Origin of the sequence: Candidatus Lariskella endosymbiont of Hedychridium roseum (genome assembly GCF_964020185.1) — a bacterium.
Taxonomy (GTDB): domain Bacteria; phylum Pseudomonadota; class Alphaproteobacteria; order Rickettsiales; family Midichloriaceae; genus Lariskella.
This window is the reverse complement of the sequence record NZ_OZ026538.1, coordinates 1,384,112-1,441,782: the sequence shown is the minus strand read 5'-3', so window position 1 is coordinate 1,441,782 and position 57,671 is coordinate 1,384,112. Positions and strand designations below refer to the sequence as shown.

Here is a 57,671-nt window from a genome sequence, read left to right as displayed (position 1 = left end):
ATAACGCTACAAAAAATTCGCTTCTGATATTAGATGAAGTAGGTCGCGGGACTTCTACATATGATGGTGTTGCAATCGCATGGTCTGTTCTTGAGTATATACATGATAATCTAGGTAGCAGAACCTTATTTGCAACACACTATCATGAATTAACAGAATTAGAAGGAATTATAGATAAGCTTCTATGCTATTCTATGAATGTAAAGGAATGGAATTCGCAGGTTATATTTTTGCACGAGATAGTAATCGGAAAGGCAGACAAGTCATATGGCGTCCATGTAGCAGAACTTGCAGGAATGCCACAAAAAGTAACAAAAAGAGCTGCTGCTATATTAAATGAGCTCACCTCTAAAGAGCGCAATACAATATTATCAATACAAAATAAAAAATCAGATATAGAAGCTCAAGAAATCGATAAGCTCAGACAAAAAATTGGCAATATTGATATTGACGCAATCACCCCAAAAGATGCATTATCTATACTTTATGAACTAAAAGAGTTGGTATAACCGAGGGATGCAACAATATCCAAGCACTAGACTGCGCAGAAATAGAAAAGTAGAGTGGAGCAGAAAGCTTTTTAGAGAAAATACTCTTCAGACTGATGATTTAATTTTGCCTATCTTTGTACAGGAAGGTAATGGCCTAAAAACACCTATTGAATCTATGCCTGGAGTCTATAGAGTCACTCAGGACATTGCCAAAGAAATAGCGCATGATGCTAAGAGTATAGGAATTAACGCAGTTATACTTTTTCCTTATATTGATAAAAGCAAGAAATGTCCTCAAGGGAAAGAGGCATTAAACCACGATAACTTAATTTGTAGGACGATCAAAGAAATTAAGTCCTCAATTCCAGAGCTTGGTGTGATTACAGACGTTGCACTAGACCCTTATACCAGCCACGGACACGACGGCTTAATAGATGAATCTGGGTATGTGTTGAATGATAAGACAATTGATGTTTTATCCGCACAAGCACTAAATTTTGCGTTAGCAGGTTGCGATGCTATTGCACCTTCCGATATGATGGATGGAAGAGTAGGAAAAATTAGAGAGACTCTGGAGATGAAGGGCTTCCATAATACACAAATCATATCTTACTCTGCAAAATACGCATCAAACTTCTATGGACCTTTTAGAGACGCTGTTGGGTCAAAAAATACGCTTTTAAAAGCAGATAAAAAAATATATCAAATGGATTGTGCAAATAGTAAAGAGGCTATGAGTGCTATAGAATTAGATATAGCACAAGGCGCAGATGCAATTATAATAAAGCCAGGACTACCATATCTTGATATTCTAAAGCTTGCGTCCGATCAATTTAATATCCCACTTGTGGCATATCAAGTAAGTGGAGAATATAGTATGCTCAAACTCGCCGCTGAACGTGGTATTTTTGATTTTCTAGGTACATGTTTTGAAACTTTAACTGCAATGAAAAGAGCCGGCGCAAGCGCGATCATTACCTATGCTGCGCTTGATATAGCAAAATATTTGATGCAAAAAAGATGAAGTTGGCATGAATATTGCTAGCTATATATCTTAAAGAGTGCATTTTTAATTTAAAGATTTGCTGCTGTAGCACATATTAGTTTGTCTTAAAAATTTGCATTGCCACTCGAGGATTTGATAATTTTGTTATTGGTAGTTTAGTATGTCTAATGTAATTGCAACTTCCGCCGGTGTTCATCTAAAGCCAGAAGGCACTATAGACTCTAATGCTAAAATTAGTGGGTCTGAGCTTGGAGCTGACTTTCTTCTAGTACTTGAGGCTATGATAGAGAAGTTTAGTCAGACTTGTGAAGAAGGCTTAGAGTGTTCTAAGACTACAGATCTTATCTCAGCACCATTAATAAACTTAAAAACAGGTGATGCTGAAAAAGCAGTGCAAGATGTTGTTGAGCCAATCGGCGCTAAGGAAAATAATTCTGATCTGTCGCAAAGCATGCTGACACTCACTCTCTCAATGATAGGAGATCATTCAATTCACGATGCTATGATTATACAAGAACCACCTCAACAGAAAGATCTAGAAGTTGATGTTCAGCCTTCTTCTTCTAATGCAACAAATGATCTGATTACATTCTCAGCAGTACAGTATATCCCAATAAAAACTAGTGTTTCGGCGCGGCACGCAGCAGTGCCAGAACAACATGATAAGAACAATGCAGAAATCGGTGAACTAAAACAATCCGATATAAGTGCTAGCAAAATCACAGAGCAAAGTTATCATTTGATAAAACATGATTCGATAGCAGAGCTGCAACAAAGCCAATTCTTAGAGACATTGAAGGTGACAGTGCCGCTGGAAAATGTGTCATTAAAATATACTGAACATACAGAGAGAGAGACCAAGGACCAACACAACGTTGTTTCACAAATAATGTTGAAGACTAAAAGCTTGGGAGCAAATAAAGGAGTTACTCATCTGAAAATGACTCCGCCACAGCTGGGGCAGCTTGATATCATCTTCACTAATGAAAATAACAATGTAAGTGTCAGTCTTGTTGCAGATAAATGGGAAGGATATAGCGCAATAGCTCAAAATATTGAGCACCTTAAGTCATGTATTGAAGCTTCAATGCCAGATTCAAAATTAATATCACTAAACTTAGATTTAAAGGAGCATCAACAACAAGGCCGCAATCAAAATAGAGAAGAGTCTCAGAATGCTAAAGCAAACTTTGAGCATGCTGAGCTAGAAAAAGAGCTTGATGCAACTTATGGTAGCATTTATTCTATTAATATCGCAGAATATAGAGTCAATATAGTTGTGTAGATTAGTTGTTATCTGTTTTATATTTATCTGATTTTTTATAAGGTAAGATTATGTATGGAGTAAGTGGAATTCAAGATGTTGCAAACGTGCACAACTCTAAGGAAGACAGCGGTAAGAAAAACGAAGCTATACGCAAAAAGAATAGTGATGATTTTGCAAATTTGCTGAAGCTGCAAATCAAAGCACTCACACCCAATCCAATGGAAAAACAGGATCCGCAAGCAATAGCGCAGATTGCGACTAGCTTTGCAAATACCATGGGAATGCAGACGCTGGTAGAAGAATTGCAAAGCATGAAAAGTGATCTTGGAGTCGTAAAAAATGCAGTGCTTATCGGAAAGCCTGTCAAATATGAGGGAGATGGGACATTTACTATGACTGGCTCGAGCACAAGCTGCAATTACTTCATAAATTCCGAACATGGAATAGAAACTGCGAAAATCACTATTAAGGATATGAGTGGCACACCAGTGTACGAGGAAAATATCAAGCAGCCAGCACAAGGTGAGGGTATTTTCACTTGGAATGGAAGAAACAATTTTGATGGTGAGAAGTTGCCAGATGGAAAGTATATATTTGACATCACAGCAATCGATAAAACTGGGAAAGATGTGCGTGTAACTAAGTATAATTCAGGGCAAATAGAATTGGTCGTTGCGGCTGCTGGTAATGATGCTCAATTTTATATTATAGATGGTAAGAAAATTAGCAAAGATCAAACAATTGGTATTTAACGCGATTTGTTAATTATAAAACAATTAGCAAATCGTCTAAATATGGCGCTGCTGGATATACCGTAAGTGGTACGCGCGCCAAAAGTCTCGAAACAAGCATGAAATAGTGCTTGGAGCGCAAAAATAGCGCTTTTAATCCGTAAGAAAATGTTATAATAAATGCAAAAACCTTACGGATTTTGTGAAAGTAGTGTTTTTAGGCGCAGGACCAATTAATATATCCAAAAATTAGCACATGGCCAGGTCCTGGGCTAATTTTTGCACATTTCACTTCTCCACAAAAATTTATTGCTTCGGCAAATCAATTTTTGGCGGATAGACAAGCTAAAAGACAAATTACCGATAATAATTCGCGACATACTACTTAGAGTTTCTTGAATTTTAGCTTAAGTATTTTTGCTTCAGCAAGTTCTGTAACTTCTGAAATGAACTGTATATCAGCATTCTTGGCCAGCAAGCGCATAGCAAGGGCTTTTTTGCCTTTCTCAAGACCCTCGGCTATACCTTCTAGCTTACCCTCTGCTTTACCTTTTTCAAGACCTATACTCATTCCTTTATCCAGAGCTGCGTCTAGCATAGATTGGTGATCTAGGATACGTTTTTGCTGCTCTTCGTATGACAGCAACTCTTGCTCTGACCAACCAAATTGATCCAGAGCTTCATACGCTCTTTTGATTATTAAATCGCTTTCTATTATCTGTTGCAAATCAGACTCAGATGTTTGATCTGCATACTTAAAGAAATAACACCACTTTTGCAAAATATTATCTAGCTTATCTCCTGGCTTTTTCTTAAACTTTGGCAGTTCAATAAACGTAAATGAGAAATCTTTTAAGTCATTTTCGTAAGTAACTTTGTCTAGAATAATATGGTCTGATTTATAACTTACTTTCTCTGGAAATAGTACGCAGTCTAGAATTGCTATAAAGATTATTTTCTTTAAATTGCAGTAAAAACCCATTCCGTCAGATCCTCTAGTAGCTTGACGCCCGTAAGCTTTAGCTGCATAATACTGCGCTCTTTTCTCAAAACCTTTGCTTGGAGAGATCTGCATCTCTATTATGTATTGAACGCCGCTTGCGTCTTTGCAAAGGACATCAACAATAGACTGCTTTTGATATGCAATTTCTGGATCCTGAACAGGACTTAAGAACTCCACAGACTGGATCTCATTTAGCCCTCTCATTTCCAAAACATCATTAATGAAATGTATCAGAATATCCTTGTTCTTTTCAGTGCCAAAGATCTTCTTAAACGCAACATCATTTTTAGGATCTAGATATTTGGAAAGTGACATTTTTTTTGCTTTTTTATGCAATGTTTGATTATGATAAACGCATACTGCACATTCTAGCTTGAAATGCAGAAAATATCTAGGAATTGTTCTAATTTTTGCACATTTCACTTCTCCTGGCTGCACGATAGATTGTCGCACTTCAAACTAGAATGCACCGGATAGACTAATGAGTGAATTGTGCGAGAAATAAATTTGATACATGGTGATTGTTTATTACATTGCTTTCGGATAATGCATCTTGTTCCTTGTGGGAAGAAATTATAACTATTCCGCCTTGTGAGCTTTTTGCTGCTATCATATTACACAATCTCTCTGTAGAAAGAGCGTCTAGGTTTGCAAATGGTTCATCTAGTATCCAAAAACATTTGGGAGAGACTAAAAGCTTTGTGAGTGCAACTCTTTTTCTCAGTCCTTTAGATAATTTCGCAGCAGGTATATCAAGATAATTTTGTAGTTCCATATGGCTAATAGCAGCATCAAGCGTCTCGATTGAATTGTAAATAGTTGTCCAAAATGTAATGTTTTCCAGAGTTGTTAGTTCATTATTTATCGCATCTAGATGTCCTATATAATTTACCATTGAATAATAAGTATGTATTTCAAGTCGAATATCAACTTGGTTACATATTACTTGTCCAGCGTTTGCATCTGCAAGACCTGCTATTATTCTAAGTAGTGAAGTTTTTCCCGCTCCATTTGTTCCAATGACGCGTAAAATAGCCCCAGGAAAAAGAGTTACTCCTAGTCCTTCAACTAAATGAAAGTGATTTCGAATGATGGCAATGTCTAGGAGAGTTAAAGTGTTATATAACATCCAAAAAATCACCAATAATATTTAAAGCCACGGGTAGGGCACTTTGGGACCCCCAACCTCCATGTTCTGCTACGACAGCAATAGCATACTTAGGGTAGTCTGACGGAAAAAATCCTGCGAACCAACCATGATCTCTATGCTGTACCTTCTCGTGTTTTTCACCTTGCTTCTTTAATGCAATCACTTGAGCAGTACCTGTCTTACCTGAAATTTTTATTCCATCTCTATACACTCTTCTCTTGGTATACGCGGCACCAAAATGTTTATTAAAAACGCCATATAAGCCGCTACGCAAAATATCAAGATGTGAATTCCTGATATTAAGCGATTTTGCTTGTTCATTTCCATTGTTGTGAAGGATTGTAGGGGCAACTGCTGTGCCGCTAGCAACTCTTGCCATCATGGTTGCTATCTGGATTGGAGTAGCAAGAACATACCCTTGTCCTATTGATGCATTCACAGTATCACCTTGTTGCCAGGTCTGCCCAAATCTTTGTCTTTTCCAATTACGATCTGGTATCACACCAGAATTCTCAAATGGTAGCTCTATACCGCTTACTTGCCCAAGTCCCAGCAGTCCTGCGGCTTGTGCGATAGCTCCTATTCCGACTTGCAGTCCAATTGTGTAAAGGTATACATTACAGGATCCTGCAATGGCATCTTCCATATTTACAAGGCCATGCCCTCCTTTTTTCCAGCAACGAAAAATACGGCCTCCTAAACTAAATGAACCAGAACACATAATTTTTCTATTTGGATCTAGATTATTTTGTAGTGCTGCAAGCGTTGTAACAATTTTAAAAGTTGAGCCAGGAGGATATGGTATTGATATAGCTTTATTTATTAATGGATGTTCAGGATTGTTATGTATTTCTTTCCAATCCTTTAGTGATATTCCTCCCACAAATTTATTTGGATCGTATGAGGGAGTTGAATGCATGGCAATCACCTCACCACTTCTAATATCTAGTAATACAGCACTTGCACATATTTGTGATATGTATTTTGCAACTATTTTTTGTACTTCAAGAGAGATAGACAACTTAAGTGCATTTGCAGGGATTGATTTATCAATTGATATTTCTCTCACAAATTTTCCAAGTGAGTTAACTTCTATACGTCTGCTTCCTGGTGTACCAAGCAGATCTTGGTTAAAAGTTTTTTCTACACCATTTTTCCCAACTTGAAATTCTTGATAATTTTTAATTGCTGCGTTTGACACCTCCTGAGCATTCGGTTTTGATATATAGCCTGTAATATGGGCTATATCATCTCCTATTAAATATATCCTCTTTTGTTCTCTTATTACCTCGATTCCAGATAAATCAACAGATTCTTCTATCTTTGCTATATCAGACCATACTATGTTCTTCATTATTACAGTTTGGCCACGCTCTGAAAGGTTTCGCATTATATTCTCGATTGCTTTATCTGAGATCTGATGTTTAATTCCTAAAATTTCATATAGCTTGATAATAATTTGCTTTGCTCTCTTTTGTGGTACACTGTCAAGAACTGCTTTGTACGATAGTTTATTGCTTATAAGTTCTTTATTATTACGATCTAGAACCACTCCTCTCAGTGGCGCTGTGATTATTAATTTTATTCTGTTATTATCTGCTAGTACTTCATATTTCTTTGACTCAATTAATTGTAGATAATAATATCTTGAGCAAAGTCCTCCTAGCATCGCAGTTTTGATCGCGCCGATAATTAGAGCTCTACGTGAGAAAATTCGTGTTTTATTATGCCTGTCGCGCATCTTCAAGCTTCATACATTTTGTGAGCATAATGTGCATTGGCACATAAAGAAATATAGGGCAGAGGACAACAAATTGCCAATATTTAATACTAAATACTATCTGTCTATAGATGAAGCTTAACATTACCTCATGTAGGGTAGCTACAATAGTAATAGAAATAGTGAAGAAGATAAAGGCTGTTGTTGCACTTCTATCGTTTGTAATTTTCCGAATAGCATCCCCCATCGCAAGCAGAATTACAAATTCTATAGCAGAGCACCCGACATTATGACCAGCTATTAAATCTTTTATAAATCCAAATATTGCAAGCTCAGTATATCCAATTGCTGATTTCCATGTTGCAAGGAAAAATATACTAATCATTAATACACCTAATATGCTAAAATGTAATTCTGGTGAAAGAGGTAGATATAAGACTAATATCTGCAGCATGATCAAAATGTATGCCTTACATTTTATCTTCCATCTCATATTTGTTTTAGATGTTAAGCTAGGGACTATTGCGTACATGTTGAGTTTATTCAGAAAAATAAAAAAGCATATGACTCTTGTTAATCTTATGTTTGGGACATATATTAATGAATCAAAGAATAAAAGGCAAAGTTATTATGAATATAAAAATAGGGCATGATATGTACCCAGTATTGCCGCTGCGTGATTTGGTGATGTTTCCAAAAATGATAGTTCCTTTATTTGTAGGGAGAGACAAGTCTGTTAAGGCTCTAGAGAGAGCTGCGGTTACTGGTAGTGTATTGCTTGTTGCACAAAAAGACCCAAACAAAGATAATCCGAAGTTTAAAGAAATATATAAAGTAGGTGTCCTGGCAAAGATTTTACAACTTATGAAGTTGCAGGATTCAACAATAAAGATACTTGTAGAAGGCGTAAATAGAGTAAAAGTATTGAAGTATGAGGTTGAAGATAGTTGTTTAATAGCTGAAGTCACCTCTTTTGAGGATGTTTTTTATGATAATAGCACTAAAGAGGCGGTAGCAATTAGACGATCTTTGTTTGAGCAGTTTTTTGAGTATGTTAAAATAAATAAACGCATTAGCGAAGAAGTTGTATCAAATATCAATAAAATTGCTGATGACGCGGCATTTTGTGATGCAATTAGCTCACATTTATTGCTTCCTGTCGAGAAGAAGCAGGTTTTGCTTGAATCCAATAATGTTGGAAAAAGATTAGAGCGCTTGCTGATTTTCATAAATGCTGAAATAGAGCTGCTAAAGGCGGAAAATAGAATTAAGACCAGAGTTCGCAATCAAATAGAAAAAAATCAGAAAGATTATTACTTAAATGAGCAACTCAAAGCGATTCATAAAGAGCTTGGAGAAGAGGATTTTAAGGAAGAATTTAATGATATAGTGAAGAAGATTAAGCGCACCAAACTTTCAAAAGAAGCAAGAAAGCGTGCTGAATCTGAGTTAAAAAAACTTAGGATGATGAATCCAATCTCTTCAGAAGCAACGGTCATTAGAAACTATCTTGACTGGTTGCTTACAATTCCTTGGCAAATATTCTCACCTATCAAGAAAGATTTAGAGGCTGCTGCTGAGCTTTTGGATCAACAGCATTATGGCCTTGAGAAGGTCAAAGAGAGAATACTTGAGTATTTAGCCGTACACTTGCGTACGGATGACTTGAATAGCCCTATTTTATGTCTTGTTGGGCCGCCAGGTGTTGGTAAAACTTCACTTGCAAAATCTATTGCCGAGACCACAGGAAGAAGCTTTGTAAAGATCTCACTTGGTGGCCTCAGAGATGAAGCGGAGATCAAGGGGCATAGGAGAACTTACATAGGGGCAAGACCTGGTAAACTGATTCAGGGCCTTAAGAAGGCAAAAACTAGCAATCCTCTTATGCTATTAGATGAAATAGATAAGATGGGTCATGATTTTAGAGGAGATCCTGCATCTGCGCTGCTTGATATACTAGACCCTGAACAAAACAAAACCTTCAACGATCACTATTTAGAAGAGGATTATGATCTGTCAAAAGTGATGTTTGTGGCAACTGCAAATAGTATGGATCTTCCAAGACCACTTATAGATAGATTAGAAGTCATTAGGCTTTCAGGTTATACAGAAGATGAAAAGCTTGAGATTGCAAGGCACTTAATCCCAAAACAATCTAAGGCACATGGCTTGAGGGAAAATGAAATATCATGGGATGATTCTGCAATCTTAAAAATAGTTAGGCATTACACGCATGAAGCCGGCGTAAGAAGCCTGGATAGGGAAATTGCGAAAGTTATCAGAAAAGTAGTAAGAAAATCTATGTCATCTGACGATAAAGCTTTTCAAGTTAGAGTCGATGAAAATAATATCAAGGATTTTCTAGGACCCATAAAGCACACTATAGGTGAAACTACTAAAGGCTCAAGGGTTGGGATTACTAACGGTCTTGCATATACTGAAGCTGGTGGTGATTTGCTAGCAATTGAGGCTCTTGTCTTCCAAGGGAAGGGTGAAATGAAGATTACAGGAAAGCTAGGTGACGTCATGAAAGAGTCTATTCAAGCTGCTGTAAGTTATGTCAGATTTAATGCCGTTGAATTCGGAATTAAACCTGAGATCTTCAAAGATGTGGATGTGCATGTCCACGTTCCAGAAGGTGCGACCCCCAAAGATGGGCCTTCTGCTGGTGTTGGTATGTGTATATCAATCGCATCTGCCCTGACTGGTATTCCAGTGCGTAACGATGTTGCTGTAACGGGCGAAATGACACTAAGCGGAAAAGTGCTTGCAATTGGTGGTTTGAAAGAAAAGCTGCTTGCTGCGTTGCGTGGTGGCATTAAAACTGTAATGATTCCAAATGAAAATGTTAGAGATCTTGAAGAAGTGCCAGAAAAAGTGAAATCTGGCATGAAGATTGTTCCTATCAGCTCACTAAAAGAAGCGCTTGATATCGCACTAACAGAGCCATTTAAACAAAACGATCCTTCAGGAGGTATGGGCAATCTGATCTCCGCTCAGACGCCTCATCGTATTGAAGAAGTTCGTATCTCTTCTCATTGATCTGAAAGTTGCCCATGAAATGCGCATATATAAAGGATTATGACATTTGCTTGGGCAGAGCCCCATTGCCGATTCCAGAAGCAGAAGAGATCTTAATCAAAGTTGAGGCAATCGGCCTCAACAGAGCAGATATCTTGCAAGTGCATGGAATGTATCAAAGCAGGGAAAGTTTTTCTTCGGAATCCAAGCTTGAAATACCAGGACTTGAGGTGTCAGGTTTTTGTATGAAAACCGGCAAAAGAGTTATGGCTCTGCTAAAGAAGGGCGGACAAGCTGAATATGTGCCTGCGCACAGATCAATGGTATTTGAAATTCCAGAAGCAATTGATTTTGTTACAGCCGCTAGCATTCCAGAAGCTATTGTTACTATTTGGCTTAATTTATACAAGCTTGGAAAGCTTGAAGTGCCATCTATAGAGAGACTGACAAGGCATCAGCAATTAAATGGCTCTGTATTAATACACGGCGGCTCAAGTGGCGTTGGGATTCTTGCCGTACAGTTCGCACTCGCATCTGGTTATAAAGTCTATACTACTGCAAGCAGCGCAGAAAAACTCAACATATTCCATGATATCTATAAAAATAACCAACAAGAGGCGTTTGTTAAGCAAAACTTGCATCTCCTTTCGTACATAGATGATTTTCACGAAATAATAAGAAAAGATGGTGGTGTAGATCTGATTTTGGATATACTTGGCGGAGAGTATTTAGAAAAAAATTTAAAAGCTCTTAAAGAGTATGGAAAGATAGTTTCAATCGCTACCATGTCTGCTCTAAAGGCTGAGATAAGTGTGGGAAGATTATTGCTTAAGAACCTCACACTGATCGGTTCAACACTGAAGTCAAAGCCAATAGAACAAAAGATTGAGCTATTTCATGGAGCAATGAAAAATCTTCTACCACTTATTACAGAAAAAAATGTTCATGTTGTGATAGATAGTCAGTTCAAACTGGATGATATAAAGCTTGCATATGATAGGATTAAAAGTAGAAAGAATATAGGTAAAGTGGTGCTGACAGTACGTTAGAGGCAAATTATTAAATATACCGCAGGTAAATGAAGCATTGGTATGAGGCTTTAAAAAGAGCTAGGAAGAATTTGGGGACGTGTATAATTAATACATAACAAGTGGTCTTTTTTTAGGTGACAATTTTGAATGATATTACGAGTATACCTCTTTGTATCACCGAGAAAAATCTGTTATTAACTCTGGTGAGCAGCGCCTATTAAAGGTGCAGAATTATAAAATTAATACTAGATGTATATTGAAAGGGGCCTAAGCATAGTTGAGCTGCTACAAATTTGTCGAGCAGAACTAACACTTGCTTTTAAAAAAACTATAGAAAGCAACGAATTCAATATAGCAGGCTCTGCTATTGATGCTGAGCTCATTGTAATGCAAGCATTAAACATCCAAAGTAGAGAGGACTTGCTAAGAAGACATTGCCAGATGGCCAGTGATTATGAGGCAAGGGTATGCTATGCACTACTAAACAGGCGGCTTCAAGGAGAGCCCATGGCTTATATAATGGGAAGAAAAGCATTCTGGGAACACGACTTTGTCGTAAGCGAAAAAGTTTTAATTCCAAGGCCAGAGTCTGAGCTTTTTATAGAAGTTGCTATGCGCTACTTTAAGAGCTGTGACAGAGATCTGAAGATTTTAGAGCTTGGAACGGGAAGCGGGTGCATCATACTTTCGCTGCTTGATATTTTCAAAAATAGCTCAGGGATAGCAACTGACATATCTATTGATGCCATAAACGTTGCAAAGATTAACTGCGGTAATCTGAAGCTTGAATCAAGAGTAACATTTGTAGAAAGTGATTGGTTTGCTAGCGTTCCGAGAATAAAATTCGATATTATACTTGCAAATCCACCTTACATAGCAATTGATGAATTTCATAAGTTATCTGAAAGTGTAAGGTGTTATGAGCCAGAAAATGCCTTAACTGACTATGGCAGTGGGCTTTCGCACTACATAAAAATTGCGCAAGAGGCATCGCAATTCTTAAAGAAAGAAGGGGTTGGAATGTTTGAATGCGGCTATAACCAAGCAGCAAAGGTTGTGAAAATCATAGAGCAGAATAATTTAAAGAATTTAGAGGTAGTAAAGGATCTTGCTGGAATAGAGCGGCTTATAGTTTTTTCGGCGAATGTATAATATTTGAGAGTTTTCACGATTAGATAGAAGTATGATATGATCACTTTTTTAAAAACTAAAGAGTGGTTTTATGGTTTGTTGTAAGGGATGTTGCTCTGATATCTTTGTAAAGAATGGCATTGTGAGGGGGTGTACAGCGTTATAAGTGCAGATCATGTTCTAAATTTTGTTGAGGGCGATCTGGGCAAGAAGCCTCAAACAGCTGTTAAGAAAGCATTATGCGTTATGCTATATAGTCTTGGTAATGGCTCTTTTTCTATGTTAGGCAAGATATTATGGCATTCGCCGTCCATAATTTATCGCTGGGTAGTAGAGGTGATGGGCAAGACTCAGGAGCCAGTTGTCTCTTCGGATATTATGGAGATGGAATTCGACGAGATGTGGCATTTTATTGGTTCAAAAAAACAAGCTTTGGATCATTAAGGCAGTTGATCGTAGTACAAGGAGAACAGTTGCCTGGGTTACAGGCAATCGTGATACTGCAACATTCCAAAAGCTCTACAAAAAGTGAGTCATCTGAAAGAATGTCATTTTTATACGGATGATTGGGATGCTTTTTCTAAAATTTTACCCAAAGAGCGTCATACAATTGGAAAGTCTGGCACAGTATGTATCGAGAGAGATAATAGCAACACGCGACATCATTTATGCCGAATGACACGGCGCACTAAAATCGTTTCTAAAAAAGAGTCAATGGTATACGGATCCATCAAGCTTTGGTGCGCTCTTACTATTACACAAATATTCAAACAATATCAAGAACAGCTATTATCTATCTTTATGTGAAAACTCTCTTATATTTTACAAATCACATCGCAACCAACTCAACACACTACAAACAAAAGAAAGCTTTCTTTGGAACAAAAATGGAATATAATATTAAAGAAATAAAGATACTTGAGAGTTTTCACATAAAGATAGATAAGAGCTGTTCTTGATATTGTTTGAATATTTGTGTAATAGTAAGAGCGCACCAAAGCTTGATGGATCCGTATACCATTGACTCTTTTTTAGAAACGATTTTAGTGCGCCGTGTCATTCGGCATAAATGATGTCGCGTGTTGCTATTATCTCTCTCGATACATACTGTGCCAGACTTTCCAATTGTATGACGCTCTTTGGGTAAAATTTTAGAAAAAGCATCCCAATCATCCGTATAAAAATGACATTCTTTCAGATGACTCACTTTTTGTAGAGCTTTTGGAATGTTGCAGTATCACGATTGCCTGTAACCCAGGCAACTGTTCTCCTTGTACTACGATCAACTGCCTTAATGATCCAAAGCTTGTTTTTTTGAACCAATAAAATGCCACATCTCGTCGAATTCCATCTCCATAATATCCGAAGAGACAACTGGCTCCTGAGTCTTGCCCATCACCTCTACTACCCAGCGATAAATTATGGACGGCGAATGCCATAATATCTTGCCTAACATAGAAAAAGAGCCATTACCAAGACTATATAGCATAACGCATAATGCTTTCTTAACAGCTGTTTGAGGCTTCTTGCCCAGATCGCCCTCAACAAAATTTAGAACATGATCTGCACTTATAACGCTGTACACCCCCTCACAATGCCATTCTTTACAAAGATATCAGAGCAACATCCCTTACAACAAACCATAAAACCACTCTTTAGTTTTTAAAAAAGTGATCATATCATACTTCTATCTAATCGTGAAAACTCTTTACTGTTCGTTGAACAGTAAAGCAGTACAGCCCAGAAGTTCAGTGTGTTTGTATATTTATTTAGTCCATTCCACAAAAATTAGCACATGATTTGGCCCTGCGCTAATTTTTTTATAATTGATCCAGTGCCTAAAAACACTACGTTCATAAAATCCGTAAGGTTTTTGCGCTTATTATAACATTTTCTTACGGATTGAAAGACACTCCGGGCAGCATTTCATGCTTGTTCCGAGACTTTTTGCGCGCGTACTATTTATAATCTATCTGTCAAAAATTTATTTAGGCGCAAGAAGGCGCCTCCTACGCAACTTTTGGCGGATAGACTACTTATATTGCAAGATGCACTTGATATAGAATTGACAAATATATAGAATCCGTATTTTAGAAATGCAAGTAGTAGCAGTGACTATAGTCTATAATATGCAACTGCCGGCATCGCAAAATCATAAAATTGTATTTCAAAAATTAGCAAAAGGCCGCGATTTTTAGCTAATTTTTATACATTTAACTTTATGCAAAATTAGCGTAGTAGGAACTGCCTTCCGCTCCTAAATGAATTTTTTGGCGGAAGGACTAAATACAGTTCTTAAAAGAACCTGCACAAAGAAGATAAACAATTAACGAATAATATGTCACAAACAACTTATAAACAAGTAGACCCAAATCCAAATTTTTCAGATATAGAAAAGAAAATTTTAGATAAATGGCGAAAGGAAAAATCTTTTGAAAGATCTGTTGTGGGAGACAAAGAATATGTTTTTTATGACGGTCCACCTTTTGCAAACGGCCTACCTCACTATGGACATCTTCTGACAGGCTTTATCAAGGATATATTCGCAAGATATCATACTATGCTTGGAGAGCGTGTAGAACGTAGATTCGGGTGGGATTGTCATGGCCTTCCAGCTGAAATGGCCTCAGAAAAAGAGCTTGGAATATCTGGTAAGCTTGCCATAGAGGAATACGGGATAGATCAGTTCAACGCTCACTGTAGAACTTCTGTAATGAGATATACGAAAGAGTGGGAAGCATATGTGGAGCGGCAGGCGCGTTGGGTGGATTTCGCAAATGACTACAAGACTATGGAAATGCCCTATATGGAAAGTGTCATTTGGGCTTTTAAAACTCTATATGAAAAAGGCTTGATATACCAGGCAATGCGAGTAATGCCTTATTCTTGGGCATGCCAAACGCCAGTCTCTGATTTTGAGACAAGAATGGATAATTCTTATAGAAGAAAAGAAAGTAAAGCAGTTACTGTTTTATTTAAGATAAAAGATGCCATTAAGGCAATTTGTAAAAATGACCAGAATTGTTACTTCGTTGTTTGGACAACCACGCCCTGGACTCTTCCATCAAATTTAGCAATCGCGCTTGGAGCAGATATAGATTATGTCATTCTAGAAAAAGAAGGAGCGCTCTATATTATAGCAGAAGCATTGATGTCTAAGTATGCCAATGAACTAGGTGATAATATAGTAAAAAAGTGCAAAGGCAGCGACTTAATTGGAATTCATTATGAACCGCTTTTTGACTATTTTAAAGATCGCACAAATGCATTTGTATCGCTTGCGGCTGACTTTGTCACAACAGAAGATGGAACTGGAATAGTACATGTTGCACCAGGGTTTGGAGAAGATGATCAAGCGCTTTGCAAAGAAAACCATATAGAGATAGTATGCCCTGTGGACAGCGCTGGGAAATTTATATTTCCAGTAATAGATTATTTGGGCATGCAAGTATTTGAAGCAAACGATCCTATAATAATTGCACTAAAGAAGAAAAATTTATGGATAAAAACAGAGCAATATCTTCACAATTATCCGCATTGCTGGAGAACAGATACTCCATTGATTTATAAAGCTGTTCCTTCCTGGTATATAAAGGTTACAGCACTTAAAGAACAGATGATTGAAAATAATCAGAAGATTAACTGGATTCCAGAGCATATTAAAGATGGACTTTTTGGAAAGTGGCTTGAAAATGCCAGGGACTGGTCCATTTCACGAAACAGATATTTTGGCTGTCCAATTCCAATTTGGCAGAGTGATGATCCGAAATATCCTCATATTGAGGTATATGGCTCAATAGCACAGCTTGAGGAAGCTTTTGGTGTGAAAATAGAAGATCTGCATAGGCCGTTTATTGACTCTTTAGTGAAAGCAAACCCAAGTGACCCAACAGGAAAATCGAAACTAAGAAGAATGCCAGAAGTCTTAGATTGTTGGTTCGAAAGCGGCTCAATGCCATTTGCACAAGTGCATTATCCGTTTGAAAATCAGGAATGGTTTAATACACACGCACCAGCTGATTTTATAGTTGAATATGTTGCGCAGACTAGGGGCTGGTTCTATACGCTGATGGTTCTTTCAACAGCACTTTTTGATAGACCGCCGTTTTTAAACTGTATTTGCCACGGTGTAATATTAGGTGGGGACGGACAAAAACTCTCTAAAAGACTCAAGAACTATGCAGATCCAATAGATGTATTTGAAACTCTCGGTGCTGACGCAATGCGCTGGTTTATGGCATCTTCCTCTGTAATGAGGGGACATGAACTTTTAATAGATCAGGAAGCAGCAAGCATAAAAGAGGTTATTAGGTTGGTAATAAAGCCACTTTGGAATGCATACAATTTCTTTGTTCTATACGCAAACATAGATAAAATTATAGCTTCCACAAGCATTGCTAGTGAAAATTTATTGGATAGATATATCATTGCAAAATGTCAGCAAACGCTTTCTACAATAAAATCTTCCATGGATAAATATGACACAGTTTCCGCATGTGCTGCTGCTGAGAGATTTTTAGAAGCTCTAAATAATTGGTATATAAGACGTTCAAGATCCAGGTTCTGGAGATTTGAGAAGGATGATGACAAGATATCTGCTTATAACACTTTATACACCATTTTGACGCATTTTTGTCTTGCGATAGCGCCACTTTTACCGATGGTGACAGAAGAGATTTACTGCAATTTAAATGCGGAAGATAAAACTAGCCTGCACTTACAAAAATTTCCAATTATTGATGAATCAAAAATAGACTATCAGCTGATTAATGATATGGAAAAAGTGAGGGATGCATGTAACGCAGCCCTACATATCAGGAATGATCTTGGAATTAGAATAAGACAGCCTCTAGCAAAAGTGACATTTATAGGAGTTTCCAGTACGCTATTTGGTGAAGAACTAAAGCAACTAATTCTAGATGAAATAAACGTGAAAAGTTGGGAAAATCTAGCAGAAGATGAAATATCTAAATACGCAGATTTTAAATTGAAGCTGAATCTTGCAAGCATTGGGAAAAGACTGCCAGGGAAGGTTCAGTCTATAATCAAAGCAAGTAAAAATTCAGAATGGAGAATAAAAGATAATTTTGTCGAAATCAGTGGTGAAATTCTAAAACAAGAAGAGTTTGAGCTTAAACTTGAGCCAAAACCAGAGTGGACAAAAAATGTTGTTGCCCTTTCAAACAGTAATGCTTTGGTATTGTTAGATACCAATATAACAAAAGAGTTGGAGCAAGAGGGAATTGCTAGAGATTTTATAAGAGTTGTGCAGCAGGCAAGAAAAGACAGAAATTTAAAAGTTACTGATCGTATTACTGTACAATTTTTTACTAGCTCTCAAAATATAATCGATTCAATTGAGGCTTGGTCTAAATACATAAAAGAGCAAACTTTAAGTGATAGTATGCTATTTGTTAAATCTCTGGAGGAAAATGGTAGTATTATAGAAATAAATGACAAACCAATAGTGTTAAATCTGCTTTAGATACTTATTTGATAGCACTTTAGCTATACATAATTAAATACCAGCTCTTCATTTACCTGCGGTATATAATATAGCTATGTGCTTTTCTCTTAAAAGTCCATCCGCCAAAAATTGATTTGCATAGCAAATCAATTTTTGTGGAGAAGTGAAATGTGCAAAAATTAGCTCAGGAAGCAGCCATGCAATAATTTTTGGATATATTAATTGGTCCAGTGCCTAAGCAAACACTATTTGCATAAAATCCGTAAGGTTTTTGGGTCTTTTATAACATTTCCTTACGGATTAAAAGCGCTATTTTGACACTCAGGGCACCATTTCATGCTTGTTTTGAGACTTTTGGCGCGTATTAAAAATTTTTCTCAAATCAAAATAGCGATCTATAGGGAAGATATAATAATGGATATAAAAAAGAAGAGTAAAAAAAGAATTATAGCAGTGCAGGCAGATCCGCTGTCTACTTTCGTCTTGGAGACAGATAGCACAACCTTAATAGCGAAAGCTTTTGAATCTAGAGGATATAGCATATTTTTCTATGAACCTAAAAATCTTTCACTTTGGGGAACTGAAGTTATAGCGTATGGAACATTCGTTAGATCTTCCACTCATGATAGCAAGAAGTTCAACTTGGTTTCAGAGGAAACTTTGAATTTGGAAGATGTTGTTGCGGTTTTGATTAGGCAGAATCCGCCTTTTGATATAAATTATATAAACAATACGTATATATTGGATCTACTAAAAGGACGTACGATTGTCTCCAATGATCCGAGCGCAATTCGTAACTATCCTGAAAAGTTTTTTCCGTTTTTATTCCATGATTTGCTGCCACCCTCATTAATGACGCAGAATAAAGATGATGCTGCGCTATTCTTAAGTGAACATAAGCAAATAATCTTAAAGCCTTTTGGCTATTATGGTGGACGTGATGTAATAAAATTAACTATTGACGACAGCAATTTAGAATTTATATTAGACTCTTATTTTAACAAACATAATTGGGTGGTAGCGCAGCGCTTTTTGCAAGAAGTATATAGCAAAGATAAAAGACTCATTTTTGTAGATGGAAAGCTTGTTGGGGCTTTGGGAAGAATCCCTGCGATCGGAGATTTTAGAACAAATATATCTCATGGCGCAAAGAATGTTGTAACGCACATTAGTGCGCGTGAACAAGTGTTGGCGGATCTGCTATCTGAGACCTTTACCCAGCACAATATATTATTAGCGTGTGTTGATATGATTGATGAGTATTTGATAGAGGTTAACATCACATCCCCTTCCACACTGACTGTGTTTAATGAAATATATGGGGCTAGAGTTCAGGATTTGCTGGTGGATGCTATAGAGAAACGTTTGCAGAATGATTACGTTATAGGCAGTGCCCAGCTAGAGCGTGTATAAATTAGCATACTAAGCTTCGTCTTTTAGACAAATTTTATTAGCTTTTCGCCTGAAATATAGTGATATTTCAGGTCCTAAACGAATAAAAATTTATTCTAAAATGCTCATTTGTCGCACCCATTTACACAGGTTTTAGCTATAGTTGAATCTAGAAATGTTATTTAAACCACAAATATAGTTGTAAATATTATGCCAAGAATTAAGCGCAGAGGCTTGATTTTTTTGTTATCTGCTCCATCTGGTGCTGGAAAAACTACTCTCGCTAAGAAGCTACTTGAATGTGATAAACATTTGCATCTTTCTATCTCTATTACTACCAGGAAGATGCGTGCTGGTGAGCAGCATGGTGTGGATTACTACTTCACTGATATAGATAATTTTCGTAAGATGATTGAAGCTGGTGAATTCTTAGAGTATGCAGAAGTTTTTGGAGAACTTTATGGAACTCCGCGTAGTGCTGTGGAGGATTATTTGAGTCGAGGAGAGGACGTGTTATTTGAGGTAGACTGGCAGGGGCATCGTTCTTTAATTGCAACCACCAGAAATGATGTTAGTAGTGTATTTATTTTACCGCCATCTAGAGAAGAATTACTATCAAGACTAAATAAGAGGAATGATGGTGAAGAGATGGTAAAATATAGGATGGCAATGGCTGATACCGAAATTAGTCATTGGAACGAGTATGATTATACAATCATCAACAGAAATATAGAGTATAGTGTTGATAAGTTATATGCTATACTTAGAGCTGAGAGGCTAAAAAAAGAAAGGCGTCTTGGTCTTGCTAAATTTGTTGGAGGGCTTCTAAGTAAGCCTGAAGTTTGATAATAATAGATATTTCATATATGAATATGATGAAGAAAAGAATATTGTGTGTATTTGCATATATAACTTGTGTACTGTTTGTTGCTGCTTGTGGTCATAATGAATTTACTGCTTCTGAACAGAGCAGCTCACTAGACAGTTTGCCATTATCTGCACTTCCAGCTAGTCAATATAACCCAATCACAGGCAAATTTGTCGATGAAATAAATAAGGAATATGGAATTTGGTGGTTACCCAAATCATATGGAATACCATCGAAAGGTTGCTATTGATGAGTATAATAATGCGAGACGTGCTGAAAGTCCTACGGAAAAAGTGGCAAAATTGCCAAAAACCTTATGGATTTTGTTAAGTAGTATTTGTTGAGTACAGGACAAATTATAGCAACTCTCCTAAATAACAGCATATATTTGCTGCTTATTTTTTAGAAAATTTAAGATGAGATTTGAGTTTAGCTGTCCTAGAAGTATAGCGGCCATGCGCGCTTAAATTTAAAAAAGACGAAGCTAAATTGTGGGAGTTGCTATTATATTCGAAAATTAACTCAGGGCTGCGTCTTTAAGCTAATGTTTGTACATTTAACTTTCCGCAAAAATTTATTTGCGCAGCAACTTAATTTTTTATGGATAGACTTATTAGTGTTGTTTACTTATGAAAAAAAGAAAAATATCTAGCGTGTTATTTGCGGTTTCCTTAACGGCTCTGCTACTATCTATCTCTGCTTGCAAAGGACGAGGAATCGTAGAAGAAAGCCCTCTAGAAATACCACCTATTCTTCAGGATCAATAGTTTTTATTTCGGACCTCTCTTATGAAAAGGAGTCTTGATAGCATCATAAGAGATGAGATGCTGTATAATGGCTATGTCACTCTTGATTACTTTTTGTATTTAGCATCAGAGCACTACTACCAATTTTGTAATTCAATTGGAGAGCATGGTGATTTTATCACTGCCCCTTCCAGTACTCAGCTTTTTGGGGAGACTATCGCGATTTGGTGTGTAAAGAAGTGGTTAGATTCTGGAAGTAGAACGCTGAATCTAATAGAGCTTGGGCCTGGTGATGGTTATCTTATGCAGGATTTGCTTCGCTCTACCTCTCATGTGCCAGGATTTCATGAATCAATAAGGCAAGTGCTACTAGTAGAAAATAGTGAATTGCTAGCAGGTAAGCAAAGCATGAGTCTAAAAGGTTATCAAAACTTAAGCATCAAATGGATGAAGGAGTTAAGATTAGCAGATTTAAACTCGACTCAAGGTAACTTTACAATTCTCATTGCGAATGAATTTTTTGATGCATTGCCCATAAAACAATTTGTGTATGATGGGCAATCTAGATTCAGTGAAGTCGTTGTCACACTTAAAGATGACAAGCTATCTCTTGCGCGCCTTGCACCGACTGTACTTGAAAATTTTGATAGAATTAACAAGTTCAAAGAAGGGGCTGTATTTGAATATTCGCCTACAGCTTTGCTATACGCCGGGGAGATATCAGCTGTCTTAAAAAGTGCCGGAGGCTCAGGTTTAATAATAGATTATGGATACACCAACTCGCCTGGGCTTAGTACAATACAATCACTAAAAGGACATTCTAAGAATGATTTTCTCTGTAATATTGGGGAGTCTGACATTACAAGCCTTGTAAACTTTCAAGCGTTGCAGAGCGTGTTTCGTAAAAGTTCTTTTATTTGTAATTTGGATACGCAGCGTAATTTTCTAATTCAACATGGAATATTAGAGCGCCTTGAATATTTTCTAAAAAATCCTAAATTTTCTTTGGAACAAAAAAAGCAATTAAAAAAACACGCAGAACTTCTGATAGCAAGAGATAAAATGGGCGATCATTTCAAAATTCTCGAAGTGAATATTGCAAATGATTGAAGAGCATTGATTTATTTGCTGCAAAAGTGTAAAGTGCGGCGCATAAATATAACATTTTGCGCAGCTTAGGTAAGCGCATGCTTAAATTTATTCATAATGCAGCTCTTTTTTATCACTAATATTTCTAAATGCGTGCGCCTATCAATATAACTCACAGCTAACTAGCGCGAGTTGCCAATTAACTGATTGATTGCATGGTAGATTTTTAGGGGATTATAGGTTATTTTAAATTTTTTTAACACATAAAAATAACCTATGAAAAAGGATTTTACTGCAATGTACTGTTTTGTCGATGATGTTATGCAAGATCTATATTGCAAATTGCACGCAATTAATAATTGCAAATCTAAACCTGGAATGAAGAATTATTTAATCACTTATCAGTTGCAAGACAATAAACCTTCTAGTGCTATATCATACCTCAAGGCATGATAAATGCTCAATTTTAATTGGCAACTCGCGTTAAATAGATCGGCTAAGGAACTAACAAAGCTGGTATTTCAATGGCAGATAAACTCAAGATATGCACTATGCATTATGCAACAATGCTGCCAAGTCCTGGGCTAATTTTTGCACATTTGACTTCTCCACAAAAATTGATTTGCTATGCAAATAAATTTTTGGCGGATAGATAATTCTACTTTCTGTTTTTTTCTAATCTATAACCATTATTGGTATCTATCACACTATATCCTAATCTTTCTATTTTAGCTCTCAGCAGATCAGCTTCTACCCAATTTTTTTCCAATTTTGCTTTTACTCGTTCTTCTGCTATTAAATGAATATCATCTTCGATCTTATATTCTTTTGCTAGTAATTTTGCGGAAAAATCTAACCCGATTATGTCGCAAATCTTTTTCAACTCTATTTTGTGCTGTTCATTACCTTTAAGAGCGCTGGCTGCTATCTTATGCATATAAGACAACAAAGCTGGGGTATTTAAGTCGTCACATAGAAATCCCATCGCATTTGATATAGATAAATCAGTGTTTTCCTCTATCACTTCACTTGTTATATCTCTTACGGCAGAAAAAAATTTTTCTAAAGCTTTTTTAGAATCATAAAGAGCTTTTTCATTAAAATCTTGAGGTTTTCTATATTGTGTCGTTAGATAGAAATATCTAAGCGTTGTACCATCTATTCCATCATCTAAAACATCTCGTACAGTTTTAAAATTCCCAAGGCTTTTGCTCATTTTTTCACCATTTATAGTCAAAAAGCCATTATGTATCCAGTATTTTGCAAATGATACATCATTTGAATAACATCTGCTTTGTGCAACTTCGTTTTCATGATGTGGGAATATTAAATCTACACCGCCACCATGAATATCAAAGCTTTGACCAAGATACTTCATACTCATTGCAGAACATTCTATATGCCACCCAGGCCTTCCAAGCCCCCAAGGACTATCAAAACTGCACCAGGCCTCTTCTATAGCCGCAGGCTTCCAAAGAATAAAATCAGTAGGATTTTTCTTATAAGAAGCAACCTCTATTCTTGCTCCTTCTATCATTTCCGACAAATTTCTCTTAGACAATGCTCCATAATCTGGAAATTTCGCCACATTAAACAAAACGTGATTATCCGATGTATATGCAAAACCTAAACTCAAGAGACGCTCAATGATCTCTATCATAGCATCTATATTTTCTGTAGCTCTTGGCTCAACGCTTGGAAGCATACAGTTCAGAGCTAACATATCTTCATGAAAAAACTTTGTGACACGACTTGTGATAGAGTGAATACTCTCGTTATTTTCTTTTGCGATGTTGATTATTTTGTCATCAACATCAGTAATATTTCTAACGTACAAGACTTTTGGATATATCTGAAGTAAAGTTCTATATAGTACATCATATACTACACATGATCTAGCATTGCCAAGATGTGGTCTATCATAAACTGTAGGACCACACACATACATCTTGATACAATTTGGATCTATTGGAATAAATCTTTCTTTCACACCATTAGTTGACGTTGTGAAAGCAATGTTTTTTTCATATTTTAACTTAGGCATAAAACTATGGATGAGGAGCTACCACATAACTTTGGTAACAGATACTAAATATCTTTGTAATAAAATCAACTAAATAAATATATAAATAGTGCTATTAACAATTACTGCAGCAGAATTTCCCTCTGAGAAGTAATTAGTTTTTGTGTATAATGTGCATTCATAATACTTTATGAGTATATGAATATACGTGTATGATAACAATTAGTTAATACAGTAGTCCACATAACATTGCTTGAAGTTGTTCGGAAGAGAATTATGTTACTACTCAAAGAATGTTGGTATATTCAAAAATGTTATGAAGATCGCGATTTTTTTGCGTTTCAATAAGAAATTCTCAATTTCATGATCTAAATATATCAATTCAAGTTTGTTCAGATGAGCTGTGCTGAGCGTTATATCTTTTGAACTGCTTTTGTCAATTTTTCTAAATTCTTTTTTCTCTTTATGATTATAGGCTAAAATGCAAAGAGGATACGAAAATAAAAAAACAATTAGAGCAAATTTACAACTATTACGCAACGGCACTGATCTGCGGTACAGACAGGATGCCTGCATGAAATTTGTTAATAAATTTATTCGATTTCTTGAGTGGTATGTTTATGACGATAGGAAAATAATTTCTGGATTCTATCCTATCAAAAGCGAAATAAATGTATTACCTGCTCTATCCTACGCTGAATCTCAAGGCTATCAAATCGCTTTACCATATATAGATACTAGTGATGTGATGCAGTTTGCAAGATGGTCGTTTGGTGAGTCTACAAGGTTGCATCCTAAATTTGGATTCCCAGAACCAGTAGATACTTCAAATCCAATTAGACCAGGAATAATATTGATTCCACTCCTTGGATTCGACCGACGAGGCAACAGAATTGGATATGGAATGGGTTATTACGATAGAACATTGAAAACAGCAGAAAATGTTTCAGCAATACGCATTGGCTGCGCTTTTTCTATGCAAGAGTTAGGTTTGATTGACGCATCAGAAGATGATGCGAAGTTACACTTTGTGATTACAGAAAAAGAAATAATCAAAATGCTTTAAAAATTGTGAGTTGCCAACTATAAAATAATTAGTCTATCCGCCAAAAATTGATTTGCGATGCAAATAAATTTTTGTGGAGAAGTCAAATGTGCAAAAATTAGCGCAGTGCGGAATGGCATTATGCAACAATGCCGACCTGGCCCCGTGCTAATTTTTGGATATATATATATTTACCATACACTTGCAGGCCAATATAAATCCTCAGCTTCCTAGAGTTATGATCAAGGTGACTACGAAGTTAGACATCAAAAAGAGCTAAGAAAAATTTGTGGAACAGTGTATAATCAATACACAATAGACCTCTTGCATAACCTCATTCTGAGGTAGAAATTCTTATAGAGTAGATTTTTGCAAAACGTCACCAAACAATGATCTACGTGGGTGTTTTCATGTTTTAGTGACAATCAAATCACAGTTTGGAACAAGTTATGCAAGAGGTCTAATGAACGGCCTTTAAGAAGCGCCAATTTTGAAAAGTATGACTGGTATACAAAGCTTATCAAAAGACTATGTGTAACCTAAAAACAACAGTATTTTGCAAACTTAATCTGTGCATTTTATTCTTTATAAATATATTGCGAGGCAATATTTTCTTTCTGTTCTGTTTATAGCATTTGCCTTCGCTGGGCTAGTGCTTTTTTTTGATATACTAGAGCTCGCGAGAATTACATATAATACAGACATAACAATTTGTGATGTGCTCGGTATGTGTTTAATGAAGAATTACAGTCGCGTACAGAAAGTGTTACCATTTGTTATTTTAGTAGGGACGATTTTACTATACAGAAAATTAGGAGGGCGCGGTGAAATGGCCGCAATGAGAGCATCTGGACTCACAAGCATTCAAATCACTCTTCCTGCTATGTTCATTGTGATTTTATTTAGCATATTACATATTGTATTTTTGCATCAACTTAGCGCTTCTCTACTCGAAAGATATCAGTACTATGAAGCAAAATTTATGAAAAATAATGACAGCTTAGTTTCAGTTTCACAGTCTGGACTTTGGTTTAAATATCAAATGACAAATGAATATGTTATGGTACATAGTCAAAAGGTATCTGTCCCTACAAATGAAATGTATGATGTCGAAATATATTACTTTGATGAAAATGGAAAATTCTTGAAGCGTCTAGACGCTAGCAATGTTGAAGTGTTAGATAGCAGCGTGCTTGCTTATAATGCAGTTATTACAGATGCTAGTTACAGCACTCATTATCACGACACTTTTGCTGTACCAATACGAGTAAGACTTGAACAAATAACCGATAACCTGATGCTTCCAGAGACGATGACTATCCTTAGGTTATACGATTTTATAACATTTGCGAATGAATCTGGTTTTTCTAGTGTAAAATATCGGCTATATCTTGCACATCTTTTATTTTCGCCACTTATGTGTATTGCGATGATGTTTCTTGGCTATGGCTTCTGCTCAGTGTTACCAAGATTCAGGAGATCTTCTTTGCTGACGCTATCTATAATCTTTATATGTTTTGTCATATATTTTATGGTCGATTTTTTTTCTGCTATTGCAATGACTAATTCTATTCCAGTAATAGCTGCTGTTATCGCTCCTATAATAATTGCAGCAATGTTTAGTTATTATTGTATTTTGCACTATGAATTTACATGAAATAGACAAAAAGCTGCTAAATACTACTTTAGATAATCAGCGTATAGTAGCAATTGGGAACTTTGATGGTGTGCATCTTGCTCACCAAGAGATTCTTAAAAATTGCATTAGTATCTCAAGAGATTTAGGTAGAGAGATCTTAGTTGTAACCTTTAAACCACACCCATCTTGTATATTACGCCCAGATTTAGGGTTAAAGTTAATTACTGAATATTCATATAAAAAGAAGTTACTTGAAAGTATAGGGAATGTCAGTGTACTCACCATTCCATTTACTACAGAATTTTCTTTAATGAGTGCAAAAGATTTTATTAGTGAGATCTTGGTAAAAACTTTGAATGCATCACACATAGTTTCAGGGTATAATTTTCACTTTGGACATAACAAGCAAGGTAACTCTAGGATGCTACATAACATCTCATACGATATGAGATTCAAATATTTGTGCATTAACAAAATATATAGACAGTATCATGAAGTTTCATCATCTAATATACGCAAATTCTTGCAGTGTGGAGCGGTCAATATAGTCTCTGATCTATTAGGACGCAGGTATTCTGTAAAAGGAAAAGTGGTGAAAGGAAGAGGAACTGGTACTAAGCTAAGTTTTAGAACTGCAAATATAAATCTAGATGAAGGGATAATATATCCTAGGTATGGAGTATATCAGGTGAGTATTAATGTAGAAGGAATCTTGTATAATGGAGTTGCAAATATAGGACTTAGACCTTCTTTTAACCTTGATCAATCGCCAATACTAGAGGTACATATATTTGATTTTGATCGCAGCATATATGGCGCAGATGTTGTTGTTGAATTTTTAGATTTTATGCGACCTGAAAGAAAGTTTAGTAGCTTATCTCTCTTAAAAGATCAGATATTATTCGATATTCGTACAGCAAAGGGACTATTCCGATTATAACAAATTCAAAGTGACTCTGGCGCACTTCTCGTAAAGAGTTTGTCCGTTAAAAATCGATTTGCTTGCGCAAATAAATTTTTGCGGAAAGTTAGATGCACAAAAAGTAGCTTGGAAGCGGCCCTACGCTTCAAAAATTATGACGCAAGCGACTAAATAATATAGAGGAAAATATGCATAATACACAATTACAACTTCATGCTACAACAATTGTTTGTGTCAGGTCTGAGCGGTCTTTAGCAATCGCAGGAGATGGACAAGTGACACTTGGCAATACAGTTTTTAAATCTACGGCAAATAAATTACGCAAACTAGATAAAAATAGAGTATTAGCTGGTTTTGCTGGAGCAACATCGGATGCCTTCACACTTTTTGATAGATTAGAAAAGAAGTTACTTGGACATCCATCACAATTAAAAAAAGCCGCTGTTGAATTAGCAAAGGATTGGCGACTTGATAAATATCTAAGAAGACTGGAAGCAATGATGATAGTTGCTGATTCAGAATATACTTTTATCATATCTGGTCAGGGAGATATTATAGAGCCTGAAAGTAGGATCGCAGCTATAGGATCAGGTGGAAATTATGCTTTGGCTGCTGCTAAAGCATTATCAGAAAATACAGACTTAGATGCAGAGCAGATAGCAAAAAAAGCGATCAGTATAGCAGCCTCCATGTGTATATATACGAACAATAATATCAGCTTAGAGAAAATAGAATGGTGATAAATAAAGATGACAAACCTTAAGTAGAAAGAGATAGAGTTTCAATGTTATAGTTATTGGTTGATACCTTACATATGACACTGCTAGCAAAGTGCATAGGAAGGCGGCTACTAATACCAAATCCCACAAATAACAAGATATATTTAGACAAGTTGCCAATTATAAAATAATTTGCAACTCGCGTGAAAATAAGGAGTATTTTAACTACGCCAATTATTGCAGTATGAGGAGTATATCTCTAAACATCTAAAATTTTTGAGAATTTTATCTTTATATACTACTTGTACCTCAGTCTTATATATGTTAGAAGGCATCTTGGGAGTGTGATCTGGAGGCAGGTCTTTTGTATTCACCGGGTCAGGTTTGAAAAAAAGCAGCCAAAATACATTAACTCTGGGTTCCGGACATACTCCTATTATAATATACACGCTTCAAAAAGCTTAAAAAAAATTTTTCTATTCAGCTATTCTTTCATTGCTATATGCTCAAATAAATTACAAAATTGATCTGTTGTAACTTTTTAAAGTGAACTATTAAAGTACTGTGAGAATGAATAGAAAGACTCGGTTTATTGCTGTTATTGCGCTTTTATTATCGGTTATCGCTCAATTCCAGACTGCGTTGGCAAGTGGGAATATCAGTAAGATAACAAGTCAAGAGTTGAAGAATGAATTATATGCTGATGATGCACAAGTAAAAATCCTTTTTGTATTCACTTCATGGTGTGGAGTTTGCAAGAGGAGTATGCCAGATCTAACCAATCTTCATGAAAAATTTGCTGAAGGAAAAGAGGCTAAGATCATCGCTTTAAGTATAGATCATGATCTTGATAAGTTAGAGCAATATGTAGGAAGTATTGATGCTAGAAGTCTATACATATCTGCTCTCGATTTTAGTTCATCAAGAGATATCATAACTGCATTTAAAGAATTAGATGTGAACTACAATGGTTCAATCCCTTACATTGTGATAGCTTATAATGGGAAATTACTCGCAAGCGGAAATTATGACGTTAATTCGCTTTATAATGCAGTGTTGCATATACGAAGTGACTCACGGAACCATTAGAATGATATGTAACAGTTGTTAACTTGCGGTTAAACTTGTTGACTTTCAGTTCATCATAATTGCTTGAAACCAAAATTAATCCTCAGTTTCTTAGAGTTGTTACACAGACGACTAATTAAGTAGTATTTTTAAGACGCCAATTTTTAAGTATAGCGAACACACGCCATAATATTAGAGATCTTTAGTATATATGTCTAATTTGTTATGTATTTTCTTGCGAAATAACAGTGTGATGTATTACTTCTGCGTAGCACTTTACCTAGTTTTATCATAAAGTCTAAGAAATATTTTCTAGCTTTTTGCTAAGTGCTTGCAATATCTGTGGAATTATTATATATCTTACATGCGCGCTTAGTTTCTTAGGTGGCATATAGGGCGATTAGCTCAGTTGGTAGAGCATCTCGTTTACACCGAGAGGGTCGGCAGTTCGAGCCTGTCATCGCCCACCAGTTTTTTGGCATCTGGTACCTTGAGTACTGGCCATTATTGGGGGATGTAGCTCAGTTGGTTAGAGTGCTGGCCTGTCACGCCGGAGGTCGCGGGTTCGAGCCCCGTCATCCCCGCCATGTTTTAATTATAGCGATTGTGGTGTTCTGCTATGCTGAAGGTGAATCTTGTGTATTTCAGTTTGTAGAATATAGTATGTTTAGTTATTTTTACGAGGATTTATGCCTTCTTATACTGCAGGTACTTTCAATATCAAGCCTAAAGATGTTAAGAAGAATTGGTTTATTATTGATGTTTCTGGAATGCCTTTAGGGCGTGTTGCAGCACGTGTTGCGATGATTCTGCGTGGGAAGCATAAAGCTACTTTTACACCGCATATTGATTGTGGTGATAACGTAATAGTCGTCAACGCAAAAGAAGTAAAGGTTACTGGCAAAAAACTCGAGCAAAGCAAATTTTTCTGGCATACTGGATATCCAGGTGGTATCAAAGAACGTTCATTTGGCGACATATTATCTGGCAAGTTTCCTGAGAGATTATTTAAAAAAGCTGTTGAGAGGATGCTTCCTAAGGATAGCCCGTTGGCACACAAGCAGATGGGGAACCTTTATGTGTATCCTGGAGTAAGTCATCCACATGCTGGTCAGCAACCACAGGAGCATAAGGTAAAAGTCAGTGCAAATTAACATTACGTACCCTTATTGCTGCGGTTTGTTTGCTATAAACTATAAGAGTTGTCACCAGTACTAGCTTTAGTGGCGGAGCAAGAGCTTATAGCATACCTTTTGAATACTGTTGTCAATTGTTATAAGCTGGAGTTGCTGGATTTTGAATAGTTTGTTTGTGATAAGGCTTTTTTGTGCAAGTGTCCAACTCTTGTAAATGAAGAGTTGTTATTTAACTTGTGCATATACAAAGTTAGGCTTGAAAAAGAGCGAGGAAGAACGCGAGTGTTATGTATATAATTCATACAAACACGTGATCTATAGACGCAAATTTTGAAAAGTATCACGACTATAGATGGTTAGAAAGAATTTAGTTTGTGCACTAGCACTTATCTAAGTGGGTTTTATAACCGTGCTGTTGTTTACTTAGTGTTTAAAGAGAATTTATTATAAAATAAGATGCTATCGTAAGTTACTTGTGATACGCTCTTATGTTTATATGTCTTTTTAGCTGATTATTTAGTTTGTAATAGTAGATTTTGTTTAATATGGTGCTTGAAAAAAATAAAGGTAGCGAAAGGCTATATGCTACTGGTCGTAGGAAAGAATCCTCTGCCAGAGTGTGGTTAAAACGTGGGAGCGGCAGCATAGTTGTGAACGGTAAACCACTAGAAGAGTATTTTGTGAGGCCGGTTTTGCGTGTTATAATCAATCAGCCTTTTGCAATTACTAATACATCTGGACAGTATGATGTGTTCTGCACAGTTAAAGGTGGCGGCACTTCAGGACAGGCTGGCGCAATCATGCATGGAATAACAAGAGCACTTGATGTTGCAGATCCAAATTTGCACTCAACTCTCAGCTCTGCTGGTCTTTTAACTAGAGATAGTAGGACAGTTGAACGTAAGAAACCTGGTCGTAAAAAAGCAAGAAAACGCTTCCAGTTCTCTAAACGCTAGTACATTTCTCTCCTCTCTCAGCTTTTTGAGCCGTTTATTATGCTGTTTTAATGTTGTAAGTATTGCTGTGATAGTGGAGTTTTGTTAAAAGTTCTTAGTATATAGTATCATAATAGGATTTGTTGCTTCCTGTTTAGTTTAGCATAATGTATATGACTCTAATAAATGAGTGGTTTGTATTTATTATGTACGAACAAATTTATACTGTAAAAAGAGCTAGGAAGAATGCTATTTATATAGCACTGTTAATAGTACTTAAAGTACTAGTTAATTTCTACGCCAGGGTGTGTATATAAAATATATAGGAAACACTGTGACAACGCCAATTTTGAAGCTTTGCTTGTTGACACAAGCGTTTGAAATAACGCTATAAAGTGCGGATGAGCTAGTATTCTAGCTTATTGATATATTGATTTTGAAACTTGTTTAAGCTTTAATTTTGCGAAAGTACAGCAGGTTAATGTATTAGTGTTGTGTGTCGCTTATCAACTTTTTTGCTAACTTTAAGTATATATTATTTGTTATGGCAAGAGTTACTATAGAAGATTGTGTTAAGAAGGTGCCAAACAGATTTGAATTGGTCGTTTTAGCTGCAAGAAGAGCTAAGGAAATTGCTCTTGGCTGCGCTGCACTATTGCCAAAAGACAATGATAAACCTGCTGTTATAGCGTTAAGAGAGATAGCAGCTGGCGTTGTTTCAATTGATTCTTTGAGATCTGCGGTAGCAAAGCATTTTCAAATTGACCATACTAAAGCAGAACGATAACAATATACCAGTGCATTCTCCATTCACTGAGAAAAGTAATTAAAAAATCACAAGGTGTGACTGCCTTCATAGTATGCGCACCAAAAATCTCAGGAGCGGCATAAAATAATGTTTAGAGTGTCAAAATAGCGCTTTAAATCCATAAGAAAATGTTATAATAAGCACAAAAAACTTACGAACTTACGAATTTTGTGAAGGTAGCATTTACAGCATAGGGCCAATTATCTAGTCCATCCGCCAAAAGTATACATTGTAGCTTTTGAAATATAGCATAAGTTACTAAGGTGCTGACAATTTAATTGTATTAAAAACAGCATCATAAAAAGTACCAAATAAATCTATAGTTTTTCTAATTTCATTTTTTATCTTAAACCAGTAATGCTCTATAGGATTTAAATCAGGAGAGTAAGTTGGTAAAAATAATATGTAACAACCCACAGATTCAATTAACTCTTTCACTTTAGGATTCTTATGGAAGTTAATGTTATCCATAACAACAGTTTGTCCAGGTTTTAATTCTTTAATTAACATCTCCCTAATATAAGCTTCAAAGACCTCTTTATTGCAATTACCCTCAAATATTACGGGAGCAATAAGATTACAATTACAAAGACCAGCTATCATACTTATTCTAGTTTTATGTTGATACACCTTTTCCCCATAGCACCTTTCTCCTAAAATACTACAACCATATCCTTTACAAGCATTATCTTCTATTCCAGATTCATCAAGATATACTATTTTATCTCTTGTGATGGTTTTTATCTTTTCAATAAATTCATGTCTTAACGGAATATCTCTTTTCGGATGAAGATGAGTTTTTTTTATAGCTATAACCAAGTTTTTTTATCGCCTGTAAGATCGTTGTAGGTGATATATTACACCACTTCTTTGCTAGTTCTTTTGATGTCATAGCAATATTTAATTCAAAAAATTCTTTAAAATCTTCTAGATTTTTGATCTTATGACTGTGACCTTTTTGATAACCACTTGCTGCTTTCAAAGAACCGTGCTTATCTTGCAGAATTTTCCACTTATAGATAGTATCACGACTCACTCTAAATAGTTTACTCACTTTAGTGATTCTTGCACCATTTTCTAATGCTTCTATTACTCTTACCCTAAGTTCTATTGGATATGCTCTTGCCATAATTTTATGCTTTTTATTTCATACTCACTTTTTATATCTTGATTCCTAACTTTTGTCAGTACCTTTATCACTTATGCTATACATAGCATTGCAAGCTCAACTATCTGAAACCTAGCCCTTTTTCCATTATATGACAATCATGTGGATGTTTTATATGCTTTGGCTGAACTGTCGTGTCAATAATCATGGCTGCCAAATCTTTTTTTAACTGTGCCAATCCTACAGCCTATTCTGACCACCTCCTTTAATATCTCACGACAACCAGATTCTCACAGATCTTGACGAAATCTTCTTATGCAACTTTCAGATACAATCATGTCATTTTTGAAATAGTCATATCCACAAAAATACTGCCAATATGCATTTTCCTGAAGGCCACTCCTCGGTATAACAATCAGAGGCATTTGAAATGGCTTTACAGCATAAACAACTATAGCATAACACGACGGTCTTTACGGCTTCTACCATATCGTTTCGCAGAAACTTTATCAAAAATTCGCTCCTAAAAGACCACAACAATCAACTTTCGATCTTAATTTATATAACTTATGTTGTGGATTCAAACTATCAGATAATCTCTCCTCAAATATTCTACTTTGAGTGTTATTAATTTTCACTTCTTCCGATGGCATATAATACAAATCCGTAAGGTTTTTTGGGTCTTTTATAACATTTTCTTACGGATTTAAAATACTATTTTGACACTCGAGGCTCATTTTATACCTCTTCTGAGACTTCTGGCGCGCGTACTACTTAGCAAATACTACTTAACAAAATCCATAAGATTGTTGGCAGTTTTGTCATTTTTTCTGCTGTACTTTCGGAACAGCAGAATTGTCTAAATAAGTGTAAATAAGAAGTGTAAGTACTTCACTGGGTAAAATATTTAGCAAACTCGCTATCTGACGATAGTATAAACTTTGTATTCGCATCTAGGAACGCATTTTTATAAGCTTCAAGTGACCTAGAGAAACCAAAGAATTCAGGATCCTGCCCAAAGGAATTGGAAAATATGCGAATCGCTTCTGCTTCACCTTGACCTTTCAAAATCTCAGCAGATTTATTAGCCTCTGCAAGAATTACAGTTCTATCTCTATCTGCTCCTGCTTTTATAACCTGAGCTTCCTCAGCCCCTTGCGCTCTGATCTCAGCAGCTTCTTTTTGACGTTCTGTTCTCATACGCTCATAAACAGCATTCTTAGCCTTATCCGGAAGATTCACTCGCACTATTCGAACATCTATAATCTCAACGCCGAAATTTACAGCATGACTATTCACAAGCTCAGTCACTTTTTTGGTAATATCATTCCTATGAGTACCAAGTACATCTATAAACAAAAAAGTACCTATAACTTCTCTTATGCTAGATTCCATTATTGCACCAATCCTCATCTTGAATCTCTGCTCATTTTGAGTAGATTGGTAAAATTTTAGCGGGTCAACTATCCTATACTTAGCAAAAGCGTCAAGCTTCATAGTTTTTTGATCAAGAGCCATAACCTCACTAGACTCACCAGGACTAAAAGTTAAATGTTGAATTCTATTATCAAAGAACACTACATTTTGTATCAAAGGTATCTTTATCTTGAGTCCCGGCTCTTTCTCCTCGCTGACTACATCACCAAATTGTAAGACTAATGCATACTCACGCTGATCCAGTACATAGAGTGAACTAGATAGAACCATAATTACCGCAACAACTATAAATCCAGCAAAATAAAGTTTTTTCATAAAAACATATATACAATCGTTTCTTTCTTACAACACACTTACAATATGAGAAGCCTTTAGTTCTTATTCACTTCAAATAAGTCTTTCATAGGAATCACGGGAATTGTCCCATTTCCTGTGATTCTCTTATCTATAATTACTTTCTCTTTGTTCTTGAGAACCTGTTCCATTGTATTTATATACATGTTTTTCCTCGTCACATCTTTTGCTTTCTGATATTGAGCAACAACGGCTGAAAATCTTTCTGCCTCTCCTTGTGCTCTTGCGACAACACTATCTTTATATGCCATCGCTTCCTGTATTATAGCTTGAGCGCCACCTCTAGCACGCGGAATAATATCATTCTTATAAGCCTGCGCTTGATTTATCTCGCGCTCTTTATCAGCCTTAGCAGATTGAATATCTCTATATGCATCTCTAACCTCTGGAGCTACATAGCTATATAATATACCTAAGCTCACAACCTCTATTCCAGAATTATAACTATCCAACATATCTTGCAGTACAGCCTTAGCCTTATGCTCTATCCCTTGCCTCTGTTCTGAAAGAGCTTCAGATATTTTTGCAAGCCCAACAACCTGGCGCATAGCACTTTCAGACGCAACTCTTATAGTATTCTCTCCGATATCATCTCTTATATTAAACAGGTAACGACTTGGATCTTTTATATACCACTGCACAGAAAAGTGAAGATCCATTATATTTTCATCGCCAGTCAACATTTGACTTTCTTTTGGTATACTTATTGAATCATCAGCACCTTCTTGAGCCGGAGCTCTTTGGTTTTGAGAAGCTTTAAAACCTATTACCTCTTTATTAATTCTGGTCACACTCACTTTCTCCACAGTTTCCACAGGAGAAGGAAGTTTCCAATTTAAACCAGGAGTGGAAATTCTGTTGTATCTACCAAACCTCATTACCACACCTTGCTCATCAGTATCTATGGTATAAAACCCTGTAGAAAGCCATGCTAATAAAGCAAACAATATGATGATGAAGAAGAACCAGCCCCAACTTTTGCCTGCTGCTCCAGGTTTGCTGCCGTATTGAAACCCACCAGAGTCATTTTTTGAAGACAAAAAATCCATTATTTTTGTCCTGCCTTTTTTTAGCATCTCTTCTAGCTCTTTACTAGGATCTTCTTGAGATGCGCCCTTTTGTGGATTGGATTTCTTGGGAGCACCTTCCCAAGGATTCTCAAATTGATATGCGGTAGTGAAGTTTTTCATAGCGTGTTTCATATTAAATGCTATAGTAATATATATATTTTTTATGTCGCCATGTCCAGGCCAATAATTGCGTTATGATCAAAAATCCAGCACAAATAGAGCAATTAGACAAAAAGCCGCATTTGTTGCAAGCAAAACACTACCTTCTTGCTGGATTCATTTTCTTCTTTATAATTTTATCATTTATGGAATTTTTGCTTGTGTATACAGCTAAAGTTTCAGACACTGGTGTCGTCATAGATGGCTCAAAACGTGAACAAATGCAGTATAACAGCAAGTTGATTGCAGCAAGAAAAAAACAAGAATTACTAGGATGGCAGGGTAATATAGATGTGCAACAGAATGCATCTTTCGTCAGCGTCATTTTTACTCTAAAAGATAGCGAAGGAAAGGATGTTATATGTAACAATGCTAAAGCAATACTAATGAGACCTGTCACTGCTAAATATGATAAAACTATAGTACTTGATCATAAGAATCAACAGTATGTAGGAGGTTTCAAGCTCCCTTTACCTGGACAATGGGATATCCATGTAGATGCTATTTGTAATTATGAGGTTGAATTTTCCTCTGATAAGCGTATTATAGCACAATTTAACAGATAAAATCTGCTTTCATAATTTCTAGTTATAATTTTTTATTAATATATGTTAAACATCGATATAATAGAGAGCACCTTTTTAGATAAATTGAAAAGCGCAACTACAGAGCAAGACATAATATCTTTAAAAGCCGAATTTCTAGGTAGAAGTGGTCTACTGACCACGGAAATGAAATCACTTTCTCTTATTACGCAGGAGGAACGAAAGAGCGTTGGGCAACGTATAAATAAGCTTAAAGATTTTATTTTAGATCAATTGCAACAAAAACACGCAGCAATTGAAGAAGCCGCACTCGATTTAGAGCTTTTTGCACAAAGTATAGATATTACACTACCGACACGTAATTTCAGCTATGGAACGGAGCATCCAATTAGTAAAGTAATTAGCGATATTACTGAGATATTGAGGCTTATGGGGTTCGTATGTATTTCAGGGCCAGAGATTGAAGACGATTGGCATAACTTTACTGCGCTGAATATCCCTGAATCACACCCTGCTAGACAATCTCATGATACATTCTACATCAAGGATAGATCACTGCTTCTCAGAACACATACCTCCTCCGTTGAAATAAGGCATATGCAAAATAATAAACCGCCTATCAAAATATTATCAATTGGTAAAGTCTACAGAGCAGATTATGACGCAACACATACGCCAATGTTCCATCAAGCTGAGGGACTTTATATAGCAAAAGATGTAGAAATAGGACATCTCAAATGGTGTTTAACCAACTTACTCCAATCATTTTTCGGCTTCAGTGACGAAAATGCTATACGTTTTAGAAGTAGTTACTTTCCATTCACATCACCATCTTTTGAAGTAGATATCAGATGCGATAGAAGTGCAAGAGGTGCGCTGAAGATAGGAAAAGGTGATGATTGGTTAGAGGTATTAGGATGCGGAATGACGCATCCTAAAGTATTACAAAACGTAGGTATTGATAGCAGAGAATATAGAGGATTTGCTTTTGGAGCAGGAATAGAAAGACTTGCAATGCTGAAATATCAAATTGCTGATTTGAGAAAATTTTTTGATTGCGATATGAGATGGTTGAGTTGTTTTAAAGCCCTTTAAACAGGTCTATTTACTATTTCTACAAGTCCACAGTTAATATTCTAAAAAGCCTAAGATTTGTCATATACTCTGTGGGCTTATAGCATGATCCACTTAGCATATATCTTTGATAAGATTTGGTACTTACTTATTATATACATGTGAAATTAGACTTCAAAAAGAGTTAGGAGGAATGAGTGCGCATGTGTATAAAAATACATAGAGAGTATTCTAAATGCCCCAATTTTGCAGTATAACGAGTGTATATATTTGCTTTTAGGTACTGCCTTCATAAGTTACGCGCGCTGGGATTTTAAGTGCATGATCTTTTAGAGTAGTAGTTAATTTCTGAATCAAATATATATTTGCGAAGAAATTAATGAGGTAATGCTTTAAAAATCAGGCCAAAGGAGTCTGCGAAAGTGGCTTTTTTTGAGCAGTGTCGTAGCATTTATTTTATGAATCTTTGTTTTTAGAACTGTGCGGCAATAAATAAATCTTGAGTAAACAAATGCGTTTAATGATAATAGGAGGATTGGAAGGGCAACTTATAGAAGCGAGTAAAATTGCTTCTCAACAAGGAGCTAAAGTATTCCATACACCATCAATCGACGTTGCTCTTCATTCAATGAGATCAGGCAAAGGAGCAGATCTCATAATGGCAGATGTATCTATCGATATAGAGCTACTTTGCAAGAGTCTTGTAGCAGAGCGTATATGTACAGCAGTTGTAGCATGTGGAATAAACTGCAGCCCTGAAGTTGCGGCAAAAGCAATCAAATCTGGAGCAGTAGAATATATACCTCTTCCCCCGCAAGAGGAATTAATAGCAGCAGTTTTCGCTGCTGTTGCAACACCTAAGAATCATGAAATAGTTTATAAATCTGAAAGTTTTATGCATGTTATGGATGTTGTCTCAAGAATTGCAGATTCAAGCGCAACAGTTCTTATTACCGGAAATTCCGGCACCGGAAAAGAATTAATTGCAAGATTCATACATCAAAATAGCAATAGAAAAGAAAATAGTCTTATCGCATTGAATTGCGCAGCAATTCCTGAGCATTTACTGGAATCCGAATTATTTGGCCATGATAAAGGTGCATTTACTGGGGCGCTTGAGAAAAGAGTGGGCAAGTTTGAAGAAGCAAATCATAGTACCATCCTATTAGATGAGATAAGTGAGATGGATCTTCGCCTGCAAGCAAAGCTTCTAAGAGTATTGCAAGAAAGAGAAATATCTCGCATCGGAAGCAATAAGGTTATGAAACTAGATGTAAGAGTTATATCTACTTCAAATAGGAATCTGCTTGAAGAAGTGAAAGCTGGAAGATTTAGAGAAGATCTATTTTATAGATTGAACGTTATCAACGTGGTACTGCCAGATCTTCGAGATAGAATTGAGGATATTCCAATACTTGCAGATCACTTTATGGCTAAATATGCAAAGATAAATGGAATTACGCCTAAGAAATTTTCAAATAGTGCATATGATAAGTTATCCAACTACGAATGGCCTGGTAATATAAGAGAACTTGAGAATATAGTACACAGAGCCCTTCTTATAACAAGAGCAGATTTAATCGATGCAAGTGACATTGAGCTAACGCATGTCAAACGAAAGAAACACACTACGCTTGATGGCACCCTTGAGGAAGTAGAAAAACGTGCTATATCAAATGCCCTCAAGTTTTACGAAAAAGATCATAATGCAGCAGCAAGCGTACTTGGAATTTCTATTGCTACACTACGCAAAAAAATCAAACAATATAGCAACCTGTAGTCCATGATTCGTACCGTAACAACGTTTCAATATACCTTCTTCTTAAAACTCGATTGCAGTTTAGGTGGTTTATCCGTCAAAAATTGATTTTGCCTCTTGCAAATAAATTTTTGCGGAAAGTTAGATTATAGTATTTTTCCTTATCGATGAATAGAGAATATAATGTGAAAAAAGTATATTATTCAGCACAAGACGTTGTTATTCTGTAGATTATTTGTCAGATATTTGCCAATAGTATCTAATAAAATCCATAAGGTTTTTGGTAACTTTGCTACTTTTCTTGCTGGACTTTCGGTGCGCCATAATTACTTGTAACCAATATAAACCTTGCGTTTCAAGCGCTATGATGCAGGCGACTTCATAATACATACTCAGTTAGAATTTTCAAAATTGGAGCCTTACAGTTTGCGCATTATGTATTGATTTATACACACTGCTTAGCACTCTTCCTAGCTCTTTTTGAAGTATAACTTCGTATGCATGCAAGTTAAATACAAACTCTTTATCTGCCAGAGGTATATATGGCTGAAAGTAAGCAAAGCTGCAAAGTAGTAAGTATTAGCTATGAAAACGGTGGCTAAAATTAGAGAGCCCAAGCATGCCATCCACATTCCAATTCGCATTCAATAGACCTCTTGCATAACCTCATTCTGAGGTAGAAATTCTTATAGAGTAGATTTTTGCAAAACGTCACCAAACAATGATCCACGTGAGTGTTTTTATGTTTTAGTGACAATCAAATCACAGTTTGGAACAGGTTATGCAAGAGGTCTAATATATCTCTCCATGCAGAATTCACTATTGCCTAGTCTAGCTCTACAAAAATTCAAACTTGACTTACAATAGATGTCACATCCAGGGAGAATGGAGTTGTTTACCACAGGTAAAATAAATGGAGGTATTGATACGGCAGCATCCACATAAGAGAGAAAATGCTTAATATGATCGAAAGATTGTGATATAAATCCGCTACTTTCGTCGAAAGTTTTTGTATAGCTCATGGCATTTGACCGAAAAATTTATTGATTGCCAATCTTATAAAGCTTTTTTTTTGGTAAATCTCAAGATAATAAATTGAATCTAAGAAAAATTCATAAATTCTAAATAGGCAGGCTTGTTATATTCGAGAATATGCACAAAGATTTAAAAAATTTATGTGAATTCGCAAAATGTGATAATATATGGATATTTATGCGCATAGAAAGTATTTTGATGAATGCAGGCGCTAAAATTCTTGCTTTGCATTATAATCAACATACTCTACCTTAATCGAGCTTGAATATAAATTTCATTAATATTACAGTCATACTGTATGTGTCTTTATAGACCAGAAAGTTATCTATTAAATTTATACAATACAAATATAGAATTGATTGGTAGTTGTCGGAGCATTGTAACTGCTCGAATTTTTGCCATCTCAAGCTTGTGCTGTATATACCACAGGTAAATGAAGGTTGGTATTTTATAACTTGCACACATATGAAGTTAGACTTCAAAAAGAGCCAGGAAGAACTAAGGGATGCATGTGTATAATCAATATATAACGAGCGGTCTTACAAGAGGCGCCAATTTTGAAAAGTATGACAAGTATATATAAACATGCACTAACTTTGAAATTGCTTTCTGTTTGTAAAACTTAATATTGGAGTTTTGAAGATGCCTGGTACAGTAAAAGCTGATTTACTATTCTTAGGTCTTACAAGACCTCCTATGTTGTTTGGAGTAAGCTATACGTTTGCGATACTGAACTCTATGATATGTATGATCGCATATATTATATCTTCAGACTTTAGATTTTTAGCTTCTCTTTTTCCAATTCATGCAGTTGGTTACTATATATGTGCAAAAGAACCGCTATTTATAGAATTATTCAAAGTTAAAGGTGAGAAATGCTCAAGAAGGATGAACACTCATTACCATGGAGCAAACTCATACGATACTTACTAAGACGTATAAAAAATTGCACGATTATGACAACTTATAGCTTACTAAGTTGCCGAGCTAAGAGATTATTGTGTAGCCTGCAATGCAGGATACATTTTTTGCCAAAGCTCCAAATTGTATAGGAGTATTGGCTTATGCTTGTTATCAAGTGTTTTTAATCGATTTACAGCAGTTCTATGCTTAAGATATTTAAAACATGTACACCAAAACAGAAAATAGCAGAGCGAGAATATTCTGTCAAAAATTTCATTCCATATCTATGTCATTGGAATAAGAACACGGTAATCACAAAGACTCAGCAATTAATACAGGTAGTAAAAATAGGGGGCTTTTCCTTCGAGACAGCAGATGATGAGGATTTGGATGTCAAAAAGAGCATTAGAAACCTGTTGTTTAAAGGAATGAGCAGCGGCAGCTTAGGACTTTATTTCCATATCATTAGACGAAAACAAGCACCATATGCTGAGCAACAGAAGAACGTTGATATCCCAGAAGGCTTTGCAAGCTTTCTTGATCATCAATGGACTCAAAAACATATTCACAGTAAAGCTTTCAGCAATGAACTATATATTTCAATAGTACAAGAAGCTAGAGGTGGTGCTGGTCTTGGCAGCATAAGCATAGTAGAAAATTTAGTTAAGAAATTGATGTATGGAGCAGATGAGGAGGCTTGGGGTAAATCGCTATCTGAAGCTTATGAAAATCTAGAAGAGGCGACTGGAAGGGTTGTAAATACACTCAGAGAGTATAACCCTAAGCTTCTTGGCATTGAAACTATAGGATCTTCATCATATTCAGAAATCGCAGAATTCTTTAGTAAGATAGTGAATTGCGGAGATTCAGGTAAAATATTATGTTCACCGCAGAATTTAGACTCTTATATTAATAATCACCGTTTGTACTTCGGAAATAAGGCAATTGAGATCAAGGGACTGGATGGAAGAAGTAGATTTGCAGGGATAGTCAGTATTAAAGAATACGGCCCTAAAACTTGGCCTGGGATACTGGATTCGTTCTTGCGCATGCCGTTTGAGTTTGTCATATCACAATCCTTCCAATTTATTAATAGGCAGGTAGCTATTAATAAAATGCAATTGCAACAAAATAGGATGATACAATCTGGAGATAAAGCTGTATCTCAAGTAATAGAAATAAGCTCAGCACTTGATAGTGCTATGAGCGGAGAAATAGGCTTTGGGACACATCACCTGACAGTACTTTGCGTAGCAGATGACCTAAAGGAACTAGATTATATACTTTCGCTTTCTGCAGTAGAGCTAACTAATTCAGGTGGTATAGGTGTAAGAGAAAAAGTAAACATGGAGCCTGCATTCTGGGCTCAGCTACCTGGTAATTTTGATTATATAGTAAGAAAAGCGACAATCAACACACTGAACCTAGCCGCATTTAACTCTATGCACAACTATCCAATAGGGAGGGCAAAAAACAATCATTGGGGCAATGCCGTTACTATACTTGATACTACTTCAGGCACCCCTTATTTTTTCAACTTTCACTTGCGCGACGTTGGGCATACAACAATTATAGGACCAACTGGGTCCGGAAAGACGGTGCTGATGAATTTTTTATGTGCACAAGCACAAAAATTTAAATGTAGACTGTTTTTTTTCGACAAAGATAGAGGTGCCGAGATCTTTATAAGAGCAATGCAAGGGAAGTATTCAATAATAGATCCAAGTGCAGCCTGCGGCTTCAACCCATTGCAACTACCAGATAACGGGGAGAATAGAACATTTTTGATAGAATGGCTAAGACAACTAGCATCTACAAACAACGAGCAAATAACTGCTGAGGATATGGCGCTTATCACAGCTGCGGTAAATGGTAATTATAAGCTAAAGACAAAAGATAGAAAATTGCGCAATATAGCGCCATTTTTAGGACTAGAGGGTCCTGGTACTTTAGCTGGGAGAATCGCAATGTGGCATACAAACGGCTCTCACGCAAGAATATTTGATAATGATGAAGATGTAATAAATTTTGATAAAACTAATATATTTGGATTTGAAATGGCAGAGCTGCTTAAAGATAAAGTCAGCCTCGGCCCTGTACTTCTGTATTTATTCCATAGAATCAATATAGCTTTGGATGGCTCACCAACCATGATAGTACTAGATGAAGCGTGGGCTTTAATAGATAACCCTGTATTCGCTCCAAGAATTAAAGATTGGTTAAAAGTATTAAGAAAATTGAATGCATTTGTAGTATTTGCGACACAAAGCGTTGAGGATGCAAGCAATAGTGTCATAAGTGACACCTTGATACAACAAACCGCAACACAAATATTTCTACCAAATCTGAAAGCGACATCAGCTTATAGAACCACATTTATGCTAAGCGAAAGAGAATTTCAGCTAATTAAAACCACAGATCCAGGAAGTCGCTACTTCCTAATTAAGCAAGGAAGTGACGCTGTAGTTGCAAGAATTGATCTTTCTGGTATGTCAGATATTATAAATGTCTTGTCTGGAAGAGCTGATACTGTTTTAATCTTAGATGATGTGCGTAAAAAATTTGGTGAAGATCCTAAAGATTGGTTGCCAGAATTTACAAAACGCTTGAAGGAGATTAAGGACTAGGTATGCAACTTATACGTTATATATTCCAACAACTTCAGTGGGGCAACATTATTATGTTGTGTTCTCGGTGTATGGCACGATCTGTCAAACTTTTTATTCTGATATTTGATCGTGGAGTGTGCCATGTTATATAATAAAGTTTATGTTCCACTAAGCTTGTTGTTTCACAACCTCTGCAATCTAATTGCGACAAAGCTCTGTAAAGTAGTATGTCTTGCTGTGCTCTCGTTCTGCACATATTGCAACCACTCTTTCGGACATGACACAATGTTGGAATTTGAAAGTAGAGCAGTTAGTGGCGGTTGGTTCTCATACCTTGGTAGCTTGGATAACTGTTTCACTTCTGGTAAAGCGACTTATCCATGGGAATATGCTGCGTTTAATAATACATGCCTTCCTACTATACTTGGCAAAAATAATAATGAATGTAATAACACAAGTACAGGAACATGGTCCTTGCTTTCAACTATTGGACGCGGCGCTGTATATATCGGCATGCTTACACAATTTCCAATTGGTTCGATCATTGCATTGCTGGCACTTGGCGCAGAATATGTAATAATGGTGGATCTTTGTACCAATGCATACATAGTTGCACCGCATGAGCAAATAAACCTTGAGCTCGGATTAATGGATTGCCAACCACAGAATGGACAGATAGTGAATGTCGCAAAGGGCGCCTTAACTCCAACAGACGTTCCGTTTTACTATCACTGTGATCCAAACTATGACCCGGTTAGTGGACAAACTCTGCAGCCAGGCAATAATGATGATGCAAAATTAATAGGAAGAACTTGGGGATATATGGGCGCAGCATCGCCTTACTGCGTTGGAGACGCTGCCAACTACGCAAGAGGCAAGATGGTAGGCAAAGTTGTTGTGCATTACATATCTGGTTGGAGTCGTTTTTGGAGCGGGCTTGGAGATAGATGTCAAAAAGGAGGGTCAGGTTCCCCAACCAGAAATCAAGTTATACTTGATACAAAGGAAGATCAATACTTGTTCCCAGCTCATTACCATGCGTACTATAGATTTAATGATGAAATTGGAAAATTGCAAATGTGTGTGGTTGCACCATGGACACTCCTTCCAATTAGAGTAGGGTGTTCTTACGTCCCACCACCAAACGATGAAAATGAGATTGATGAATTTATACAAGAGTACTTGCGTGATACGAGATGTTATTATTTCTTAACAGGACGTCAAGATTTGAACTCACTTGGCAAAGCTCTTGCTAAATTTGATGATAACGGACATTCTGGCACTCCAGTTAAGGGGTTCCTAAGCAGTGATCTTCATGTTGTGAGTACTGTAGTTGGGTGTATACAAGATCTTTTAATCAAGATATTTATAAATCCACAATCTTCTGCCATTGCAGGAGGAAAACCTTTCTTCCAGATGGTGCAAGATAATATGCGGCAAATAGTTTTTGCGGCACTTGTGCTGTACGTTTCGTTAATAGGCATAAAGCTGATGACGTTGCCACAGGTTCCTCAGAGATCTGAAATCATTATGTATGTAGTAAAATTTTGCCTAGTACTTTACTTTTCATTAGGAAGTGTTTGGTATAAACCTGTTACATCTAAAAATACTGCTACAGGATTATACCCAGCACTACTTAATTCCGCGACACAAATAGCCCAATTTTTCATGTCAGCACAGAATAACAATGATCCTATAGGCCTATGCAGATACAGAATTGATGGAGGTGAATTGTTAAGTGAGAGACAAATCAATGTTGCTGCGCTTGGCGGCGCTGTCAAACCAACGATTGGAAAAGGCTCCGTAGTTCAAATGACGCTTTGGGATCTTGTAGATTGCAAAGTGGTGAACTACCTCAACTTTGGCTCATGTAAATATACTATATCTGGGATGGTAGGCGTTTGGATTATAGCAGCAGCTTTCTTTGTTGGACTGAAAGGATTTCTGCTTTCTATAGTATCATTCCTGTACTGCTTCATGCTACTGATGATAATATTCAAATTTGTGCACATATTCATTTTGTCTATGTTCACAATTACAATATTAGTATTGCTCTCTCCAGTATTCGTTGCATTTGCACTGTTTGAATTTACAAGTTCGATGTTTCAAAAGTGGATGTCAATGTTACTTGGTTATGTAATATATCCAGGTTTATTCTTTGCTTTTATCGCACTGATGTTAATGACATTCGATTCAGTATTCTTTGGAGATCTTGATATCAAAGGTGGAACAGTAACTGTTAAAGAAGCTTGTAGAAAAGTTACATCGCTTTATTGTTCTACATATTCTGCGGTCGATTCTGATCCTTGTGCTGCAAATGCTGGTACTATAGGTGGTAAATTAACAAAAAGGTTGGATTTAGGACCGCTAGGCAAATTCACAATACTTAATGACATATTCCTAGATATGTACCTAGAAGCCACTCTTAAGCTCATGTTGTTTGCCTTTTTGTTTTATATATTTATGGGCTCCATATCTGAGTTTTTAGCAATGCTTACTGGAGTGCAGGATCTTGGCAGCCTCGCTAAAGGCAGCATTAATATAGCTAAGCTTGCAAAAGAGATAGGCACGGCTGTTGCAACAAAAGGCATGAGTCTTGCGCAGAAAGCAGCATCAAGCGCTAAAGATGCTGCTTCTGATGCTGGGAAGCCTCCAGAAGGAGACGGTAGCAGCGGTGGTGGTGGCGGTGGAAAATCTGCACCGAGAGGTAATATTGGTGGAGGCAAGGACACAGCTGAGATTGCTAGCAAAATTGGCGGCGCTGGAGGTGCCGGAGGAGCTTCTTAAGCAAGTTAAATAAAAATATAGCTATAAAAAATTATGAGCAAACAGTTCAAATATAGATTAGGTGCAACGAAAGAACGCAGGCTAACAGGCCTTGTGCGCAGCACAGTCTTTCTTTGCCTTAATGTGAAACGTTTGCTCAGCACGCTATACGTTTACGCTAAGTTTACTTTTAAGCGCTCTTCAACTCCTTCTAATGCAATGCTAAGTATTACTCGCTCTACTTTATCGATTCGTGCAGCTCAGTTACTTAGCACAATTACTTATACTTTCTGTTTACTAACGCTATTAAACTGTACGCATGCTCAAGGTTCATCATTATATTATGATTGTGTACATGCTTGGGATTTTGGTGAAACTGATACTAGAATTATTTCGGTTAAACCAATCGGAGATATATGTTATAAACGCTGCCAAAACGAATGCAACGCTTTTGCTAGAAGCGTAAATAGCCCAGGACCAACCGATGAAGATTTTAAACAAACCTCGGCAAATAATCTCTCTCAATTAGAATTAAATAGAGATATTATTGAGCAGTGCACACTTGCTTGCCAAAAAGGAGAAATCTTTACTAGTAAATATAGAGAGGTAAATCCTGAAACTAAAAGTGCCGAGCGCTTTATTTGGAAAGATGCGGTTAGCACAAAGACCTATTGCGGTGTCCAGAAATCTTCAATAGACTCAGCAGACTATGCATTCTTCCCATCAGGGCTTTCAATAGACGCAGGCGAAAAAATTAGAGTTATAATGGTTAACCCTGGATCTGCCGATGTGAACACTGTTTATCTTTGCGGCTATAATTCAGTGAAATTATTTCCTTCTTTCAGGTCATATTCGCAGACAGATTGGAGTAATAATAGAGCTAAGTGGATATCTGATTCTTCTGCATCGCGTTGGAACGCAAGAAACTATATCTGGACTGACACCAAGATTGATGTCAAAGATGGTGATTATTTGATGATTCGCTATAGTGGTAATTTCTTCACTGGCTCTAGTGTTTCTGGTAATGTATTGAACTTTCCTATTAATCATAAGCTGCAAATCAGAGGTCCTGGGCCTGGTGATTGGTTGACAGGCGGTGACACATTGGGACTTCCTGGAGATAAGCTGCAGACGCTTGGGATGTCCGTCCCGCCTGATTGCTCAGATGAAAATTATGAAAAGTGTAATATAAAGTATGATGGAGATCCGCAAAGTATAAAAAAAAATAACGATCAGCAAATATGGCGCGGACTGATGCCGCAGGTTACTGAGGAAACCAGGCCTATGCTTGCTGTGCCTAAGCAAGTCGATTCTAAAATTCTGCCTTTCATACGAGATAGTCAAAATAAAGATCTTGAAAGGTACCGTGTGCATATCTTCGCTGGCAACCTTTCTGAATTTTCTAAGCAATATACAAGGCTTGGGGTAAGGCATTACATATTACACCAACAACTTAATACGGAATATGGACTTGGTGGTTTTGATGTAGATATCGCATGGCGCGGCTGCCCATATTCAGATGGAGCGATGTTGCAATATGCCGTCATAGCTCCAGATACAAAGGGTGGAAACGACTATTTCCCTGAGGCAGACAGTGTAGAATGGTATGATGTTCCTGAAGATGCTATAAAAAATGGAACAGCATTCAAATCAGAAGGAAAGAATAAAGGACAAATATTCTTTAGAATAAAAAAACTTAGCGACACATTCACAACTGATAATGGTCTCAGGCCAATCTGCTCGCCAACGGATCCTATATGTTTGGCAAGTCTAATTAATACAGGTAGTAATAAGTATAAGCGCGCAAATACAATGGGGCAATATTTTGTTTCTGTATCAAGAGCTGAGACTAAAGGAGTTGTAGAAGGTATCATTAGTCAGCTTGTCAAAACCATTGATGGTCAGCTATTTGGCACTGCAGACAAACCTGGAATGGTGCCGAAAATTTTCAAACAATTTGTTAGTGATTCAGGATTCGTCCGGGCAATTAGAGCGCTGATGGTTCTATACATAATGTATACAGGAATCAGCTTCATGATAGGAATTGCACAGATTAATCAAAAAGAAGCTATGATTAGAATTGTCAAACTTGCTGTAGTGACGCTGCTAATTTCACAAAATAGCTGGGATTTCTTTTCTACACATCTGTTCAATGTTTTCACGCACGGAGCAACTACTCTGATTGCGAAGATTGCAGCTCCAATCTATGGCAACTTAAATCAGGCTGCGTTAGATCAAGACCCTGTACTGGTCTTTTCTATATTTGACAGGCCATTTCAACAGCTTTTCAGTCCACAAGTATGGATGAAAATTGCAGCGATCTTATTCTCAAATTTTCTAGGACTTATTATAGCAATCGTTGTGATTTTTGCATGCATAGTCTATGTAATCTGCATAGCACGTGCAATGATGATATATCTAACGGCACTACTTGGAATCGCTATTTTATTACTGCTAGCCCCAGTATTTATCTCTTTTATCTTATTCAAATATACGCGTAGTATGTTTGATACATGGGTTAAGACTCTGATTTCTTTTGTGATGCAACCTGTATTCGTTTTTACTTCCATTGCAATGTTTAATGTGCTGCTGTTAGCTTGCCTCTATACAACACTATCTTTTACAGCATGCAAATCTTGTTTCCTGGGTTTTCACCTTGAGCCTATTATAGATATATGTATAATACCAGGTTTTGTGACTTTAGCAGTGTCACACACTCCACCAAGTGATCCATTTGGCTCTCCAATTTGGACTGTATCTGCTGCGCTTGCCTTCCTTGTGATCAGTCAAGGCATGTATGCGTTTTGTGCATTTTGTTCGAATCTTGCTAGGACTCTGGTAACTGGCAGCTTGGTTGGTATAGATCTAGTGTCTGTGGCAGATGCTGCAAATCCTATCAGAAATATTGCAAGTATAGTAGGCCATGCAACTGGTCTTGATAGCGAAGCAAGACAGAGTAGACAAGGAATTAAAGATAGTCTTTCATCACTAAAAAATTTTGTTGGTGGCGGTAAAAAAACAGACGGCGGCAATATGTCAGGTGATAATAGTAAATCTGCTCAAGGTTCTGGAGGAGGAAGCGGCGGTAGTGGAGCTGGGTTACAAGGTAGCAGCTCTATTAAGAGCGCATCAGATGCCGTCGGTAGAGCTGATTCATCATGGATAAAGCCACCATCTGCACCACCGCCTTCACCACCACCATATTCTTCAAGTCCGTCTGTTGAAACACAAGACTCGTGGCTATATGGAAGTGAGAATGCTGGATCTGGCTCAAAGCTCGACGCTGGAGCGCAAACTAGACAAGACACTGGTCCTTCCACTTCACCAGGATCTTTTGCGGATCCTGGGCAACAATCCGCAGGGCCTACTTATGGTCAGCAAGGAGGAACTTCAGGACTTGGCAGTCAGCCATCTCAAGCTCCAGAACATGGACAGCCTAGTACTATGTCTCATGAGGACGTCCAACCAAAATCTCTTGACCAAAGCAAAAATCCATATGATAAACCCCCTATGGATACAGGCTCTTCCCCAGGACAGCCTGACGCCAGCACACCATCCAAAACAGATGCTGGAAATATAAAGAGAGAGTGATACTATGTCATTGTCAATAATGCTTGCGATTTTAATTACTTATTTAATTGCTGGAATTCCATTCGGCTTATTGTTTGCAAAGCTCTTAGGACATAAAGATCTAAGGGCACATGGCTCTGGCAATATAGGAGCAACCAATGCAATGAGAGTGGGAGGGAAGAAGCTTGGTATTCTTACCCTTATTGCAGATGCAACTAAAGGCGCTATTCCAGTCCTGATTGCAAAACAATATGACTATAATCTTGCAATCTGCGTCGGACTTTCTGCAATTTTAGGGCACATATTCTCCATATGGCTTAGATTTAAAGGCGGCAAGGGCATTGCTACAAGCATTGCAGTTATACTATCGCTGGATATATATGTTGGTGTTTTTACTTGTATTTTCTGGTTGATTACTTTTCTAATATTTCAGACATCCGCCATTGCATCTCTTATATCAATGATTGCAATGCTTTTGGGAACTATTTTTATCATACAAAGTAAGTATGATATTCTGTTTGGACTTATTGTATGTCTTTTAGTATTTTATAGACATAAGGAGAATATCAAAAATATACTGTGGAGCTAATAAATAGTGCAGTTCTTCAGGTTAAATCAAACAAAAGTCGCATGTATCACATCAAAAAGTTTAGTGCCATATCAGGAAGCACTAGATTTTATGAGTAAGCGTGTAGATATGATTATAAATGGAACAGCAAATCCTTTGATTTGGCTTTTGGAGCATGTACCAATATATACAGCTGGTGCTATGACTCTTTCTGAAGATTTGATATCACCAAAGATACCGGTAATTAGTACTGATAGAGGAGGACGGTGCACGTATCACGGACCAGGCCAGCGTGTGCTTTACATAATGCTGGATTTAGGCGATATGTACTATGAAAAACCTGATATAAAAGACTTTATATTAAGAATCTCACAACTACTGATTAATATACTGAAAAATATAGGTGTAATTGCATTCTGCTCAGCACAAGGCACCGGGGTATGGATAAGAAATAAAAACGTTGAAGAAAAGATTTGTTCGATTGGAGTAAAGGTGAAAAAGTGGGTCACATCACATGGAGTCGCAGTGAATATCTCACCAGACTTAACTAAGTTTGATGATATAATTCCATGCGGCATACAAAACTGCAGAATGACATCGCTTGAAAAATTAGGCAAAAATATTACTATAAGCGAATTTGATTCTATAATAATCAAAGAATTTAAAAATCTGTTTAATTGTGAGTGCTATTATGAAGAAATTTTTATCTAAAGCAGTTCCAATAGTATTGATATGTATATTTTTTGTAATGTTGATTATAGTATCAAACAAGAAAGGTGATAATCATATAATAGAAGAAGAAGAGTCATTTTATGTTCAGGTTCCAGAAGCTCAGCGATTCTTTTCTACTGATAGTAGTTTTTCTCTTTTACCGTCTCATAATGAAAAATATAAGGTTATATACGTTTTTGCTTCGTGGTGTCCTTCTTGTTCAAAGCATATAGGATTAATACAGGAAGTGAAAGGAGAGTATGAGATGAGCGTGATAGGTCTCAGTTGGGATGAAAATCAAGAAAATTTAAAAGAATGGCTTGCTAAGAATAGTAATCCCTTCGAAGAGATAGGTGCACTTTCTTCAGATCTGGTGATGGAGCTTGGAGTATCTGTTCTCCCTGCTGTCTTTATCATAGATCAAACATCAAAAATCGTGTATCATGATGAAGGTGACATAGATGAAACACAATTTAAAAACGTACTGGATAAAATCGATGCCGTATATTAATCGATCTTACAGTGATTTTCTAAAACAAGCATGCGTTCTGCAGGATATATATAACCTGGATGAGATGCCAAGGGATTGTTCCACAAGGCAGTATACAAGAATAATAGAGCAACGCTCTGACAAAACGTATGTGCTCATGGATAGCAGTCTGGAGATTGATTCATGTGTGTCATTCTCTAAAGTAGGACGATTTTTAATAGAAAACCAATTTAAAGTTCCTAAGATATATCACGAATGTCATAATTCTGGATTGATGTTGCTTGAAGATTTTGGAAATTTAACAGTATCACAAGCTCTTGAACGTGATAATAGTATCGAAAGTTTGATCTATATCAATGCAACAAATAACCTGATTCAACTTGCTAAATCTGCTTGTAGCTTAGATTTGCCACATTGTGATGCAAATATTCTAAATAAAGAGCTACAGGTTTTCCTGGATTGGACGCTAAAGTTTATCATCCCAGAAGAGGGTAAATTTAAATCTGCAAGTAATGATTTCCTTGGTATCTTTACATCGCTTTATAAGATTATTGAGGATATGCCACGCATCATGATGCTCAGAGATTATCATGCTGACAATTTGATGCTACTTCCCACACAAAAGCAGGCAGAATGTCAAATAGGAATTTTAGATTTTCAAGATGCGTTACTTGGCAGTCACTGTTATGACCTTGTCTCATTACTGGAAGATGCAAGAAGAGATGTAAGTCCAGAGGTAGTCAATGTCACAAAAGAACACTACTTTGATCACTTTAAAGATGAAGTTCCTAAAGAAAAGTTGGAAGCAGCCTATACTATACTAGGCGCTCAACGGAATCTAAAGATTATAGGGATCTTTCGCAGACTATATATGAAATATGGGAAGGGGCATAGACTATCCTCACTACCACGAGTTACCCGCTATATATTTGATAGTTTGAATAGCCCGCAGCTGTTTGAGCTAAAGAATTGGTTTGAAGAATATATAACGCAAGGCAAAGATCAAGATTCACATATTTTCCTTAGAGATTGTGTTTGATGACTCATTCTGCATTATATAATGAGTTCTGCAGCTCGCTTAAATCTGAACAAATTTTTAGAATGCTGGGACAGGTCGCAAGTCACAGCAAATCTTTGATAGATTTTACTAGTAATGATTATCTTTCTCTAAGTAGACATCCGGTTATTGTAGATGCATTTTGCAAGTATGCTAAGGAATTTGGTGTTGGAGCTACAGGCTCTAGACTGCTTTCTGGCAACTTACAAATTTTTCATGATCTTGAAAAACAAGTCGCTGCAATGAAGCATACTGAAGCTGCACTTATATTCAGCTCTGGCTACCAAGCAAATTCTACAGCACTAAGTAGCATGCTCGACACTAAGGTTTTGCAAAATCAAGCACTAGTATTTTTTGATAAGTTAAATCATGCTAGTTTATACCATGGGTGCATGCTTGCAGGTGCTAAGATGGTTAGATACAAGCACTGTAACACTAAACATCTGCGTATCCTCATAGAGCAATATAAAGATGATGTTCGTCCAAAATTTATCGTTTCAGAAACTCTGTTTGGAATGGATGGCGATATAGTAGATATTGCAGAGCTTATTACCATTTCAAGAGAATTTGGTGCATTTCTATATCTGGATGATGCACATTCAACTGGTATGTTTGGACAACATGGCCACGGACTCTCATCAAATCATGATTTTGAAGGTATTGATTATGCAATTATGGGTACATTCAGCAAGGCAATAGGCGCAAGCGGAGGCTACATAGCATGCTCCAATATACTTAGGAACTATTTAATAAATAGATGTGGTGGCTTTATATATTCAACAGCAATGCCGCCGGCTTTAGCGGCAGCAATTCTAGCTGCAATAGCTCTTCTACCAAGCCTTGATGAGCAAAGAGACCATATTATGCGACTTGCAAATGCATTAAAACAACAACTTACTAGCAGAGGATATGATATAGGGACGAGCGCCGCACATAACTCACACATAGTGCCAATAATACTGGATTCTAGTAAAGATGTGGTTCTTTATAAAGACGCTTTAATGGAATCTAAAATTGCGGTATCTGCAATTCGTCCGCCGACATCTCCAACGCCAAGATTGAGAATAGCCTTAATGGCAAAACATAGTGAATCTGATATAGAGCATCTCATTAGTAGTATAGTAAAGAATATACAGCCGAAATCTTCTTAAAAATACTAATTTCTAAGGCGACATAACATGACAGCTCTGATATCATCTTCGCTGTTAAAGCAATAAATCTTTGCATCTCAGCCTATATTTTCTATGAAATTAGGCAAAATACTACAAGGAATAATAAACTTATGATTCCAGATCTTGGCGTTTTACTACTTTACCTGGCGCTTATCGCATCTCTTGCTCCTATTACTTTATATGTCGTGCAAAGACTTTTTTGCTACTTCAGCGCAAAGCGTGCAAAACAAACATCATTGATTGAAGTACAGGCAAAATTGAAAAGCATCAACATCTCAGTAGAAAAATATTTGAGGATCTTATCTATAGGCCAATTCTTACTTATCAGCGCTTCTTTTTTATGCTTATTGTTCTCCTATGTTAATTCTGATTTTTCTGTATTGAACGTATTATATTACTCGAATAAAATACAGCCACTCTTATATAAAATAGCTGCAAGCTGGTCCAATCACGAAGGATCTATGCTTCTTTGGACACTAGTATTTAGTTTTTTCAGCTGTGCATTTGGAGTCATTCATATAGGAAAGCTAGTTATCTCATTTCACATAATCAATGGTATATTTAGCGCTGCATTTTTATCGTTTGTAATATTATTCTCAAATCCATTTGAGAGAATATTTGCGCCAATCACAAGTGTTTTTGGACTCAATCCATTATTGCAAGATGTTGGAGTAGTGATGCATCCTCCTGCACTATACCTTGGTTACATAGGATTTTCAGTTGCGTATTCTGCAACACTTGGAGCGCTTCTCACAAACAATATAGGAAGGTCTTGGGCTGTAATGATCAGGCCATGGGTTGTGATTTCATGGTCTATACTTACCATTGGCATCGCACTTGGCAGCTGGTGGGCATATAGAGAGCTCGGATGGGGCGGTTTCTGGTTCTGGGATCCTGTAGAAAACGCATCAATAATTCCTTGGATTCTTGGCACAGCTCTTTTGCATAGTCTTTTGCTCTATATAAAAACAGAAAATGGTCGCAGTGCCTGCGTTATCCTTTCTATCCTTACATTTACTTTCAGTATGTTTGGCACATTTTTAGTGCGTTCAGGACTAATTACTTCAGTGCACTCATTTGCAAGTGATCCGTATCGCGGAATAATAATATTGACCTTTGTTGCATTATCAACAATAGCATCTTTTACAATATATGTACTGAAGTCTAATGAGGAAAATAAACTAAAATCTCAGCCTGAACTATTATCTCTTAGCACTACTTTTGCCGTGCAAACTATTTTGCTGAGTGTAGCTGCATTTACCGTTGTCCTTGGCACTCTATATCCACCTATCCTTGAAGCAATCATTGGGCGGAAGATTTCAGTCGGTGCTCCATATTTTAATATCATTTTTAATCCTTTAATTATTGCACTTATATATCTATGCTGCTTTTCTGTTTATGTAGGATGGCAAAATAATTCGATACGACTTTTAATGCAAAAACATTGGCCTTGTGCAAGCATTGCCATAGTTCTCTGCGCCGTAATGATGCTTGCGTTTAAAATCTCAAGTCCTTTAGTAATTGCAGCAATACTGGGCGGACTTTGGTTAATATTGATCATGCTAAAATTAGTGCTCTCAAGTATCTTATACAATACCCGAGATTCTAAGAGGTATAGCTCACCTGGGATGATATTAGCACACCTTGGAGCTGGAATAGTAGTGCTCTCTATTGCTCTTAACTCTTGGCTTCAAGAGGAAAAACAGGTAATGCTCAAAATGTATGAGCACATAGAGGTGAAAGGTTTTAAGGTAGTATTGAATGAGTTATCTTATAAAGAGCATAAGAATTATATTTCGAAAGCGGCAAGCTTTAATGTTTATGATAAATGGGATCATTTTATAGGCCAAGCCAATCCTGAAGTACGTATTTTCCCGATAGAGAAACAGCAAACCACTGAAGCTTCTATCATACATGGAATTTTTGCAGATATATATGTTACGATAGGAGATTTGATAGAGTCAAAACAAGCGCTCATTGTACAAGTTTATTATAGACCTATGATGGGCTGGATATGGTTTGGTAGTTTTTTGATGTTTTTAGGTGGAATTTATAGTGTCATCTCACAAATTGGAAAACACAGAGTTAGAGGACAAAATACTGCTGGCAAGTAATCTGCAGCGGAAGGGCAGCGATCCAAACTCCTCAGTTTATATATCGGCATCTGCAGGTACCGGCAAAACAAAAGTTTTGGTAGATCGAATATTGCGATTGCTTATGAGCGGCACTCACCCAAATAATTTGCTTTGTCTAACATTTACAAATGCTGCAGCAGATGAGCTTATTTCGAGACTTAAAAATAAACTTGCTCTATGGATGTCTTTAAATGATCTAGAAATCAAAAACGAATTACAAAACCTCACAGGACGAAAAGACATTGAAAACATAGAAATATCAGCTGCAAGGCAGCTTTATGGCATATTTTTGGATAATATAGAGAATATTAAGATACAGACGTTACATGCATTTTGCAATAAAGTGCTAACACTATGCCAAGTGCTCACTGATAATACAAACATAAGAACCAGCTTAATTGATTCGTTTCGAAAAAAGCAGCTGATCGAACAAGCTTACTTGAATGTACTGCAAAATGCGACATCAGATCTTGCGCTGCAAATCAAAAAACTAGCAAACATTAGAGATCATGAGACACTTCTAAACGATGCATTAGAAGCAATTAATAAAATGGAGATAGAGCATGATTCAAATAATGCTGGGTTTGATATATTCACTTTTTTTCATGCAGATAAAAGCAAGACATATGATGCGCTGCTGAAAAGTGAGGTTATAAGGCTCGCAGAGACAGTAAATATTCCAGCTGTCACGTTAAACACTTTATGTCATGTCGTAAAAAATAAAACAGATAAAAATCTAGT

General features: G+C 36.6%; 49 protein-coding genes and 2 tRNA genes (2 of these 51 running past the window's edge). 39 read left to right on the top strand and 12 right to left on the bottom strand.

Annotated elements, in window-relative coordinates:
* The 4 genes from mutS to AACK98_RS07265 all read left to right on the top strand — a co-directional run.
* On the top strand, nt 1-509 hold the 3' end of the coding sequence (gene mutS / locus AACK98_RS07280; protein ID WP_339041110.1) for a DNA mismatch repair protein MutS. 2,095 nt of this gene lie to the left of the window's left edge; only the last 509 of its 2,604 coding nucleotides appear in the window; its start codon lies beyond the left edge, outside the window; it ends in the stop codon at nt 507-509.
* Nucleotides 510-516: 7 nt separating this feature from the next.
* The gene (hemB, locus tag AACK98_RS07275) at nt 517-1,515 is read left to right on the top strand and encodes a porphobilinogen synthase (protein WP_339041108.1); all 999 of its coding nucleotides are present in this window, start codon (nt 517-519) and stop codon (nt 1,513-1,515) included.
* Between the two features lie 142 nt (nt 1,516-1,657).
* Nucleotides 1,658-2,782 carry a flagellar hook-length control protein FliK gene (locus AACK98_RS07270; protein ID WP_339041106.1) on the top strand — a complete coding sequence of 375 codons (1,125 nt, stop codon included), beginning with the start codon at nt 1,658-1,660 and terminating at the stop codon, nt 2,780-2,782.
* Between the two features lie 50 nt (nt 2,783-2,832).
* Nucleotides 2,833-3,516, top strand: a complete 684-nt coding sequence (locus AACK98_RS07265; RefSeq protein ID WP_339041104.1) for a flagellar hook assembly protein FlgD — start codon at nt 2,833-2,835, stop codon at nt 3,514-3,516.
* A gap of 364 nt (nt 3,517-3,880) precedes the next feature.
* Here the strand turns inward: AACK98_RS07265 and AACK98_RS07260 are convergent, their stop codons facing one another.
* The 4 genes from AACK98_RS07260 to AACK98_RS07245 all read right to left on the bottom strand — a co-directional run bounded on the left by AACK98_RS07260 (nt 3,881) and on the right by AACK98_RS07245 (nt 7,900).
* The gene (locus AACK98_RS07260) at nt 3,881-4,813 is read right to left on the bottom strand and encodes an Rpn family recombination-promoting nuclease/putative transposase (protein WP_339042671.1); all 933 of its coding nucleotides are present in this window, start codon (nt 4,811-4,813) and stop codon (nt 3,881-3,883) included.
* Between the two features lie 163 nt (nt 4,814-4,976).
* On the bottom strand, nt 4,977-5,627 hold the full coding sequence (gene ccmA / locus AACK98_RS07255; RefSeq protein WP_339041102.1) for a heme ABC exporter ATP-binding protein CcmA: 651 nt from the start codon (nt 5,625-5,627) through the stop codon (nt 4,977-4,979).
* Nucleotides 5,617-7,389 (bottom strand): penicillin-binding protein 2, encoded by a 1,773-nt coding sequence (mrdA, locus tag AACK98_RS07250; protein ID WP_339042669.1) that lies wholly within the window; start codon nt 7,387-7,389, stop codon nt 5,617-5,619. Before mrdA ends, ccmA begins: the two co-directional genes overlap by 11 nt.
* Entirely contained in the window at nt 7,373-7,900 is a 528-nt protein-coding gene (locus AACK98_RS07245) for a hypothetical protein (protein WP_339041100.1), read from the bottom strand. Before AACK98_RS07245 ends, mrdA begins: the two co-directional genes overlap by 17 nt.
* 98 nt (nt 7,901-7,998) lie before the next feature.
* Between AACK98_RS07245 and lon the strand changes: the two genes are divergently transcribed.
* The 6 genes from lon to AACK98_RS07215 all read left to right on the top strand — a co-directional run bounded on the left by lon (nt 7,999) and on the right by AACK98_RS07215 (nt 13,358).
* Nucleotides 7,999-10,410 (top strand): endopeptidase La, encoded by a 2,412-nt coding sequence (gene lon / locus AACK98_RS07240; RefSeq protein ID WP_339041098.1) that lies wholly within the window; start codon nt 7,999-8,001, stop codon nt 10,408-10,410.
* Between the two features lie 14 nt (nt 10,411-10,424).
* Entirely contained in the window at nt 10,425-11,438 is a 1,014-nt protein-coding gene (locus AACK98_RS07235) for a zinc-binding dehydrogenase (protein WP_339041096.1), read from the top strand.
* A gap of 231 nt (nt 11,439-11,669) precedes the next feature.
* Nucleotides 11,670-12,572, top strand: a complete 903-nt coding sequence (prmC, locus tag AACK98_RS07230; RefSeq protein WP_339041094.1) for a peptide chain release factor N(5)-glutamine methyltransferase — start codon at nt 11,670-11,672, stop codon at nt 12,570-12,572.
* Between the two features lie 129 nt (nt 12,573-12,701).
* Entirely contained in the window at nt 12,702-12,995 is a 294-nt protein-coding gene (locus AACK98_RS07225) for a hypothetical protein (protein ID WP_339041092.1), read from the top strand.
* Nucleotides 12,953-13,117 (top strand): hypothetical protein, encoded by a 165-nt coding sequence (locus AACK98_RS07220; protein ID WP_339040402.1) that lies wholly within the window; start codon nt 12,953-12,955, stop codon nt 13,115-13,117. The genes AACK98_RS07225 and AACK98_RS07220 overlap by 43 nt, the downstream gene beginning before the upstream one ends.
* Complete coding sequence (locus AACK98_RS07215; protein WP_339040346.1) at nt 13,080-13,358, top strand: IS1 family transposase; 279 nt, start codon at nt 13,080-13,082, stop codon at nt 13,356-13,358. Before AACK98_RS07220 ends, AACK98_RS07215 begins: the two co-directional genes overlap by 38 nt.
* Nucleotides 13,359-13,479: 121 nt before the next feature.
* Here the strand turns inward: AACK98_RS07215 and AACK98_RS07210 are convergent, their stop codons facing one another.
* Genes AACK98_RS07210 through AACK98_RS07200 form a run of 3 tightly spaced genes read right to left on the bottom strand, consistent with a single transcriptional unit; the run spans nt 13,480 to nt 14,136 of the window.
* A complete protein-coding gene (locus AACK98_RS07210; RefSeq protein WP_339040346.1) occupies nt 13,480-13,758 on the bottom strand; it encodes an IS1 family transposase in 279 nt (92 codons plus the stop codon).
* Entirely contained in the window at nt 13,721-13,885 is a 165-nt protein-coding gene (locus AACK98_RS07205; protein ID WP_339040402.1) for a hypothetical protein, read from the bottom strand. The genes AACK98_RS07210 and AACK98_RS07205 overlap by 38 nt, the downstream gene beginning before the upstream one ends.
* Nucleotides 13,843-14,136: a hypothetical protein gene (locus tag AACK98_RS07200; protein WP_339041092.1), complete on the bottom strand. Its 294-nt coding sequence runs from the start codon at nt 14,134-14,136 to the stop codon at nt 13,843-13,845. The genes AACK98_RS07205 and AACK98_RS07200 overlap by 43 nt, the downstream gene beginning before the upstream one ends.
* Nucleotides 14,137-14,889: 753 nt before the next feature.
* Between AACK98_RS07200 and ileS the strand changes: the two genes are divergently transcribed.
* From ileS to AACK98_RS07175, 5 genes are all read left to right on the top strand, one after another.
* Nucleotides 14,890-18,036: an isoleucine--tRNA ligase gene (gene ileS / locus AACK98_RS07195; RefSeq protein WP_339041090.1), complete on the top strand. Its 3,147-nt coding sequence runs from the start codon at nt 14,890-14,892 to the stop codon at nt 18,034-18,036.
* A gap of 336 nt (nt 18,037-18,372) precedes the next feature.
* A complete protein-coding gene (gene gshB, locus AACK98_RS07190) occupies nt 18,373-19,431 on the top strand; it encodes a glutathione synthase (protein WP_339041088.1) in 1,059 nt (352 codons plus the stop codon).
* A 189-nt stretch (nt 19,432-19,620) separates the two neighbouring features.
* The gene (gene gmk, locus AACK98_RS07185) at nt 19,621-20,256 is read left to right on the top strand and encodes a guanylate kinase (RefSeq protein ID WP_339041086.1); all 636 of its coding nucleotides are present in this window, start codon (nt 19,621-19,623) and stop codon (nt 20,254-20,256) included.
* A gap of 20 nt (nt 20,257-20,276) precedes the next feature.
* The gene (locus tag AACK98_RS07180; protein WP_339041084.1) at nt 20,277-20,528 is read left to right on the top strand and encodes a hypothetical protein; all 252 of its coding nucleotides are present in this window, start codon (nt 20,277-20,279) and stop codon (nt 20,526-20,528) included.
* A 538-nt stretch (nt 20,529-21,066) separates the two neighbouring features.
* Nucleotides 21,067-22,134, top strand: a complete 1,068-nt coding sequence (locus AACK98_RS07175) for an SAM-dependent methyltransferase (RefSeq protein ID WP_339041082.1) — start codon at nt 21,067-21,069, stop codon at nt 22,132-22,134.
* A 637-nt stretch (nt 22,135-22,771) separates the two neighbouring features.
* Here AACK98_RS07175 and cysS read toward each other — a convergent pair.
* Entirely contained in the window at nt 22,772-24,157 is a 1,386-nt protein-coding gene (gene cysS / locus AACK98_RS07170) for a cysteine--tRNA ligase (protein ID WP_339041080.1), read from the bottom strand.
* A gap of 460 nt (nt 24,158-24,617) precedes the next feature.
* Here cysS and AACK98_RS07165 point away from each other — a divergent pair, with 460 nt between their 5' ends.
* From AACK98_RS07165 to rpoZ, 10 genes are all read left to right on the top strand, one after another.
* The gene (locus tag AACK98_RS07165; protein WP_339041078.1) at nt 24,618-25,202 is read left to right on the top strand and encodes a 5-formyltetrahydrofolate cyclo-ligase; all 585 of its coding nucleotides are present in this window, start codon (nt 24,618-24,620) and stop codon (nt 25,200-25,202) included.
* 550 nt (nt 25,203-25,752) lie between these two features.
* Nucleotides 25,753-26,838 carry an LptF/LptG family permease gene (locus tag AACK98_RS07160; protein WP_339041076.1) on the top strand — a complete coding sequence of 362 codons (1,086 nt, stop codon included), beginning with the start codon at nt 25,753-25,755 and terminating at the stop codon, nt 26,836-26,838.
* Complete coding sequence (locus AACK98_RS07155) at nt 26,825-27,760, top strand: bifunctional riboflavin kinase/FAD synthetase (protein ID WP_339041075.1); 936 nt, start codon at nt 26,825-26,827, stop codon at nt 27,758-27,760. Before AACK98_RS07160 ends, AACK98_RS07155 begins: the two co-directional genes overlap by 14 nt.
* A gap of 170 nt (nt 27,761-27,930) precedes the next feature.
* Nucleotides 27,931-28,482, top strand: coding sequence for an ATP-dependent protease subunit HslV (hslV, locus tag AACK98_RS07150; protein ID WP_339041073.1), 552 nt, complete (start codon nt 27,931-27,933; stop codon nt 28,480-28,482).
* Nucleotides 28,483-29,031: 549 nt separating this feature from the next.
* Nucleotides 29,032-29,550, top strand: a complete 519-nt coding sequence (locus tag AACK98_RS07145; RefSeq protein WP_339041071.1) for a thioredoxin family protein — start codon at nt 29,032-29,034, stop codon at nt 29,548-29,550.
* A 373-nt stretch (nt 29,551-29,923) separates the two neighbouring features.
* Nucleotides 29,924-29,999: transfer RNA gene (locus AACK98_RS07140), tRNA-Val, on the top strand.
* Nucleotides 30,000-30,039: 40 nt separating this feature from the next.
* Nucleotides 30,040-30,116: transfer RNA gene (locus AACK98_RS07135), tRNA-Asp, on the top strand.
* Nucleotides 30,117-30,218: 102 nt separating this feature from the next.
* On the top strand, nt 30,219-30,683 hold the full coding sequence (gene rplM / locus AACK98_RS07130) for a 50S ribosomal protein L13 (protein WP_339041069.1): 465 nt from the start codon (nt 30,219-30,221) through the stop codon (nt 30,681-30,683).
* Between the two features lie 527 nt (nt 30,684-31,210).
* On the top strand, nt 31,211-31,621 hold the full coding sequence (gene rpsI, locus AACK98_RS07125; RefSeq protein ID WP_339042667.1) for a 30S ribosomal protein S9: 411 nt from the start codon (nt 31,211-31,213) through the stop codon (nt 31,619-31,621).
* A 523-nt stretch (nt 31,622-32,144) separates the two neighbouring features.
* A complete protein-coding gene (rpoZ, locus tag AACK98_RS07120) occupies nt 32,145-32,387 on the top strand; it encodes a DNA-directed RNA polymerase subunit omega (RefSeq protein WP_339041067.1) in 243 nt (80 codons plus the stop codon).
* 279 nt (nt 32,388-32,666) lie between these two features.
* Here rpoZ and AACK98_RS07115 read toward each other — a convergent pair.
* From AACK98_RS07115 to hflK, 4 genes are all read right to left on the bottom strand, one after another.
* A protein-coding gene (locus AACK98_RS07115) for an IS630 family transposase (protein WP_339041065.1) occupies nt 32,667-33,537 on the bottom strand; the annotation gives its coding sequence in 2 pieces (ribosomal slippage) (nt 32,667-33,212 and nt 33,214-33,537; 870 coding nt in all).
* Between the two features lie 269 nt (nt 33,538-33,806).
* Nucleotides 33,807-33,941, bottom strand: coding sequence for a transposase (locus AACK98_RS08315; RefSeq protein WP_410519983.1), 135 nt, complete (start codon nt 33,939-33,941; stop codon nt 33,807-33,809).
* Between the two features lie 466 nt (nt 33,942-34,407).
* The gene (gene hflC, locus AACK98_RS07110) at nt 34,408-35,268 is read right to left on the bottom strand and encodes a protease modulator HflC (RefSeq protein WP_339041063.1); all 861 of its coding nucleotides are present in this window, start codon (nt 35,266-35,268) and stop codon (nt 34,408-34,410) included.
* Nucleotides 35,269-35,324: 56 nt separating this feature from the next.
* The gene (gene hflK, locus AACK98_RS07105) at nt 35,325-36,497 is read right to left on the bottom strand and encodes an FtsH protease activity modulator HflK (RefSeq protein WP_339041061.1); all 1,173 of its coding nucleotides are present in this window, start codon (nt 36,495-36,497) and stop codon (nt 35,325-35,327) included.
* A gap of 74 nt (nt 36,498-36,571) precedes the next feature.
* Between hflK and AACK98_RS07100 the strand changes: the two genes are divergently transcribed.
* The 14 genes from AACK98_RS07100 to AACK98_RS07035 form a co-directional block, all read left to right on the top strand.
* Complete coding sequence (locus tag AACK98_RS07100) at nt 36,572-37,102, top strand: FixH family protein (protein WP_339041059.1); 531 nt, start codon at nt 36,572-36,574, stop codon at nt 37,100-37,102.
* A gap of 42 nt (nt 37,103-37,144) precedes the next feature.
* A complete protein-coding gene (pheS, locus tag AACK98_RS07095) occupies nt 37,145-38,176 on the top strand; it encodes a phenylalanine--tRNA ligase subunit alpha (RefSeq protein ID WP_339041057.1) in 1,032 nt (343 codons plus the stop codon).
* A 499-nt stretch (nt 38,177-38,675) separates the two neighbouring features.
* Nucleotides 38,676-39,935 carry a sigma-54 dependent transcriptional regulator gene (locus AACK98_RS07090; RefSeq protein ID WP_339041055.1) on the top strand — a complete coding sequence of 420 codons (1,260 nt, stop codon included), beginning with the start codon at nt 38,676-38,678 and terminating at the stop codon, nt 39,933-39,935.
* A 1,656-nt stretch (nt 39,936-41,591) separates the two neighbouring features.
* A complete protein-coding gene (locus AACK98_RS07085) occupies nt 41,592-41,882 on the top strand; it encodes a VirB3 family type IV secretion system protein (RefSeq protein ID WP_339042665.1) in 291 nt (96 codons plus the stop codon).
* Between the two features lie 173 nt (nt 41,883-42,055).
* Nucleotides 42,056-44,479 carry a VirB4 family type IV secretion/conjugal transfer ATPase gene (locus AACK98_RS07080; RefSeq protein WP_339041053.1) on the top strand — a complete coding sequence of 808 codons (2,424 nt, stop codon included), beginning with the start codon at nt 42,056-42,058 and terminating at the stop codon, nt 44,477-44,479.
* Between the two features lie 267 nt (nt 44,480-44,746).
* Entirely contained in the window at nt 44,747-47,248 is a 2,502-nt protein-coding gene (locus AACK98_RS07075; RefSeq protein ID WP_339041051.1) for a type IV secretion system protein, read from the top strand.
* A 33-nt stretch (nt 47,249-47,281) separates the two neighbouring features.
* Entirely contained in the window at nt 47,282-50,818 is a 3,537-nt protein-coding gene (locus AACK98_RS07070) for a type IV secretion system protein (protein ID WP_339041049.1), read from the top strand.
* Nucleotides 50,819-50,837: 19 nt separating this feature from the next.
* Complete coding sequence (plsY, locus tag AACK98_RS07065; RefSeq protein ID WP_339042663.1) at nt 50,838-51,386, top strand: glycerol-3-phosphate 1-O-acyltransferase PlsY; 549 nt, start codon at nt 50,838-50,840, stop codon at nt 51,384-51,386.
* Between the two features lie 6 nt (nt 51,387-51,392).
* On the top strand, nt 51,393-52,076 hold the full coding sequence (lipB, locus tag AACK98_RS07060; protein WP_339041047.1) for a lipoyl(octanoyl) transferase LipB: 684 nt from the start codon (nt 51,393-51,395) through the stop codon (nt 52,074-52,076).
* Nucleotides 52,057-52,587 carry a TlpA family protein disulfide reductase gene (locus AACK98_RS07055; RefSeq protein WP_339041045.1) on the top strand — a complete coding sequence of 177 codons (531 nt, stop codon included), beginning with the start codon at nt 52,057-52,059 and terminating at the stop codon, nt 52,585-52,587. The genes lipB and AACK98_RS07055 overlap by 20 nt, the downstream gene beginning before the upstream one ends.
* Nucleotides 52,574-53,605, top strand: a complete 1,032-nt coding sequence (locus AACK98_RS07050; RefSeq protein ID WP_339041043.1) for an aminoglycoside phosphotransferase family protein — start codon at nt 52,574-52,576, stop codon at nt 53,603-53,605. The genes AACK98_RS07055 and AACK98_RS07050 overlap by 14 nt, the downstream gene beginning before the upstream one ends.
* Nucleotides 53,605-54,774 (top strand): 8-amino-7-oxononanoate synthase, encoded by a 1,170-nt coding sequence (locus AACK98_RS07045; RefSeq protein ID WP_339042661.1) that lies wholly within the window; start codon nt 53,605-53,607, stop codon nt 54,772-54,774. The genes AACK98_RS07050 and AACK98_RS07045 overlap by 1 nt, the downstream gene beginning before the upstream one ends.
* Before the next feature lie 131 nt (nt 54,775-54,905).
* Complete coding sequence (locus AACK98_RS07040; RefSeq protein ID WP_339041041.1) at nt 54,906-56,909, top strand: heme lyase CcmF/NrfE family subunit; 2,004 nt, start codon at nt 54,906-54,908, stop codon at nt 56,907-56,909.
* Nucleotides 56,866-57,671, top strand: the start of a protein-coding gene (locus AACK98_RS07035; protein ID WP_339041039.1) for a UvrD-helicase domain-containing protein. 2,560 nt of this gene lie beyond the right edge of the window; 806 of the gene's 3,366 nt are visible here — the first part of the coding sequence; the start codon lies at nt 56,866-56,868; the stop codon falls past the right edge of the window. Before AACK98_RS07040 ends, AACK98_RS07035 begins: the two co-directional genes overlap by 44 nt.

Bases quoted from the DNA above. Each gene is read 5' to 3' on its own strand.
- hemB (WP_339041108.1), top strand. From the start codon at position 517: ATGCAACAATATCCAAGCACTAGACTGCGCAGAAATAGAAAAGTAGAG.
- AACK98_RS07270 (WP_339041106.1), top strand. From the start codon at position 1,658: ATGTCTAATGTAATTGCAACTTCCGCCGGTGTTCATCTAAAGCCAGAA.
- AACK98_RS07265 (WP_339041104.1), top strand. From the start codon at position 2,833: ATGTATGGAGTAAGTGGAATTCAAGATGTTGCAAACGTGCACAACTCT.
- AACK98_RS07260 (WP_339042671.1), bottom strand. From the start codon at position 4,813: ATGTCACTTTCCAAATATCTAGATCCTAAAAATGATGTTGCGTTTAAG.
- ccmA (WP_339041102.1), bottom strand. From the start codon at position 5,627: ATGTTATATAACACTTTAACTCTCCTAGACATTGCCATCATTCGAAAT.
- mrdA (WP_339042669.1), bottom strand. From the start codon at position 7,389: ATGCGCGACAGGCATAATAAAACACGAATTTTCTCACGTAGAGCTCTA.
- AACK98_RS07245 (WP_339041100.1), bottom strand. From the start codon at position 7,900: ATGTACGCAATAGTCCCTAGCTTAACATCTAAAACAAATATGAGATGG.
- lon (WP_339041098.1), top strand. From the start codon at position 7,999: ATGAATATAAAAATAGGGCATGATATGTACCCAGTATTGCCGCTGCGT.
- AACK98_RS07235 (WP_339041096.1), top strand. From the start codon at position 10,425: ATGAAATGCGCATATATAAAGGATTATGACATTTGCTTGGGCAGAGCC.
- prmC (WP_339041094.1), top strand. From the start codon at position 11,670: ATGTATATTGAAAGGGGCCTAAGCATAGTTGAGCTGCTACAAATTTGT.
- ileS (WP_339041090.1), top strand. From the start codon at position 14,890: ATGTCACAAACAACTTATAAACAAGTAGACCCAAATCCAAATTTTTCA.
- gmk (WP_339041086.1), top strand. From the start codon at position 19,621: ATGCCAAGAATTAAGCGCAGAGGCTTGATTTTTTTGTTATCTGCTCCA.
- AACK98_RS07180 (WP_339041084.1), top strand. From the start codon at position 20,277: ATGAATATGATGAAGAAAAGAATATTGTGTGTATTTGCATATATAACT.
- AACK98_RS07175 (WP_339041082.1), top strand. From the start codon at position 21,067: ATGAAAAGGAGTCTTGATAGCATCATAAGAGATGAGATGCTGTATAAT.
- cysS (WP_339041080.1), bottom strand. From the start codon at position 24,157: ATGCCTAAGTTAAAATATGAAAAAAACATTGCTTTCACAACGTCAACT.
- AACK98_RS07165 (WP_339041078.1), top strand. From the start codon at position 24,618: ATGCAAAGAGGATACGAAAATAAAAAAACAATTAGAGCAAATTTACAA.
- AACK98_RS07155 (WP_339041075.1), top strand. From the start codon at position 26,825: ATGAATTTACATGAAATAGACAAAAAGCTGCTAAATACTACTTTAGAT.
- hslV (WP_339041073.1), top strand. From the start codon at position 27,931: ATGCATAATACACAATTACAACTTCATGCTACAACAATTGTTTGTGTC.
- AACK98_RS07145 (WP_339041071.1), top strand. From the start codon at position 29,032: ATGAATAGAAAGACTCGGTTTATTGCTGTTATTGCGCTTTTATTATCG.
- rplM (WP_339041069.1), top strand. From the start codon at position 30,219: ATGCCTTCTTATACTGCAGGTACTTTCAATATCAAGCCTAAAGATGTT.
- rpsI (WP_339042667.1), top strand. From the start codon at position 31,211: ATGGTGCTTGAAAAAAATAAAGGTAGCGAAAGGCTATATGCTACTGGT.
- rpoZ (WP_339041067.1), top strand. From the start codon at position 32,145: ATGGCAAGAGTTACTATAGAAGATTGTGTTAAGAAGGTGCCAAACAGA.
- AACK98_RS08315 (WP_410519983.1), bottom strand. From the start codon at position 33,941: ATGCCTCTGATTGTTATACCGAGGAGTGGCCTTCAGGAAAATGCATAT.
- hflC (WP_339041063.1), bottom strand. From the start codon at position 35,268: ATGAAAAAACTTTATTTTGCTGGATTTATAGTTGTTGCGGTAATTATG.
- hflK (WP_339041061.1), bottom strand. From the start codon at position 36,497: ATGAAAAACTTCACTACCGCATATCAATTTGAGAATCCTTGGGAAGGT.
- AACK98_RS07100 (WP_339041059.1), top strand. From the start codon at position 36,572: ATGATCAAAAATCCAGCACAAATAGAGCAATTAGACAAAAAGCCGCAT.
- pheS (WP_339041057.1), top strand. From the start codon at position 37,145: ATGTTAAACATCGATATAATAGAGAGCACCTTTTTAGATAAATTGAAA.
- AACK98_RS07090 (WP_339041055.1), top strand. From the start codon at position 38,676: ATGATAATAGGAGGATTGGAAGGGCAACTTATAGAAGCGAGTAAAATT.
- AACK98_RS07085 (WP_339042665.1), top strand. From the start codon at position 41,592: ATGCCTGGTACAGTAAAAGCTGATTTACTATTCTTAGGTCTTACAAGA.
- AACK98_RS07080 (WP_339041053.1), top strand. From the start codon at position 42,056: ATGCTTAAGATATTTAAAACATGTACACCAAAACAGAAAATAGCAGAG.
- AACK98_RS07075 (WP_339041051.1), top strand. From the start codon at position 44,747: ATGTTGGAATTTGAAAGTAGAGCAGTTAGTGGCGGTTGGTTCTCATAC.
- AACK98_RS07070 (WP_339041049.1), top strand. From the start codon at position 47,282: ATGAGCAAACAGTTCAAATATAGATTAGGTGCAACGAAAGAACGCAGG.
- plsY (WP_339042663.1), top strand. From the start codon at position 50,838: ATGCTTGCGATTTTAATTACTTATTTAATTGCTGGAATTCCATTCGGC.
- AACK98_RS07055 (WP_339041045.1), top strand. From the start codon at position 52,057: ATGAAGAAATTTTTATCTAAAGCAGTTCCAATAGTATTGATATGTATA.
- AACK98_RS07050 (WP_339041043.1), top strand. From the start codon at position 52,574: ATGCCGTATATTAATCGATCTTACAGTGATTTTCTAAAACAAGCATGC.
- AACK98_RS07045 (WP_339042661.1), top strand. From the start codon at position 53,605: ATGACTCATTCTGCATTATATAATGAGTTCTGCAGCTCGCTTAAATCT.
- AACK98_RS07040 (WP_339041041.1), top strand. From the start codon at position 54,906: ATGATTCCAGATCTTGGCGTTTTACTACTTTACCTGGCGCTTATCGCA.